Annotated in this window: 44 protein-coding genes, 1 tRNA gene and 1 other RNA gene; 30 read left to right on the top strand and 16 right to left on the bottom strand. The window is 63.3% G+C overall.

Annotated elements, in window-relative coordinates; translation table 11 throughout:
- Window positions 1-117 precede the first annotated feature (117 nt).
- The 4 genes from FCK22_RS11885 to FCK22_RS11870 all read left to right on the top strand — a co-directional run bounded on the left by FCK22_RS11885 (window position 118) and on the right by FCK22_RS11870 (window position 2,212).
- The gene (locus FCK22_RS11885) at window positions 118-714 is read left to right on the top strand and encodes an RNA polymerase sigma factor (protein ID WP_067264752.1); all 597 of its coding nucleotides are present in this window, start codon (window positions 118-120) and stop codon (window positions 712-714) included.
- Window positions 707-1,063, top strand: coding sequence for a hypothetical protein (locus FCK22_RS11880; protein WP_067264757.1), 357 nt, complete (start codon window positions 707-709; stop codon window positions 1,061-1,063). The genes FCK22_RS11885 and FCK22_RS11880 overlap by 8 nt, the downstream gene beginning before the upstream one ends.
- 1 nt (window position 1,064) lies before the next feature.
- Window positions 1,065-1,583: a periplasmic heavy metal sensor gene (locus tag FCK22_RS11875; protein ID WP_067264761.1), complete on the top strand. Its 519-nt coding sequence runs from the start codon at window positions 1,065-1,067 to the stop codon at window positions 1,581-1,583.
- 122 nt (window positions 1,584-1,705) lie between these two features.
- A complete protein-coding gene (locus FCK22_RS11870; RefSeq protein ID WP_067264764.1) occupies window positions 1,706-2,212 on the top strand; it encodes a hypothetical protein in 507 nt (168 codons plus the stop codon).
- Here FCK22_RS11870 and FCK22_RS11865 read toward each other — a convergent pair.
- The 3 genes from FCK22_RS11865 to FCK22_RS11855 are packed head-to-tail and all read right to left on the bottom strand — an operon-like array spanning window position 2,209 to window position 4,729.
- Window positions 2,209-2,757 (bottom strand): hypothetical protein, encoded by a 549-nt coding sequence (locus tag FCK22_RS11865; RefSeq protein WP_067264770.1) that lies wholly within the window; start codon window positions 2,755-2,757, stop codon window positions 2,209-2,211. The genes FCK22_RS11870 and FCK22_RS11865 overlap by 4 nt on opposite strands.
- Window positions 2,757-3,296: a hypothetical protein gene (locus FCK22_RS11860; protein ID WP_067264772.1), complete on the bottom strand. Its 540-nt coding sequence runs from the start codon at window positions 3,294-3,296 to the stop codon at window positions 2,757-2,759. Before FCK22_RS11860 ends, FCK22_RS11865 begins: the two co-directional genes overlap by 1 nt.
- Window positions 3,293-4,729 carry a Tad domain-containing protein gene (locus FCK22_RS11855; protein WP_248646509.1) on the bottom strand — a complete coding sequence of 479 codons (1,437 nt, stop codon included), beginning with the start codon at window positions 4,727-4,729 and terminating at the stop codon, window positions 3,293-3,295. The genes FCK22_RS11860 and FCK22_RS11855 overlap by 4 nt, the downstream gene beginning before the upstream one ends.
- 340 nt (window positions 4,730-5,069) lie before the next feature.
- Between FCK22_RS11855 and FCK22_RS11850 the strand changes: the two genes are divergently transcribed.
- The 11 genes from FCK22_RS11850 to FCK22_RS11800 all read left to right on the top strand — a co-directional run bounded on the left by FCK22_RS11850 (window position 5,070) and on the right by FCK22_RS11800 (window position 17,723).
- On the top strand, window positions 5,070-6,500 hold the full coding sequence (locus FCK22_RS11850) for a Glu/Leu/Phe/Val dehydrogenase (RefSeq protein ID WP_067264775.1): 1,431 nt from the start codon (window positions 5,070-5,072) through the stop codon (window positions 6,498-6,500).
- Between the two features lie 152 nt (window positions 6,501-6,652).
- Window positions 6,653-7,906: a sarcosine oxidase subunit beta family protein gene (locus FCK22_RS11845; RefSeq protein WP_067264778.1), complete on the top strand. Its 1,254-nt coding sequence runs from the start codon at window positions 6,653-6,655 to the stop codon at window positions 7,904-7,906.
- A gap of 12 nt (window positions 7,907-7,918) precedes the next feature.
- A complete protein-coding gene (locus FCK22_RS11840; RefSeq protein WP_067264779.1) occupies window positions 7,919-8,191 on the top strand; it encodes a sarcosine oxidase subunit delta in 273 nt (90 codons plus the stop codon).
- Window positions 8,188-11,124 (top strand): sarcosine oxidase subunit alpha family protein, encoded by a 2,937-nt coding sequence (locus tag FCK22_RS11835; protein WP_067264782.1) that lies wholly within the window; start codon window positions 8,188-8,190, stop codon window positions 11,122-11,124. The genes FCK22_RS11840 and FCK22_RS11835 overlap by 4 nt, the downstream gene beginning before the upstream one ends.
- Window positions 11,117-11,653 carry a hypothetical protein gene (locus FCK22_RS11830; RefSeq protein ID WP_067264784.1) on the top strand — a complete coding sequence of 179 codons (537 nt, stop codon included), beginning with the start codon at window positions 11,117-11,119 and terminating at the stop codon, window positions 11,651-11,653. The genes FCK22_RS11835 and FCK22_RS11830 overlap by 8 nt, the downstream gene beginning before the upstream one ends.
- A gap of 51 nt (window positions 11,654-11,704) precedes the next feature.
- Window positions 11,705-12,013, top strand: a complete 309-nt coding sequence (locus FCK22_RS11825; RefSeq protein WP_209219329.1) for a hypothetical protein — start codon at window positions 11,705-11,707, stop codon at window positions 12,011-12,013.
- Window positions 12,014-12,127: 114 nt separating this feature from the next.
- The gene (dnaG, locus tag FCK22_RS11820) at window positions 12,128-14,122 is read left to right on the top strand and encodes a DNA primase (RefSeq protein WP_067264788.1); all 1,995 of its coding nucleotides are present in this window, start codon (window positions 12,128-12,130) and stop codon (window positions 14,120-14,122) included.
- Window positions 14,123-14,257: 135 nt separating this feature from the next.
- Entirely contained in the window at window positions 14,258-16,240 is a 1,983-nt protein-coding gene (gene rpoD, locus FCK22_RS11815) for an RNA polymerase sigma factor RpoD (RefSeq protein WP_067264850.1), read from the top strand.
- Between the two features lie 101 nt (window positions 16,241-16,341).
- The gene (locus FCK22_RS11810) at window positions 16,342-16,755 is read left to right on the top strand and encodes a hypothetical protein (RefSeq protein WP_247738233.1); all 414 of its coding nucleotides are present in this window, start codon (window positions 16,342-16,344) and stop codon (window positions 16,753-16,755) included.
- 70 nt (window positions 16,756-16,825) lie between these two features.
- Window positions 16,826-17,305: a hypothetical protein gene (locus tag FCK22_RS11805; RefSeq protein WP_067264791.1), complete on the top strand. Its 480-nt coding sequence runs from the start codon at window positions 16,826-16,828 to the stop codon at window positions 17,303-17,305.
- A 1-nt stretch (window position 17,306) separates the two neighbouring features.
- Window positions 17,307-17,723, top strand: a complete 417-nt coding sequence (locus FCK22_RS11800; RefSeq protein ID WP_067264792.1) for a secondary thiamine-phosphate synthase enzyme YjbQ — start codon at window positions 17,307-17,309, stop codon at window positions 17,721-17,723.
- Window positions 17,724-17,741: 18 nt separating this feature from the next.
- Here the strand turns inward: FCK22_RS11800 and FCK22_RS11795 are convergent, their stop codons facing one another.
- Complete coding sequence (locus FCK22_RS11795) at window positions 17,742-18,413, bottom strand: SDR family oxidoreductase (protein ID WP_067264795.1); 672 nt, start codon at window positions 18,411-18,413, stop codon at window positions 17,742-17,744.
- A gap of 186 nt (window positions 18,414-18,599) precedes the next feature.
- Here FCK22_RS11795 and nrdR point away from each other — a divergent pair, with 186 nt between their 5' ends.
- On the top strand, window positions 18,600-19,067 hold the full coding sequence (gene nrdR / locus FCK22_RS11790) for a transcriptional regulator NrdR (protein ID WP_067264800.1): 468 nt from the start codon (window positions 18,600-18,602) through the stop codon (window positions 19,065-19,067).
- 29 nt (window positions 19,068-19,096) lie between these two features.
- A complete protein-coding gene (ribD, locus tag FCK22_RS11785) occupies window positions 19,097-20,176 on the top strand; it encodes a bifunctional diaminohydroxyphosphoribosylaminopyrimidine deaminase/5-amino-6-(5-phosphoribosylamino)uracil reductase RibD (protein WP_067264854.1) in 1,080 nt (359 codons plus the stop codon).
- 3 nt (window positions 20,177-20,179) lie between these two features.
- On the opposite strand, the gene FCK22_RS11780 is transcribed toward ribD, so the two are convergent.
- The 3 genes from FCK22_RS11780 to FCK22_RS11770 form a co-directional block, all read right to left on the bottom strand.
- Window positions 20,180-22,204: a capsular polysaccharide biosynthesis protein gene (locus FCK22_RS11780; protein ID WP_136720438.1), complete on the bottom strand. Its 2,025-nt coding sequence runs from the start codon at window positions 22,202-22,204 to the stop codon at window positions 20,180-20,182.
- A 9-nt stretch (window positions 22,205-22,213) separates the two neighbouring features.
- Entirely contained in the window at window positions 22,214-23,344 is a 1,131-nt protein-coding gene (locus FCK22_RS11775; protein WP_197470901.1) for a polysaccharide biosynthesis/export family protein, read from the bottom strand.
- A 114-nt stretch (window positions 23,345-23,458) separates the two neighbouring features.
- Window positions 23,459-24,751: a capsular biosynthesis protein gene (locus FCK22_RS11770; protein ID WP_067264805.1), complete on the bottom strand. Its 1,293-nt coding sequence runs from the start codon at window positions 24,749-24,751 to the stop codon at window positions 23,459-23,461.
- Between the two features lie 129 nt (window positions 24,752-24,880).
- Between FCK22_RS11770 and FCK22_RS11765 the strand changes: the two genes are divergently transcribed.
- The 4 genes from FCK22_RS11765 (at window position 24,881) to nusB (ending at window position 27,704) form a co-directional block, all read left to right on the top strand.
- On the top strand, window positions 24,881-25,468 hold the full coding sequence (locus tag FCK22_RS11765; RefSeq protein WP_067264807.1) for a riboflavin synthase: 588 nt from the start codon (window positions 24,881-24,883) through the stop codon (window positions 25,466-25,468).
- 81 nt (window positions 25,469-25,549) lie between these two features.
- Window positions 25,550-26,674 (top strand): 3,4-dihydroxy-2-butanone-4-phosphate synthase, encoded by a 1,125-nt coding sequence (gene ribB, locus FCK22_RS11760; RefSeq protein ID WP_067264809.1) that lies wholly within the window; start codon window positions 25,550-25,552, stop codon window positions 26,672-26,674.
- A 5-nt stretch (window positions 26,675-26,679) separates the two neighbouring features.
- The gene (locus FCK22_RS11755) at window positions 26,680-27,231 is read left to right on the top strand and encodes a 6,7-dimethyl-8-ribityllumazine synthase (RefSeq protein WP_067264812.1); all 552 of its coding nucleotides are present in this window, start codon (window positions 26,680-26,682) and stop codon (window positions 27,229-27,231) included.
- A complete protein-coding gene (gene nusB, locus FCK22_RS11750) occupies window positions 27,228-27,704 on the top strand; it encodes a transcription antitermination factor NusB (RefSeq protein ID WP_067264814.1) in 477 nt (158 codons plus the stop codon). The genes FCK22_RS11755 and nusB overlap by 4 nt, the downstream gene beginning before the upstream one ends.
- A gap of 58 nt (window positions 27,705-27,762) precedes the next feature.
- Here the strand turns inward: nusB and ssrS are convergent.
- The 3 genes from ssrS to FCK22_RS11735 form a co-directional block, all read right to left on the bottom strand.
- A non-coding RNA gene (ssrS, locus tag FCK22_RS11745) (6S RNA) lies at window positions 27,763-27,917 on the bottom strand.
- Window positions 27,918-27,993: 76 nt separating this feature from the next.
- Window positions 27,994-28,770, bottom strand: a complete 777-nt coding sequence (locus FCK22_RS11740) for a hypothetical protein (RefSeq protein WP_067264816.1) — start codon at window positions 28,768-28,770, stop codon at window positions 27,994-27,996.
- Complete coding sequence (locus FCK22_RS11735; RefSeq protein ID WP_067264819.1) at window positions 28,767-30,089, bottom strand: hypothetical protein; 1,323 nt, start codon at window positions 30,087-30,089, stop codon at window positions 28,767-28,769. Before FCK22_RS11735 ends, FCK22_RS11740 begins: the two co-directional genes overlap by 4 nt.
- Window positions 30,090-30,178: 89 nt before the next feature.
- Between FCK22_RS11735 and FCK22_RS11730 the strand changes: the two genes are divergently transcribed.
- Window positions 30,179-30,655 (top strand): MmcB family DNA repair protein, encoded by a 477-nt coding sequence (locus tag FCK22_RS11730; RefSeq protein ID WP_231886367.1) that lies wholly within the window; start codon window positions 30,179-30,181, stop codon window positions 30,653-30,655.
- A 62-nt stretch (window positions 30,656-30,717) separates the two neighbouring features.
- Here the strand turns inward: FCK22_RS11730 and FCK22_RS11725 are convergent, their stop codons facing one another.
- Window positions 30,718-30,906 carry a DUF6324 family protein gene (locus FCK22_RS11725; RefSeq protein WP_067264821.1) on the bottom strand — a complete coding sequence of 63 codons (189 nt, stop codon included), beginning with the start codon at window positions 30,904-30,906 and terminating at the stop codon, window positions 30,718-30,720.
- Between the two features lie 339 nt (window positions 30,907-31,245).
- On the opposite strand from FCK22_RS11725, the gene FCK22_RS11720 reads away from it, so the two are divergent.
- Window positions 31,246-31,322 (top strand) — tRNA-His (locus FCK22_RS11720).
- Window positions 31,323-31,497: 175 nt separating this feature from the next.
- Window positions 31,498-31,953, top strand: coding sequence for a PRC-barrel domain-containing protein (locus FCK22_RS11715; protein ID WP_067264824.1), 456 nt, complete (start codon window positions 31,498-31,500; stop codon window positions 31,951-31,953).
- A gap of 78 nt (window positions 31,954-32,031) precedes the next feature.
- On the opposite strand, the gene FCK22_RS11710 is transcribed toward FCK22_RS11715, so the two are convergent.
- Complete coding sequence (locus FCK22_RS11710) at window positions 32,032-32,514, bottom strand: PaaI family thioesterase (RefSeq protein ID WP_067264826.1); 483 nt, start codon at window positions 32,512-32,514, stop codon at window positions 32,032-32,034.
- A gap of 81 nt (window positions 32,515-32,595) precedes the next feature.
- Window positions 32,596-33,462, bottom strand: a complete 867-nt coding sequence (locus FCK22_RS11705; RefSeq protein ID WP_067264828.1) for a methylenetetrahydrofolate reductase — start codon at window positions 33,460-33,462, stop codon at window positions 32,596-32,598.
- Window positions 33,463-33,556: 94 nt separating this feature from the next.
- Here FCK22_RS11705 and FCK22_RS11700 point away from each other — a divergent pair, with 94 nt between their 5' ends.
- Entirely contained in the window at window positions 33,557-34,462 is a 906-nt protein-coding gene (locus FCK22_RS11700; RefSeq protein ID WP_067264831.1) for a LysR family transcriptional regulator, read from the top strand.
- Between the two features lie 125 nt (window positions 34,463-34,587).
- Here FCK22_RS11700 and FCK22_RS11695 read toward each other — a convergent pair whose 3' ends face one another.
- Entirely contained in the window at window positions 34,588-35,628 is a 1,041-nt protein-coding gene (locus FCK22_RS11695; protein WP_067264833.1) for an NADP-dependent oxidoreductase, read from the bottom strand.
- Between the two features lie 167 nt (window positions 35,629-35,795).
- Between FCK22_RS11695 and FCK22_RS11690 the strand changes: the two genes are divergently transcribed.
- The gene (locus FCK22_RS11690) at window positions 35,796-36,581 is read left to right on the top strand and encodes an inositol monophosphatase family protein (protein WP_067264836.1); all 786 of its coding nucleotides are present in this window, start codon (window positions 35,796-35,798) and stop codon (window positions 36,579-36,581) included.
- Here the strand turns inward: FCK22_RS11690 and FCK22_RS11685 are convergent, their stop codons facing one another.
- Window positions 36,582-36,872, bottom strand: coding sequence for a DUF6476 family protein (locus FCK22_RS11685; protein WP_067264838.1), 291 nt, complete (start codon window positions 36,870-36,872; stop codon window positions 36,582-36,584). It abuts the gene before it with no gap.
- Here FCK22_RS11685 and FCK22_RS11680 point away from each other — a divergent pair.
- On the top strand, window positions 36,871-37,917 hold the full coding sequence (locus tag FCK22_RS11680) for an RluA family pseudouridine synthase (RefSeq protein ID WP_136720443.1): 1,047 nt from the start codon (window positions 36,871-36,873) through the stop codon (window positions 37,915-37,917). The two genes, FCK22_RS11685 and FCK22_RS11680, sit on opposite strands and share 2 nt — an antisense overlap.
- Before the next feature lie 173 nt (window positions 37,918-38,090).
- A complete protein-coding gene (gene rpoH / locus FCK22_RS11675) occupies window positions 38,091-38,987 on the top strand; it encodes an RNA polymerase sigma factor RpoH (RefSeq protein ID WP_067262445.1) in 897 nt (298 codons plus the stop codon).
- A 56-nt stretch (window positions 38,988-39,043) separates the two neighbouring features.
- Here rpoH and FCK22_RS11670 read toward each other — a convergent pair whose 3' ends face one another.
- Entirely contained in the window at window positions 39,044-39,679 is a 636-nt protein-coding gene (locus FCK22_RS11670) for a GntR family transcriptional regulator (protein WP_067262447.1), read from the bottom strand.
- 87 nt (window positions 39,680-39,766) lie between these two features.
- On the opposite strand from FCK22_RS11670, the gene FCK22_RS11665 reads away from it, so the two are divergent.
- The gene (locus FCK22_RS11665; protein WP_197470830.1) at window positions 39,767-40,327 is read left to right on the top strand and encodes a dual specificity protein phosphatase family protein; all 561 of its coding nucleotides are present in this window, start codon (window positions 39,767-39,769) and stop codon (window positions 40,325-40,327) included.
- Between the two features lie 200 nt (window positions 40,328-40,527).
- The gene (locus FCK22_RS11660; RefSeq protein ID WP_136720437.1) at window positions 40,528-40,914 is read left to right on the top strand and encodes a hypothetical protein; all 387 of its coding nucleotides are present in this window, start codon (window positions 40,528-40,530) and stop codon (window positions 40,912-40,914) included.
- Window positions 40,915-40,966 lie beyond the last annotated feature (52 nt).

Raw genomic sequence — 40,966 nt, 5'->3', positions numbered from 1 at the left:
CGAAAAAAATGCATGGCAAACGGCACCACAAGGGTGACAAAATGGACCATGACAAGCCGCAGCGCGATTAAATGAAGCCTCGGGCGCGCTTGATCATGGCGCGCCCGGACCTTAGCCATGGACGGGATGCAGGATTTGCCCAACGCGCAGCAAGATGCGGATGCCGAGTTGTTGCAACGCTATGCCAATGGCGATGCGGCGGCGGCGCGGTTGCTGACCGCGCGGCTGGTGCCGCGCCTCCACGGCCATGCGCTGCGGGTGCTCGGTGACCGGGCCGAGGCCGAGGATGTGGCCCAAGAGGCGATGCTGCGGCTTTGGCGTCAGGCGCCGAAGTGGCGCAGGGGCGAAGCCAAGGTGACCACTTGGCTCTACCGTGTCGTGGCTAACCTCTGCACCGATCGTCTGCGCCGCCGGGGGGCGGGGGTGTCCGGGCTCGATGATGTGGCGGAACCTGCCGATCCGACCCCCGGTGCCGCGCAGCAGATGCAGCAGGCCGCCCGTGTGGACGCGCTGCAACAGGCGCTGGCCACTTTGCCCGACCGCCAGCGGCAAGCGGTGGTGTTGCGCCATATCGACGGTATGGCCAATCCCGAGATCGCCGAGGTGCTGGGCATCGGGGTCGAAGCGGTGGAAAGCCTGACCGCGCGGGGCAAACGGGCATTGGCCGCGCAACTGTCGGCACAACGGGACGCATTGGGGTTTGAAAATGAGTGACGTCGACGATCTGGAAGATTTCTTTGCCGCAGCACGGGCCAATCCGCCACAGGTCTCGGCCGGTTTGCAGGCGCGCGTTCTGGCCGATGCCGAAGCGCATATGCCCAAAGCGCCGCGCCAGCCGTGGCATCAAGCGCTCTGGCAACTTTTGGGCGGTGCGGCGGGGCTGAGCGGTCTTGCCACTGCCGCGGCTGTCGGGGTTTGGGTCGGCGTGGCACCGCCCGAGGGCATGCCGGATTTGGCCGGGCAGTTCGTGACCGGCACATGGGAGACCGAGACCTCGGACCTCACGGCGGCTGACACGGGCAGCGAATTCGGTGGATTTGGCTGGGACATGGAGGAAAGTTGAGATGACACAGGATCCGACACCGCGGCGCAGGCGCCTCATGCGGGTGGCCCTTGGCCTGTCGCTTGCGCTGAACGTGATGATCCTCGGCGCGCTTGGCGGGGCGATGTGGCGTCACGGCGGGCCGGGGCCGCATGGCGGGGGTGATTTGCCGGGGTTGCGCAGCTATGCCTCGCCCTATGTGCAGGCGCTGCCGCCAGAGGCGCGGCGCGGGTTGCACGGCAAAATGCGCGCCAGCGGCAAGGCGCATCACCTCGACCGGGAAGCGCGGCGCGCGCTTTACGACGAAATGCTTGCCGCGCTTCGGGCCGAGCCGTTTCAGGCGGATGTGGCCGCCGCGGTGCTCGCCGCCCAAGGGCAGGCCGCCGCGGGTGTTCAGCAGGTCGCCCATGACGCTTGGTTGGCCGAGGTCAGCGCGATGGATGCCGCCGCCCGTCAAGACTATGCCGACAAGTTGCAACAGCGGCTGGAAGCGGGGCCGCCGCGCAAGAAAGGCAAACGCGACGGCAAGCCCGAACGGTGAGCTGGCCGGGCGCCGCCGCTGCCCGGTCTTGCCCTTTGCCGGACGGCGGGCTAGGCCGAGGGCGAATGACCCCGGCAGGGGGCGGCGTTAACCGACCTCTTGCCTCTTAGAAAGCCCGGCCCATGACCGATACCCCTCACAGCATCCACAGCGGCGCGGAAACCGTGCTGGCCACGGCCAAGGCGTCACCCGCGCGGCGGGCGGTGGGGCTGTTGTCACTGGCGGGGCTGGGGCTGTTGCTGATCTACTCCGCGCTAACCCGCTCGCCCGATCCGGTCTGGCAGACCGTGCTGGTATTGATGGGGCTGGGCTTTATCGCGATTGCCGAGGTGATGCGCCGCGCCACCGCCAGCGCGGTGGAACTGACCGAAGAGGCGCTGCGCGATGCAGATGGCCGGGTGATCGTCCGCATGGACGAGATCGCGCGCATTGATCAGGGTGCGTTTGCGGTCAAACCCTCGAACGGTTTCCTGCTCAAGACCAACCGCCGCGTGGCGCGAGGCTGGCGCTTGGGCCTGTGGTGGAGCCTTGGCCGCCGGATCGGCGTGGGCGGCATGACCCCGGCCAATGAAACCAAGCTCATCGCCGAGATCATCCGCGCCAAACTGGCCGAGCGTGAGGCCGCTTAACCGTCCGACCAGACCGTGCGTGGCGCATAGCGCGGGCGGGTGAAGACGAAGTTGTGAATGTCGCGCCGCTCCAACCCGGTTTTGAACAGCGGCTCGAAGTCACGCCATGTCTCAACCAGCGTGACGCGTTCGTTGTTGGGCATGACGGGCAGCTTGTCATGCCAATTGCGCACATCGTCGCTGGTCAATGGCTGGACCGTTCCGCGCACCTGCGACCAATCCGCGTGGTAGCGGTCGTTTGCCTGATCATACCAGATTGAGCTGACCCGAAGGGCCGTTTGCCCGGTGCCGCGGGTGAGATACTCGAAAAGCTGTTGCATCCCGCGCAGATAATCCGCGTCAATCGCCTGCGTCTCGCGCGAGATGGCATCGCCTACGGTATAGGCCGCCGTCTGGTTAAGGTTGTACATCCGGAAGGTGTCAAAGGTCGAATACATGGCCAAATAGGCCCAGAACATCAGCGGCAACATGATCACCGTCTCAACGGCGATGGAGCCGTCTTCGCGCCCTTTGAACTGGGCCAGCAAACTGCGGAGAGCGCGCATTAATTCGGCTCCTGTACGAAGGCCGCGCTTGAGACCATGGAAACACGGCCTGCGCCGTCTTTCTCAAGGGCATAGCCAAGGCCGGTGGTCGGAAAGAAGGGCTCAAACCGCGCGCAGGCGCGCAGCAGCATCAATTGATGCTCGACCCCAAGGGTCCAGCCGCGCACCGGTCTGGGGTCTTCGGAAGTGTCGACGCAATCGGGCGACTGGTCGAAACTGGCGAAATTGCGCGGGTCCACGCGGATCATCTCAAGGCGCAGGGTCTCTTCACAGTCATCCAAAAAGATCGCGGCCTCGCAGATTTTGTCCTTGATGGTCTGATGCGTCATCGGGGTATTGGTGTTCAGCCGGATGTAGCGCACCGTCATGTCGAGCCCCCGGTCAAGGAACATGTGGCGGATGGCGTAAAAGCTCATCTCAACAGACATGAGCAGGCAGCCGAACAGGAGCGGCGACAGGATGGCGAATTCCATCAACATGGCCGAGCCATCTTCATCGCCCCGAAACCGGCGCCATGCTTTGATGTAGCGCTGTATCATTGCGTCAGCCTCAACTGGTTGATCTGGCGGGCGATGGCCTCGAATGCGCTGACGATTTCCACCCCTTCGACGCGGAAGAAATGGCTGTCGGAGGAGGCGCAGTTCTTCATCACCGATGCACCATGGTCGGTCACTTCAAAGCCGATCGACCAGATTACGATGCCCTTGGCCTTGGCCGCATCGCAGATGTTGTCGAGCAGGGTATCGGCCTGCGATGCGCTGTATTTCGTCCAATACCAGCGGTGACGCTCGCTTGAGCGGACATTGCGGTTCAGCCACCAGTAGAAGGGGTAATCGCTCCAATGGCGGTAGTGGTCCCGGTTGGCATAGACTTGGCGGTTGATCCGGCGGGTGGTCACGTTCACCCCGTCGGTCATCAGGATCACCGTTTTCAGCGTGTCGATATCGCCGTAGTCAGCCGGGCGCCCTTGGAAAGCCGCATCGCCGCCGATGGCTTGATTGATCGCGCGGAAGGACGGGTCGAGCAGCGCCACGCCCCATTTCATGCCCAGATGAATGGCGGTGTTCGCGCGGGGCTGGAAATTGGAAATCCGGGCTTTCAGCGCGGCGGCGTTCTGCGAATAGGGCGCGACTTCTTCGTAATCCTGCTTCGGGCAGCCGGGGTTGTAGATGTTGTCATAACGGCCGGTGTTGTCGCGGTGATAACCGTTCCAGCTATAGCCCGCCTCGAAGTGCTGCATATGCTCATAGCTGCGGGTCTGGCTGATGGCGGTGAGGTCAAACTCGCTGTCGTCGAAATCAACGCAATGGGAGAAGGAATGCAGCTGGGTGACGTTCAACTCATCCATGATGTCCTTCCCGACGTTGACCTGCGCGGTATAGGGCACGACGGAGATTGAGATCAGGTCCGCGTTTTCGGGCTTCAGCACGGTGTCGATGAAGGCATCGCTCGCGTCATGGAGGTTGGCCATTTTGCCGTTCTCCCGCATGGAGCCGGAGATATCGAGCACCATGGAAATCTCGACCTTGTTCACCTTTTCCTCCGCCGTGGATTTGGCAGGGACATGCAGCCGGTCTTGGCCGAACTTGCTCATGAACATCGTGTTGAGCGTGCGCGAGGCATCGACGGTGACGCGGCGGTAGTTCAACCCTTCGTCGACCGTCACGCTGGATACATATTCGGCCAGCCCCGCCTTGTCGAAATAATCGCGGGCCACGGCCTCGGGGCTGAGCGTTTGGTCAAGGTCCGCCGCCGCCAGCACGGCGCGGTCAGCCACGGCCTGCACCCTCGCGCGTTCGCGTTCATGGCGCATCAGGTCCACGCCGATGCCCCCCATGAGGATCATCAGCAGGATCATCAGAATGGCAAAGACCGTGACCAGCCCGTCTTCTTCGCGCGCGAAGCGGCGCAGCAGCGCGGGCAGGGGCTGCGGGGGATTTTCCGAACTGTGAGTGCTATCGCGCATTGTCATCAACCTCTCTTCCTGTGGCGTCCTGCGGGCGCCAAAGGGAATGGGCGGCATTTGCCTTGCCCTGTTGTGCTGCGGGAAAGTGTCCAGAGTTTGGCGCGTCTGGGGCAATAGGCGGCGCTTGGGGCCGGTTTTCGGGGGCATTTTCGGCCGATTTCCACCGGGCGGGGAGGGTGGCGCGGGCCGCCCCTACCCACGGTTGATAAAGTTTCGCAAATCGCGAGGAATTGGGTCGCGCCCCGCTATGAGGCGTCCTACGGTGCGACTGCATGCCCCTAGGGCAGCCAGATGAGTCGCGCCCGCAAACAAAGGGACCGCGACCGGACAAGAAGAGGAGAGACCGATGAATCCAGCCAATGAGCCGAGTTTCCGCGACAGTGTGGACCTGATGTTCAATCGCGCGGTCGCGCTAATGGATTTGCCGCCCGGTCTCGAAGAGAAAATCCGCGTTTGCAACGCCACCTACACGGTGCGTTTCGGCGTGCGTCTGCGGGGCCGGATGCATACGTTCACCGGCTACCGTTCGGTCCATTCCGAACATATGGAGCCTGTGAAGGGCGGTATCCGCTATTCCATGGCCGTGAACCAGAACGAGGTCGAAGCGCTGGCCGCGCTGATGACCTATAAATGCGCGCTGGTAGAAGCGCCCTTTGGCGGCTCCAAAGGCGGGCTCTGCATCGATCCGCGCGAATACGATGAACATGAGCTTGAACTGATCACCCGGCGTTTCGCCTATGAGCTGATCAAACGCGACATGATCCACCCCGCGCAGAACGTGCCCGCCCCCGACATGGGCACCGGCGAGCGTGAGATGGCTTGGATCGCGGACCAGTACAAACGCATGAACACCACCGACATCAACGGTGTGGCCTGTGTCACCGGCAAGCCGATCAACGCGGGCGGCATCCAAGGCCGGACCGAGGCGACAGGCCGGGGCGTGCAATATGCGCTGCAAGCCTTCTTCCGCGATCCCGAGGGCCTGAAGAAAGCGGGCCTTTCCGGCAAGCTCGACGGCAAGCGGGTCATCATTCAGGGTCTCGGCAACGTGGGCTATCACGCCGCCAAGTTCCTCAGCGAAGAAGATGGCGCGAAGATCACCGCGATCATCGAACGCGACGGTGCGCTGCACAGCGAAGACGGGCTGAACGTCGAGGCGGTGCATAAGTGGATCGAAAGGCATGGCACGATCAAAGGCTATGCCGATGCGAAGTTCGAAGAGGATGGCGCCAAGTTTCTGGAAGCGGATTGCGATATCCTGATCCCCGCCGCGCTGGAGGGGGTGATCAACCTCACCAATGCCGAGCGTATCCAAGCGCCCCTGATCATCGAAGCCGCGAACGGTCCGGTGACCGCCGGGGCGGATGAGGTGCTGCGCAAGAAGGGCACGGTGATCGTGCCTGATATGTATGCCAACGCAGGCGGTGTGACGGTCTCTTACTTCGAGTGGGTCAAGAACCTCAGCCACATCCGCTTTGGCCGCATGCAGCGCCGTGCCGAGGAATCACGTCACCAACTGGTGGTGGATGAGCTTGAGCGGCTGAGCGCGGATAAGGACCTTGGCTGGACGCTGAGCCCCGACTTCAAAGAGAAGTACCTGCGCGGTGCGGGGGAGTTGGAATTGGTCCGCTCCGGTCTCGATGACACGATGCGCACGGCCTATGAGGCGATGGCCCATGTCTGGCACAGCCGCGACGATGTCGATGATCTGCGCACGGCGGCCTATCTCGTCTCAATCGAAAAGGTCGCGGCGAGCTATCACGCCAAGGGGCTTTGAGGGGCGTATCGCCTCTCTTGAAGTGACCGAAAAAGGGGCGTCCTGCGCCCCTTTTTGCCGTCTGGGGGCCGAGGGGGAGCGAGAGGCGTTTTCGGTCATTGATACTTGCGCCCCAAGTTGCTTGACTGCGCCAAGACCGGGGGAGGCGAAAGATGCGATTTTCAGGACTGCGGGTGTTGCGCGAAGGCTTGACCGGCAATCGGGGTTGGACGGCGCAATGGCGCGATCCAGAGCCGCAAGCGGAATATGACGCGGTGATCATCGGCGGCGGCGGGCATGGGTTGAGCACGGCTTACTACCTCGCCAAGAACCACGGCATGACGAATATCGCGGTGCTTGAAAAAGGCTACCTCGGCGGGGGGAACGTCGGGCGCAACACGACCGTCGTGCGCGGCAATTACTTTCTGCCCGGCAATTCCGAGTTCTACAGCCATTCGCTGAAACTCTGGGAGGGGCTGTCGGAGGAGTTGAACTATAACGTGATGTTCAGCCAGCGCGGCGTGATCACCCTGTTTCACTCCGACGCGCAGCGCGATGCCTCGGCCCGGCGCGGCAATGCGATGATCAACCAAGGCGACGATGCGGAACTGCTCGACCGCGACGGCCTGCGCAAACTGCTGCCCTATCTGGATTACGACAACGGGCGCTTTCCCATCCACGGCGGGTTGCTGCACCGGCGCGGGGGCACCGCGCGCCACGATGCGGTGGCTTGGGGCTATGCGCGCGGCGCGGACCAGCGCGGCGTCGATCTGATCCAACAATGCGAAGTCACCGGCATCGACATCGAGAACGGCCGCGTGCGCGGCGTGCAGACCACGCGCGGGGCGATCCGGGCCAAGAAGGTGGCGATCGTCACGGCAGGGCGCTCGGGGCAGGTGGCGGCGATGGCCGGGATGCGCCTGCCGATTGAGAGCCATGTTTTGCAGGCCTTCGTCTCCGAAGGGTTAAAGCCCGTGATCGACCATGTGATCAGCTTTGGCATGGGGCACTTCTATATCAGCCAGTCCGACAAGGGCGGTTTGGTCTTTGGTGGCGATCTGGATTTCTATGCCTCCTACGCGCAGCGCGGCAACCTGCCGATGATGGAACATGTGATGGAGGCGGGGATGACCCTGATGCCGATGATCGGCAAGGCCCGCGTGCTGCGCTCTTGGGGTGGGATCATGGACATGACGCCCGATGGCAGCCCGATCATCGACAAGACCGAGACCGAGGGTTTGTTCGTCGACTGCGGCTGGTGCTACGGCGGCTTCAAGGCGGTGCCTGCCTCGGGCTATGCGCTGGCGCATTTGATGGCCACCGGGCAGCCCCATGAGACGGCGGCGGGCTTCAGGCTCGACCGGTTCCGTTCGGGCGAAGGCCTGATGGATGAAGAGGCCACCGGGTCTCAGCACAACTTGCACTGAGGGAGGGCCAATATGCGGATTGAATGCCCCATCTGCGGCAGCCGGGATCGGCGGGAGTTCTATTATCGCGGCGATGCCATCGCCTTGGCCCGGCCTGCGCCCGATGCCTCGGATGAGGACTGGGACGCCTATCTGCACCTGCGCGACAACCCTGCGGGAGAGACCCGCGACCTGTGGCAGCATGAGACCGGCTGCGGGGCGTGGCTTGTCGTCACCCGCGATACGGTGACCCATGCGGTGCGGGCGGTGGAATTGGCATCGGATGTGAAAAGGGCCATGGCATGAGGATTGCAGGGCGCGGATTGATCGACCGGGAGACGCCGGTCAGCTTTACCTTCGACGGGCGGCGCTACGGGGGCTTTGCGGGCGATACGGTCGCCTCGGCCATGCTGGCGAATGGGCAGCGGCTGATGGGGCGGTCGTTCAAATACCACCGCCCGCGCGGGGTGCTGAGCGCGGGCAGCGAAGAGCCGAACGCGCTGGTGACCACCGGCGTCGGCCCCGCGTCAGAGCCCAATGTCCGCGCCACCATGCAAGAGATTTACGAAGGTTTGCAGGTGCGCAGCCAAAACGCTTGGCCGAGCCTCGATCTTGACCTCATGGCGGTGAACGATCTGGCGTCGCCGTTCCTCGGGGCGGGGTTCTATTACAAGACCTTCATGTGGCCGCGCAATTTTTGGCGGCGCGTCTATGAGCCGGTGATCCGCCGTGCCGCAGGACTCGGGCGGCTGAGCCGCCAGCCCAATGCGGACGCCTATGAGAAAGCCTATGCCTTTTGCGATCTCTTGGTGATCGGCGCAGGCCCGGCGGGTCTGATGGCGGCGCTGGTGGCGGCGCGGGCGGGGGCGGATGTGATCCTCGCCGACGAAGATGCGCTGATGGGCGGGCGGCTGAATGCCGAGAACGAGCGTGTCGAAGGTGAGCTGGGCCATGCATGGGCGGTGGGCGTGGTCGCGGAACTCGCGGCGATGGACAATGTGCGGCTGATGCCGCGCACGACGGTGACCGGCGCCTATGACGGCGGCATGTTCGGCGCGTTGGAACGGGTCAACCAACACCGCGCACGGCGGGGCGAGGGCGCGCCGCTTGAGTGTTTCTGGCGCATCGCAGCCAAGCAATCCATCCTCGCGGCAGGTGCTTTGGAGCGCCCCGTGGCCTTCGCCAACAACGACCGCCCGGGCATTATGACCGCGGGCGCGGTGCGCGCCTATCTCAACCGTTGGGGCGTGGCGCCGGGCAAGCAGGTCGCGGTTTTCGGCAATAACGACGACGCCCATCGCACGGCCCGCGATCTGGCCGCGGCAGGCGTGCATGTGGCCGCACTGATCGACAGTCGCGAGGGGATCAGCCGCGATGGCGCGGATTTCCCGGTGCTGAGCGGGGCGGTGGTCTGCAACACCTCGGGCGGCAAGGAGTTGGAGGCGGTGTCGATCCGCACCGCCGGGGGCGTGCATAAGATACAGGCCGATTGTCTGGCCATGTCGGGCGGTTGGAACCCATCGCTGCATCTCACCTGCCATATGAACGGGCGACCGACGTGGTCGCCCGAGATCCACGCCTTTGTACCGACCCCCGGCGTGGTGCCGGGGATGCATGCGGCGGGGGCCTGCAACGGCAGTTTCTCGACCCACGGCTGCCTTGCGGCGGGTGTGGCGGCGGCAGGGGACGCGCTGGCGGCTTTGGGCCGCAAGCCAGTGCCCATCGATCTGCCGCAAGCCGATGACGCGCCCTACCGCCTTGCCCCGCTTTGGGCAGTGCCGGGCAAGGGCCGCGCGTGGCTGGATTTCCAGAACGATGTCTGTGTGAAGGACGTGCAGCAGGCGGCGGCAGAGAGCTTCCGCTCGGTCGAGCATATGAAGCGCTACACGACCCAAGGCATGGCCCCCGATCAGGGCAAGAACTCCAACGTGGCGGCGCTGGCGGTGCTGGCCGATGCCACCGGGCGCGGCATTGCCGAGACGGGGACGACCACCTTCCGCCCGCCCTATACCCCGGTTGCGATTGCAGCGATGGGCGCGGGCGGGCAGGGCAAGGGCTTTGCGCCCGAACGGCTGACCACCAGCCACGCGGCCAGCCTTGCCATGAACGCCCCGATGGTGGAGGCGGGGCTGTGGTATCGCCCCAGTTATTTCCCGCGCGGGCAGGAGCGCAATTGGCGTCAGTCCTGCGACCGCGAGATCGGCTTTGTCCGCAAGACGGTGGGCATCTGCGATGTCTCGACCTTAGGCAAAATGGACATTCAGGGGCCGGATGCGGCCAAGCTGCTCGATCTGGTTTATACGAACAAGTTCAGCACCTTGAAGGTCGGTAGGGTGCGCTATGGTCTGATGCTGCGCGAGGATGGTTTCGTCATGGACGATGGCACCTGCGCGCGCTTGAGCGAGGCGCATTACCTGATGACCACCACCACCGGCGCTGCCGGTGAGGTGATGCGCCATCTGGAATTCGTCACGCAATGTCTGCACCCCGAATGGCAGGTGCATCTGTCTTCGGTCACCGAACAATGGGCGCAATTCGCCGTGGCAGGGCCGAAGTCTCGTGAATTGCTGAACGGGCTGCTGGAGCAGCCGATCAACAATGAGAGCTTCCCCTTCATGGCCTGCGGCGATGTGCGGCTCGGCGGGGTGGCGGCACGGCTGTTCCGCATCTCCTTCTCCGGCGAACATGCCTATGAGATCGCCGCACCCGCGCGCTATGGCGCGGCGCTGTTCGACCTGCTGGTCGCGCGGGCCGAGGCGTTGGAGGGCGGCGCCTATGGGATGGAGGCGCTCAACGTGCTGCGGTTGGAAAAGGGCCATATCACCCATGCAGAGATCGACGGCCGCGCCACGGCAGAGGATATCGGCATGGGGCGGATGCTGTCGGATGCTAAGGATTGCATCGGCAAGACCATGTCCGAACGCCCCGGCCTGCGCGACCCAAACCGCGCGCAACTGGTCGGGCTGCGGCCCGTCGGCGCGGTGAAACAACTTACGGCAGGGGCGTTTCTGTTCGAGGCCGGGGCCGAGGCCAGCCGCGAGAATGCGCAAGGCCATACGACCTCGGTCGGCTTTTCGCCAGATGTTGGCACTTTTATCGGGCTGGGCTTCGTCACCCGGGGCCGCGCACGGCATGGGGAAGTGATGCGCATGGTCGACCATCTGCGCGAAATCGAGGCGGAGGTGGAGATCTGCGACCCGGTCTTTGTGGACCCTGAAGGAGGGCGGACCCGTGGTTGAATTGAAAGCGCAAACACCCTTTGGCGATCTGCTCCCGCTGCACATCAGTGACATGACGATGGCGGCCCGCGATCTGGGCCAGTTGACCGTGCTGGGCGTGTTTGATCCGGCTGGCCTGTCGGACACGCTAGAGGCCGCCCATGGGGTTGCCCTGCCGGAGCCGCTTCAGAGCACCGCTAAGGGCGATGTCCGATGCCTTTGGTTTGGCCGGGAAGAGGCGCTGCTTGTCGGGCCCGCACCGGATGAGGCGCTGGCGGAACATGCAGCCCTTGTCGATGTCTCGGACGGATGGGCAGTGGCGGAGTTGCAGGGGCCGGGGGCCGAAGATGTGCTGGCGCGGCTGGCCCCGGTGGACCTGCGCGCGGCGGCCTTCAAACCCGGTCAGACTCTGCGCAGCCCCTTGCGCGACATGCCCGGCGCGATCACCCGCACCGACACCGGCTTCTTGTTGATGGTCTATCGGTCGATGGCCGCCACTTTGGTGCAGGAGTTGCGCCGCGCTATGGAAGCGGTGGCATCGCGGCGCTAGGTTGTCCGGCAGGGGCCCGAATCCCCGTTAGGCAAACAACGGAGCATAGACATGAACAAAACGATTTTCGCCGCATTGGCCGCGATCAGCATGGCGGTCTCGGGCCCGGCGCTGGCGGCCTCGAAGAAAGAGACGAGCTGCATGCATCAGGCCGCCGTGGTCGCCGCCGTGCAGCAGGCCCGCCTCGACCGCGTGAAAGAGCGCCAAGTCCCCGCCGCCGTGAAGGCCAAGGCAACATGGCCCGAAAGCTTTAACACCGCGATCCCGCTGGTGACCCCTTGGGTTTACGAGATGAAGATGCGCGACGTTAAAAAGAACGATCTCGCCGCCGCGTGGAAAGAAATGTGCCTCGCCCAATAGGCTGACCAACGCCGTGCCGGGCAGGGGGCGCTGCCCGGCAAAAGGGGCGTTTTACCGCCCGCTGCCGCGCCGCCTCCTCTGGACTCTGAACTGGCCCAGCCGGTATATGAAGCCATGAGCCTGCCCCCCGGATTTTTGGAAGAACTGCGTGACCGCGCCAGCCTGTCTCAGGTGGTGGGGCGCAAGGTCATTTGGGACAACCGAAAGTCCAATCAGGGCAAGGGCGACATGTGGGCGCCGTGCCCCTTCCATCAGGAAAAATCCGCCAGCTTTCACGTCGATGATCGCAAAGGATTCTACTACTGCTTTGGCTGCCACGCGAAGGGGGATGCAATCTCTTTCGTGCGCGAGACCGAGAATGTGAGCTTCATGGAAGCGGTGGAGATCATCGCCCGCGAAGTCGGCATGCCGATCCCGAAGCAAGACCCCCGCGCGCAGGCAAAGGCCGACAAGCGCACGCAACTGGCCGAGGTGATGGAGCAAGCGGTGCAATGGTTCCGCCTGCAACTGCGCACCGGGGCGGCGGGGGCGGCGCGCGATTATCTGGCCAAGCGCGGATTGTCGGAACAGGCGCAGGCCCATTGGGAGATTGGTTTCGCCCCGAACAGTTGGCAGGGGCTTTGGGATGCGCTCAAGTCAAAGGGCGTGGCGGATGAGTTGATCCTCGGCGCGGGGCTGGCGAAACCCTCCTCCAAAGGCGGCAAGCCCTATGACACGTTCCGGGGGCGCATCATGTTCCCGATCCGCGATGCGCGGGGCCGGGCGATTGCCTTTGGCGGTCGCGCGATGGACCCCGAGGATAAGGCGAAATACCTCAACTCGCCCGAGACCGAACTCTTCGACAAGGGCCGCAGCCTTTATAACGTCAAACACGCCCGCGCCGCCGCAGGGCGGGGGCAGCCGCTGATCGTGGCCGAAGGCTATATGGATGTGATCGCCCTGCATGGGGCGGGGTTCGAAGGTGCGGTGGCCCCCTTGGGCACCGCGATCACCGAGAACCAATTGCAGATGTTGTGGCGTATCGCGCCTGAGCCGATCATCACGCTGGATGGCGATGCGGCGGGCCAACGCGCGGCGCTGCGGCTGATCGATCTGGCGCTACCGCTGTTGGAGGCCGGGCAGAGCCTGCGTTTCGCGGTCATGCCCGAGGGGCAGGACCCCGACGATCTGCTGCGCGCGCAGGGGGCGGGGGCCTTGCAGAAGCTCTTGGACAATGCCCTGCCCATGGTGCGCCTGCTGTGGCAGCGTGAGACCGAAGGCAAGGTTTTCGACAGCCCCGAACGCAAGGCCGCGCTGGACAAAAGCCTGCGCGAAAAGATCAAGCTGATCCGCGACCCGTCGATCCGCAGCCATTATGGGCAAGAGATCAAGGACCTGCGGTGGGAACTGTTCCGCCCGCAAAAGAAACGGCCCGAATTCCGCCCCGTCGGGGGCAAAGCGTCGGGCAAGGGCAAAGGCGGCAAGGGCGCTGCTTGGGGCGCGCCGCTGGCCCCGCTGGCCAGCACCAAAGCATCGGCCCTTGTGGCGATGAGCGATGAGCAGGTGGGCATGCATCTGCGCGAGGCGGTGATCCTCGTGGCCCTTGTCGATTGTCCGCAGTTGATCGAGACCTTCGAGACCGGGTTGGAGGCGATGCGCTGCGATGACCCTGATCACGCGCGGCTGCGCGATCTGCTGCTGCGCTTTGGCCATGCGGGCGAAGAGACGCTGCGCGAGGAGATTTCCTATTCCCTCGGCTGGGAGACACTTGAAAATATGAAGGGGCAACGCCACGTTGCCATCACGCCCTGCATCCGCAATCCCGGCAACGTGGACATGACCCGCCTAACCGTGGCCGAGGAACTGGCCAAACTGGATGCCGCCCGTGGGCTGAACGAAGAGATCGCCGAAGCCGTCGAAGACCTCAGCGGCCCGGCGGATGAGGGGGTCACCTGGCGCTTGAGCGAAGCGGCCCGTGCTGCCGATCTTGCCCGCCGCAGCGCACAGGAAGAAAGCAACGGGGAATTCGACGTGGGCGACAACGGCATGACGATGGACCGCGATGAGCGCAGCGCATTGGACGCGCTGTTGGGAGCGATTAAATATGACAAGTCAAAGGGCCGCGGATGAGCATCGGCGTGGCCCATTTGCAGGACTTTTTGAAAATGCTGGGCAACGGGTTTAAGAATCACCCATAACCCCGCATGATTCGGAAAACCGAATCGTCTGCGGATGATTCGCGCTGACGCGCTGAAGGAGCATGAGATGGCTGCCAAAGATACGAATGACGACGCAAAGAGCAACGATTCAGAGGCCGGCCACTCGCTCGACATGAGCCAAGCCGCCGTGAAGAAGATGATCGGTGAGGCCCGGGAGAAGGGCTATATCACCTACGATCAGCTGAACACGGTGCTGCCGCCCGATCAGGTCAGCTCGGAACAGATCGAAGACGTGATGTCGATGCTCTCGGAGATGGGCATCAACATCATCGAAGACGAGGAAGCCGAAGAGGAAGAGAACAAAGGCTCGACCGAGGTTGCGACCACTGAGTCCAACCGCGATGTGGCGCTGTCCTCCGGCACCTCCGAGAAGCTTGACCGCACCGATGACCCGGTGCGCATGTACCTGCGCGAAATGGGCAGCGTGGAGCTTTTGAGCCGCGAGGGCGAGATCGCCATCGCCAAGCGGATCGAAGCTGGCCGCAACACCATGATTGCGGGCCTTTGCGAAAGCCCGCTGACCTTCCAGGCGATCACCATCTGGCGCGACGAACTTCTGTCTGAAGACATTCTGCTGCGCGATGTAATCGACCTTGAAGCCACCTTTGGCACGCAGATGGGCGATGAGGAGGAGACCTCTCCGGTCGTCGCCCCTGCCGCCGGGGCCGAGACCAAGACCGAAGAGTCCAAGCCCGAGTATGACGCCGACGGCAATCCGATCTCGTCGGATGACGACGACGACGAGGACGAACAGGCCAACATGAGCCTTGCGGCCATGGAAGCGGCGCTGAAGCCGCAGGTTCTGGAAGCGCTCGACATCATCGCGGATGACTATGAAAAGCTCAGCGCGATGCAGGACAGCCGCATCTCGGCCACGCTGAACGAAGACGGCTCTTTCACCAAGGAACAGGAAGAGACCTATCAGAAGCTGCGGTCGGAAATCGTGCTTTTGGTGAACGACCTGCACCTGCACAACAACCGTATCGAAGCGCTGATCGACCAGCTTTACGGCATTAACCGCCGCATCATGCAGATCGACAGCGCCATGGTGAAGCTCGCCGATCAGGCGCGCATCAACCGCAAGGAATTCGTCGACAATTATCGCGGCTATGAGCTTGATCCCAACTGGATGGAGCGGATGGCCGAGAAGTCGGGCCGTGGCTGGCAGATGTTCATCGAACGCTCCTCCGAAAAGGTCGAAGAACTGCGCGCCGACATGGCGCAGGTTGGCCAATATGTCGGTCTGGATATCTCTGAATTCCGCCGCATCGTGCAGCAGGTCCAGAAGGGTGAGAAAGAAGCCCGTCAGGCCAAGAAAGAAATGGTCGAGGCGAACCTGCGCCTCGTGATCTCCATCGCGAAGAAATACACGAACCGCGGTCTGCAATTCCTTGATCTCATTCAGGAAGGCAACATCGGCCTGATGAAGGCTGTCGATAAGTTCGAGTATCGCCGCGGCTACAAGTTCTCCACCTACGCGACATGGTGGATTCGTCAGGCGATCACTCGCTCGATTGCTGACCAAGCGCGCACCATCCGCATCCCGGTGCATATGATCGAGACGATCAACAAGCTGGTCCGGACCGGTCGCCAGATGCTGCACGAGATTGGCCGCGAGCCGACGCCGGAGGAACTGGCCGAGAAGCTGCAAATGCCGCTCGAAAAGGTCCGCAAGGTGATGAAGATCGCCAAGGAGCCGATCAGCCTTGAGACGCCCATCGGCGACGAGGAAGACAGCCAGCTGGGCGATTTCATCGAGGACAAGAATGCCGTGCTGCCGCTCGACAGTGCCATTCAGGAAAACCTCAAGGAGACCACGACGCGGGTGCTGTCCTCGCTCACCCCGCGCGAGGAACGCGTGCTGCGGATGCGTTTCGGCATCGGCATGAACACCGACCACACGCTCGAAGAGGTCGGCCAGCAATTCTCGGTCACGCGCGAACGTATTCGACAGATCGAAGCCAAAGCATTGCGCAAGCTCAAACATCCGAGCCGCTCGCGCAAGCTGCGCAGCTTCCTTGATCAATAAACCAAAACGCGGCCCCGGTGGCCGCGTTTTCTTTTGCGGGGCGGGTCTTTGACCTGCCGCCCGCGCCGCTTACATCAAGGGGGTATCCCAAGAAGGTTCCCATGATGCGCAAAACTGTCCTTACCCTTCTTTGCCTTATGCTGCCGCTGCAAGCCGCCGCACAGGCCTACCGGGCCGAGAACCGGCTGATCGTCGTGCCACTTACCGCGCAGGAGTTCGAGGTGATCGAAGACCACGGCGCAGGCGCGCGTCACATCTGGTGCGCCGCAGCGGAGTTTGCGCAGGACGTTCTGGGCCTTCCGCGCGGGGAGCGGCTTTATATCAAAACCCCCCGCGGCCCGTCGGTGAGCGGCGTGGGCCGCACTGGCGTCGTTTACACCACCAATCCTGAGCGGGCGAGCGGCGACAGGGGGCAGTCCTATTCCGTCACGATCAACCGCGCGGGAGAGAACCTGCCCAGCCACCATGCGCGGCAGTTCTGTCTGGATCGCATAATTGAGTTGCGGGATTTCTGAACCGGGGAAGCCGTTGTTTTCACGCGGTGGCGGGCTTATTCTGCGGGTATTGTTACGACGGATTTTTCTCATGCGTTTTCTGCTCGCCAGCCTGTTTCTGACCCTTGGCATCAGCCAAGCCCTTGCCCACTGCCATCAGCGCAGCGCCACGGTTCTAACCTGTACGATTGATCAAGGGGCAAAACAGTTGGAGGTCTGCCTCGACGGGGAAGAGGTGATCTACCGCTTCGGCCCGGCTGACGCGCCCGATCTGATCCTGAGCGCCCCGATCACGGAGGTGGCGCATCAGCCTTGGCCGGGCATAAGTCGCGCCATCTGGGAGAGCACGACCTTTCGGAATGGCGCTTTTACATATGAGGTCCATAGCTCTTTCGACAAACTCGATCAGGTCAGCGATGGCGGGGTGACGGTGCGCGAGAATGGGCGCGAGATCGCCTCGCTTTCTTGCGACAGGGGGTCAACGGAACTGGGCCTCTTTGCCATAAGCGACGCGAAAGAGGCGGCTGGCCAATGTTGGGACGCTGAGGCGCAGCACTGGGGGGCCTGCTGAGATGCAGACAGTCTTTACCATTCAAACCCGCGGTCAGGCGCTCTACGAGTTCACGAATGACGTGGCCCGCTGGATTGCGGGGCAGGGGGACGGGCTGCTGACGCTCTTGGTGCAGCACACCTCGGCCTCTTTGCTGATCCAAGAGAACGCAGACCCGGATGTGCAGTGCGACCTTTTGGCCTATTTCGCCCGGCTGGTGCCGCCCGCCGATGCGCCAGAAATGCGCTATCTCACGCATCTGATGGAAGGGCCGGATGATATGCCTGCGCATATCAAAGCCTCGGTCCTGCCGGTCAGCCTTAGCATCCCCGTCGCGCGGGGGCGGATGATGTTGGGGACTTGGCAAGGCATCTACTTGTTCGAGCATCGCGACGCCCCGCATGAGCGGCGCATCGCGGCGCATTTCCGGCCCGACTGACGCCGGACCGGGCAGGGGTCACCCTGTCGGCATCAGGTGAATTTCACGCACCGCCGCCCGCGCGGGCGCTTCGAGCGCATGCATCACCGCATCTGCCACATCCTCAGGCTGCAACTTGTCGGGTTTGGCCTCGTCGAAAAAGGCGGTGTCGACCATGCCGGGTGAGACCACCATGCAGCGGCCACCCCATTCGGCCATCTCATCCGCCAAGTTACCTGCGTAGCCGTGGATAAACCACTTGGTCGCCCCGTAGATCGACCCTTGGATATGCCGCCGCCCGGCGGCAGAGCCGGTGACGACATATTGCCCCGTGGTCTTGCGCAGATGCGGCATGGCGGCATGAGCGGTATAGAGTGCGCCCATGATGTTGAGGTCGACCATCGCTTTCCAATCCTGCGGGTCGCCATTCTCTGTCCCCGCTGGGCTGGTGCCGCGCCCGGCATTGGCAAAGGCGGCATCGACCTGTCCGAAGTGATCGGCCAGTTTGTCGATCGCTTGTTTCTGCGCGTCGTAGTCGGTAGCGTCGCCCACCAGCACGAGTGCTTGGTCGCCAATCTCGGCGGCGAGGTCGTTCAGCTTGTCTTCGCTGCGGGCAAACAGGCCGATGTTCCAGCCCGCTTTCGCGGCGGCGCGGGCGGTGGCGGCGCCGATCCCGCTGGAGGCGCCGGTCAGGAAAAGTGTCTTGGTCATAACATGCTCCGTTTATAGCCTTCGCTGACCAACGCAGGGGCATGCCGTTGGGTCCATGACACATATTTGAACGCAAGATATAGCTGTGGAAATCTTCTCTACCCAAAACCTCGCGGCTCCCCTATAAGTTTTGACAAGAGGGCCGCGCGCCCCACAAGTGAGGCAGGATGAAGAGGGGGACGGCCGATGCGCTGCCCGTTTTGCGGAAATATCGACACCCAAGTGAAAGACAGCCGCCCGGCCGAGGATCACGTCTCGATCCGGCGCAGACGGTTCTGCCCGGCCTGCGGGGGCCGCTTCACCACCTATGAACGGGTGCAACTGCGCGACCTTGTGGTCATCAAAACCTCCGGCAAGCGCGAGGATTTTGACCGCGACAAGCTGGAACGCTCGATCCGTATCTCCATGCAGAAACGCCCCATTGATCCCGAACGTATCGATCAGATGATCTCGGGCATCGTGCGCCGGTTGGAAAGCATGGGCGAGACCGACATCAGCTCAAAACATATCGGTGAGATCGTAATGGAGGCGCTGGCCCGGATCGACACCGTGGCCTATGTGCGTTTCGCCTCTGTTTACAAGAACTTCCAAGCCGCGGACGATTTCGACAAATTCGTTCAGGAACTGCGGCCCGACGCCCTGCCGGAAGAGTGACCGGCGAGCGGGTGAGCGACGCGCGGTATATGGCGCTGGCGCTGTCCTTGGGGCGGCGCGGGCAGGGCAATGTCTGGCCCAACCCGGCGGTGGGCTGTGTCATCGTGCAAGGCACGCGGATCGTCGGGCGCGGTTGGACCCAGCCGGGCGGGCGCCCCCATGCCGAGCCGCAGGCGCTGGCGCAGGCCGGTGCGGCGGCGCGGGGGGCGACGGTCTATGTTACGCTTGAACCCTGCTCCCACCACGGCAAAACGCCGCCCTGTGCGCAGGCGCTGATCGACGCAGGCGTGGCCCGCGTGGTGATCGCGACCCAAGATGACGACGCGCGGGTCAACGGGCGCGGCATCGCGATGTTGCAAGATGCCGGGATCGAGGTCTCGGTCGGGCTGCACGAAGATGCGGCCCGCGCGGATAACGCCGGTTTTTTCTGCCGCACCGATCTGGGGCGCCCGATGCTCACGCTGAAACTGGCCAATTCCTTTGACGGGCGGATCGCCACCGGCACGGGCGAAAGTCAGTGGATCACCGACGCCCCCGCGCGGCGGCTGACCCATGCCATGCGCAGCCGCCATGACGCGGTGATGGTCGGGGCGGGCACCGCCCGCAAGGACGACCCAAGCCTGACGGTGCGTGGTCTCGGGCTTGCCCAGCAACCGGCGCGCGTCGTCGTCTCGCGCAGGCTCGACCTGCCGTTGATGGGGCAACTGGCGCGCACGGCGGCTGAGGTGCCTTTGATCCTCTGCCACGGTGCGGATGCCGATCCGGCTTTGGTCAAAGCCTGGGCCGATCTTGGGGCGACACTGCTGCCCTGTGCCGCACGCGGGGCGCAGTTGGACCCGCAGGATGTGATGCGGCAATTGGCGGCGCATGGTCTCACAAGGATCTTCTGCGAGGGGGGGAGCGCCTTGGCCGCCTCGCTCATCGAGGCGGATTTGGTCGACCGGCTGGTGGGGTTCACCGCCGGGCTGGTGATCGGGGCCGAAGGTCTGCCCGGCATCGGGGCGCTTGGCCTGTCGCGGCTGGCCGAGGCCCCGCGCTTTGCGCTGCAATCCAGTCAGCAGATTGGGCCGGACCTTCTGCACATCTGGCGGCGCAACGCAGCCGGTTAAGCGCTATCGCCGCCAGAGGTGGCTCTGGCTGGCAAAGACCCCTTGGAGCTTCGACAGCATTCGGTTGCCCAGCCCGGCGCGGGGCAGACGGCCCGTGGCCAGCCGTTCGACCACCACTTCGACGGGGCAGGGCAAGCCGCTGACCGGGTCGCGGTAGCGCGGGTAATCGATGAGCGCGGCATGAATAAGCCCTTCGAGCGTCGGTGTCGCGCGGCGGCGGGGCGGGACATCGCCCCGGTCTTCCGTCAGCCCCCAGCCTGCGTAGAAGGGCGCGCCCAAGGTCACCACCGGGACCCGGCGGAGGAGCGCTTCGAACCCCAAGAGGGAGGTCATGGTCCAAACCGCGTCGACTTGGCTGAGAAGCGCCACCGGGTCGGCGTGATGCAGGATCAGATCGGCCTCGCCCGCCTCCGTCGCGCCTTTGCGCAGGCCCGCTTCGACATCGGGGTGGGGTTTGTAGAGGATCACGGCATCCGGGTTTGCGGCGCGGGCGGCGGCCAGCAGGGCCGCATTGCTGCACACATCGCCCGTGCCGGTGAGGATGGAGGCGTCGTCTTCGACCTGTCCGGGGACAAGGATGCGCCGCCCCGGCGGCAGGTCGGGCGCGGCACCGCCGAGGTTGTATTTGCTGAGGCCCGCCCCGGTGAGCGCCGCGATCAGCGCGCGGGCGCGGGCCAGTTGATCGGGGCGCAAGTCTGCGCGTTTCGCGATCCATTTCTCCAACCGGCTCGGTCCTTGGGGATCGTAGTAAATGCCCAGATCGTCACAGACCAGCGACAGGGGCGGGACCAGTTCGGCCCCCAGCCCGCGCGAGCGCAGAAACCCGTCCTCGACCCGCAGCGCATCTTGGGGCGCGACCTCGGCCTTGCTGGCCCAGACCATGGCGCGGCGGGGCGGCTTGGGGGCTTCTGCCGCGCCTTTGCGAAAGCGAAGGGGCGTGGTCGTTCCGAAGAACTGTTGCAGGGGGCGGCGCTTCCACAGGCGCATGCCCCATGCGTCCCAGCCGCGATGATCCTCTCGCCACGCGCGGGCCTGCGCGGCGAGGGCGGTAAGGGCCGTCTCGAAACTGCCGAGTTCGTCGCGATAGGGGTCGTACCACGTCGGATAGAGGATCATCGCGGCGGCGAAAAGTTGCGCGCGGCTAAGGCGGCGCTGGCGGCGTTGGACGGGGAATTCATCCTCCGTCAGCCCCCAACCGGCATAGAAGGGCTGGCCGAAGACGCGCGGCCTGTGACCGGCAAAGATCGCCTCGAACCCCATTTGCGATGAGACGGTGTAGACACCCACCGCCCCTTCGAACAGTGCCCAAGGGCTGATGGAATTGGTCAGCAGGGTGATCCGCTCGTTGGTATCCTCGGGGCCGTAATGCCCGGCGCGGTAGCCCTGTGCGGTCTCGGGGTGGCTCTTGATGATGACCCGCGCGCCGGGGTGTTCCTCTTGCGCGAAGACGAGCATTTCCAGAAACCGCGCACGATCCGCGCCCGAAGCGGTGACCGAGGCGTCGCCGCGGGTTTGGTCGATCACCAGCACATAGCCCGGCTCCGGCGCAGGCAGGTCGGGGTCAAAGCCCGCATATTTCGTCAGATGCGCCTCGGCGATCTGCGCCATGCCGCCCCGGGCGCGGTCCAGAAGGGCGGTGTTGTCCAGCGGGTGATGGGCCAGTAGCTCTTCGAGGTCTGAGGGCTGGGCGGGGTCGAAATGCGCCCCCCGGCTGTCGATCAGCAGGCCCAAGGGCGGCTCGCCCGCGCGACCGGGGTGGAGCGAGCGCAGCCATGCGTCCTCCACCCGGATCACCGGCACGCCGCGTTTGGCCGCCACGGCCAGTCCGCGATGCGCGGTGGGGGAGTTACCCCAGACCGCCACCGCATCATCCGGCCCGGGCAGGCCAAGGCGCAGGGAATGGCCCGACAGTTGCAGGATGCGCCGCAGGCGGCGCTGCGTCAGAAATCCACCGTTATATACGAAAAGCCGCCGGCTCCTTTCGGGACCGGCGGCGGGGTATTGGTATGGGTCAGCTTCGAATGCCACCGGGGTGGATCATTCGGTCAGCGAGGTGATGCTATCCGCCGAACCCGCCGTGCCGGTGATGGCCGAGATTACCTTGCTCCACTGGGTGAAGGGCGCTTCGGTCACATAGATCGTGTCGCCGTCGCGGATCACGAAATCGCGGGCCATGAACATGCCGTTGGGTTTGGTCAGGTCGGTCACATAGACCATGCGCTGCGCACCGGTCAGATCGCTGCGGCCCAGCACCTGTTCGGCGACTTCCTCAGGCTCATTGCGGAACACGAAGACGCCCGTGGGGTCGGCCGAGAGGGGGCTGAGACCGCCCACCTGCGCGATGCCTTCCAAGAGCGAGAGGTTTTGCGATTCAAAGGGCACGCGGGCCTGCCCGCCGGTGGCGCCAAGCGCGGTGAAAGAACGGGTGTCTTCCTCGACCAAAATCCGGTCGCCCGGGCGCAGGGCAATGTCGAGCTCGGGGTGGTCATAAAGGTCTTGGAACCAAATCTTGCCGCGCTGCCCGCCGCGGATCACGGTGACCTGCGCGATTTCGGGGATGATGGTCACACCGCCCGCGCGTGCCAGCATGGCGGCCAGCGTACGGGTGGGGCGCTCGATCGGGTAGACGCCCTGCGCCCCGATGGAACCGATGAGCGAGACGGTCGAGCCGTCACCGGCGGCGCGGCGCACTTCGACCTGCGGGTCGGGGGTTTGCTCGCCCAGCTTGTTGGTGATGATGCGGCGGATCGCTTCGGGCGTGTTGCCCGCAGCGCGAATGCGGCCCGCGTAGGGGATAAAGATAAAGCCCGCGCCGTCGACCTGCACCTCTTCCAGCATGGTGGCTGGGGCGCCTTCGACGCCGAGAAGCGGATCGTCCACGTTTTCATAAACCGTGATGCCAAGGATATCGCCCGGCTGGATCGTGTCGGAACCGACCCGGCCCGCATTCTTGAAGCTTTCCGAAAAGCCAAGCGCCGGGGCCACGGCGGTGGCGCGGGTCACACGGTCATTCACGCTGACGACAAAGGCATCGCCCTCGCGCTGAACAGAGCCTGCGTAGATTTGCCGTTTGTTCGGCCCGACCTGCGGCAAACCACATGATGAGACGACGGCCACCGCCGCCAGCGCTGCGATGGGGCGCGCCCACCGGAAAGATACGGATTTCACTGCCCGGTCTCCTCGACCTGAAATATCTGCCTCGAAATCGCCAATTGTCTTGACGTATTACTTTGCAACTTAGCGCAGCCTAGCGAAAAAATCTACAGGGCGGAATGGGTTAACTCAGGTGACGACCCGCAACTGTTGCCGAGGGGCCGCGGTGCCCTGTTCCAGCGCGTCATAGGGATCCTCGGCGGCGAGCATCATATCGACCACTTGGCGCAGCAATTGCCGCCGCCCGCGCGCGGCATAGAAACCGCCCGGAACCTGAGAGGTTTCAAGCAGATAGCGGCGGTAATCCTTATAGGCGCGGTTGTCGGGGCGGTTGGCGGTGGCAAAGAATTCCGGCAGCGGCTGGTCCGAGACAAACTCAGGCTGGGAATAGACCGCGCGGCCAAAGACCTTGAGGGGGATGCCGCGCCAAAGCACCTGTTGCCCGGCGGTGGAATTCACCGTGACAGCACTGCGGGTGTCATTGAGAAGCTGTGCCAGCTTGCCGCCGCGCACGAAATGCACACGGTCGGAAACCCCATGCGCGCGGGCCAGCCGTTTGACATCGCGCCGCACCGGCACGCGGCCATCCTCCAGCGGATGCGCCTTGATGACGAGGTGGTGATGCTGCGGCGCGCCCTTGGCGAAACCTTCGATCACCAGTTCAAGGAAATCGGCCATCGTGTTGAAGGGCGAATGTTTCTGGAAGGAGGAATCATGCTCCAGTTGCAGCAGCGCCAGATGATAGGGAAAGCCGCCCAGCCGGATCTTCAGCGTGGCCAGCAGGCGGTCGGCGGCCAGCACCGGCATCAGCACGAGCCGCTTGAGGTAGAGGCGGAATTCCTTGGTCACCGGCAGGCTGCGGTGGGGTTTGAAATTGCGGTAATCGCCGTTTCGGAACATCACGAACCAATGGTAAAGCGCGCCGTAAAAGATGTGGTGGCGCATGTCGCCCCAATGGCCGGGGGGCAGGGGGGCTTCCATGTCTGAGCGGGCGAGCGCGGCCTGCATCTGGGGAATGGTCATCTCCATCAGCCGAGAGTTGCCGTTCGATCCGCCGCGCTCATAGGTGACCCAATAGGGCCGCATATAGCCTTCCTCGAAGACATGGACGGTGATGCCACGGCGCTTTGCCTCGGCCACCGCTTCGGCATGGATGGGGCGGGTGTCGCCGTAAAGCACGATGTCGGTGACCTGCTTGTCGTCCAGCAGGCTGGCAAAGACGCGCGGCCAATCCTCGACCCTGCCGCGATAGGGGATGTATGTCGACGGGTGAAACCAAAAGGCCCGGTCGCCCGCGTTGAAGCCCACCCGCCAGACCTCGGCCCCCGCACGGCGCAGCATCTTGCCCAGACTGTTAAAGAAAGGGCCATGCGGTCCTTGCAGGAACAGGAAGGTTCTGGTCGGGGCGGCGGTCACGGTCATTCTGGTCCTTCGGTGGGCATTTGCCCTTCAACCACCATATAATAGGGGCGACAATGTGGCGTCACCCGCTCTTGCCTGTGGCGGTGACCGGGTTTACCACTGCGCGGAACCAGCAAAGGAGCCTACCCCATGTTCACCGGCATTATCACAGACGTTGGCACCGTGACCAAGCTGGAGCAGGAAGGCGACCTGCGCGCGCGCATCCAGACCGGCTATGACACCAGAGGCATCGACATGGGCGCCTCCATCGCCAGCGACGGCGTCTGCCTGACCGTCGTGGGGCTGGGCGCGGATTGGTATGAGGTGCAGATCAGCGCCGAGACCGTGGCTAAGACAAACCTCGGCCAGCACTGGCGCGAGGGCAAACGCGTGAACCTTGAACGCGCCTTGAAGGTGGGTGACGAGTTGGGCGGGCATATCGTCTCGGGCCATGTCGATGGCGTGGCTGAGATCATTGAGATGAAAGACGAGGGCGACAGCACCCGCGTGACCCTGCGCGCGCCCGAGGATCTGGCGCGGTTCATCGCGCCCAAAGGCTCGGTGGCGCTGAACGGCACCTCGCTGACGGTGAATGATGTCGATGGCTGCGATTTCGGCATCAACTTCATCCCGCATACCAAGGAGGTGACGACGTGGGGCGATGCAGGCGTCGGCGATCTGGTGAACCTCGAAATCGACACGCTGGCCCGTTACGTGGCACGCCTGAACGAGATGTGACGCTGCGCCCTTCGGGGCGCGCTCTGGCCAAGCGGCGCGGGTCAGGCTAAGAGCCGGGCAACAGATAGATGGAAGCAGCCGATGCAATTTGACAAACCCGGACCGGTCGAGACAGGGCTGAGCGATGCGATCTCGCCCATCGAAGAGATCATCGAAGACGCCCGCCAAGGTCGCATGTTCATTCTGGTGGATCATGAGGACCGCGAGAACGAAGGCGATCTGGTGATCCCGGCTGAGTTTGCCGATGCTGCGGCGATCAACTTCATGGCGACCCATGGGCGCGGGCTGATCTGTCTGCCGATGACGGCGGAGCGGGTCGATCACCTCGGCCTGCCAATGATGGCGGTGAACAATTCCTCGCGGCATGAGACGGCCTTTACCGTCAGCATCGAAGCGCGGGAAGGTGTCAGCACCGGCATCTCTGCCGCCGACCGTGCGCTGACCGTGGCCGTGGCGATCTCGGAACAATCCGGTTCGGCAGATATTGCCACCCCCGGCCATGTCTTCCCCCTGCGCGCCCGCGATGGTGGCGTGCTGGTGCGGGCAGGCCATACCGAAGCGGCGGTCGATATTTCGCGCCTCGCGGGGCTGCACCCTTCGGGCGTGATCTGCGAGATCATGAAGGACGACGGCGAAATGGCCCGTCTGCCCGATCTGGTGGAATTCGCCGCCGCGCATGGGCTCAAGATCGGGACGATCAGCGATCTCATCACCTACCGCCACAAGCACGACAACCTGCTGGTGGAGCGCGACAGCCGCACCGTGACCTCCGCCTATGGCGGCGACTGGCAGATGCGGGTGTTCTCCGACCAAATCACCGGCACCGACCATGTGGTGCTGACCAAGGGCGACATCTCAACCCCCGAGCCGGTGCTGATCCGCACCCATGCGATCAACGCGCTGGAAGATATTCTCGGGCTCGGCCCCAGCCCGGCGGATGAGTTGCCCCGTGCCATGCAGATCATCGCCGAAGAGGGGCGAGGGGCCGTGGTGCTCTTCCGCGATCCTTATCCGCGCCTCAAACTCGACCCAGAGGATGACGACCGCCCGCGCACGATCAAACGCACTGGGCTTGGCGCGCAGATCCTCTCGACAATGGGGCTGCATGAACTGGTCCTGCTGACCGACAATCCAGACACGCGCTATCTGGGCCTCGACGCCTATGCGTTGGAAATCGTGGGCACCCGGCCCATCACTACGGAGTAATCGCCATGGCATCCGCCGAAGAGCATACCATCCTGCCGCGCCCCAGCTTTGACGAACCGGTGAAACTGCTGATCGTCGTCTCGCCCTATTACTCGGACATTGCGAACGGCCTTCTAACCGGCGCCAAGGCCGAGTTGGAGGCTGCGGGCGCCAGTTACGAGGTGATCGAAATGCCCGGCGCGTTGGAGATTCCCACCGCCATCGGCATTTCCGACCGGGGCAGCCATTTCGACGGCTATGTCGCGCTTGGGTGCGTCATCCGCGGTGAGACCACGCATTATGAGACCGTCTGCAATGACAGCAGCCGTGCCTTGCAACTGCTTGGCTTGCAAGGGCTTTGCATCGGCAATGGCATCCTCACGGTCGAGAACAAACAACAGGCCGAAGTGCGCGCCGACCCCGAGGGGCAAAACAAAGGTGGCGGCGCGGCCGCTGCGGCCTTGCATCTTATCGCGCTCGCTCGTAAATGGGGCCGCCAGAGCAAGGGCATCGGGTTCAAGCCATTCGGGCAGGACACTTTGATGGCCGGCGACACGGATGGATCAAACATCGCATGACCAGCAACGGGCCTTCGGGCAACCAGAAACGTAAGATGAAGTCGGCCTCGCGGCTCTATGCCGTGCAGGCGCTGTTCCAGATGGAGCATTCCGCGCAGACGGTCGATGTCGTGCGTCACGAATTCATCGACCACCGTTTCGGTGCCGTCTATGAGGGCGATGAGATGCAGGAGGGGGATGTCGACCACTTCTCTCGCGTGCTTGAAGATGCGGTGAACTATCAAGCGCCAATCGACCAGATGGCCAACCGCGCCATCGTCGCCAAATGGGCCATTGCCCGGATCGACCCGACCCTGCGCGCGCTGTTCCGCGCCGCCGGGGCCGAGTTCCGCCATGACGACACGCCGCCGCGCGTGGTGATCAAGGAATATGTCGACGTGGCCCATGCCTTCTTCCCCGATGGGCGCGAGCCGAGCTTTGTCAACGCCGTACTTGACCATATGGCCCGCGAGGCGCGCCCCGAAGCGTTCTAAACGCGCGGGAAAGTGGCCCCGAGGGGGCCATCTACCACATTGATGTCTTGGGAAAGTGACGGGAACCGCGCCTGCCGCTGCTGTTTTATATTCCCGAGGACCTGTATGTACAGGTGGGCGCCAGGTAACCGAACCAGGGCTCGGACAGAGCCAGCTCCCTCGGATTTGCTTAAGGCCACTGGAATGTAACGTTCACGAACAGGGCAGAACCCGTCGACCCCCGATGTAGGGGCCAAGTGGGGCTGCGGCAAGGGGGCGGAAGTGGATTTGCAAAACTTCTCTGCCCCGTTCAATCTTCGGCGGGGATAAAGCCGTAGCGGCGCAATTCTTCGGGCAGCAGCACATAGATTTCATCGGGTGGCGTGACCAGCGCATGCTGCATCACCATCGGATCAATGCCCATATCATCGAGGTATTGCATCACCTCACCTTGGCCGCGCTGGATGTCCTCCACGGCGACAAAGGCGGGCAGGATCGTGCTTTCGCCAAAGTAATGCTGATGCACCCCGACCGAGGCGCTCTCGGGCACCGCCCGTGCCGCGCCGGCGGCCAGCAGATAGGGGCAGGCGGAATAGCAGATGTCCCCCTCCCGCAGTGCGGTGTTCAGCTCTTCGCGCCGAAGATAGCGGCCCAGTTCCAAAGCGTCGCGGACCGATCCGCCGGGGGAATTGAGGTAGATTTCCTCGGGCGTGGGGGTCAGTTCGCTCAACTGTTTGACGATCCGCTCCGCATCGCCTGCCTCGATGGCCCCTTCCAGCAGCGCCGCCCGCCCGCCCGAGACGGGGGTGAGCACCAGCCGGTCGGGCAGGGCGGTCTCGGGCATCGGCTGGCCGGGGGTTGGCGCGCGTTCGGGGCGGAAGCGCCGGGTCTGGTCGCCGGGGCGGATCGGCTCGGTCAGTTCCGGGGCGCGCGGGCCGAAGCCCGGCAGGCGCAGCCCTGCGCCCAAATCCCCCCAGAACAGCAGCACCGCAAGGCCAAGTTGAAAGATCAGTACGCCGATCAGCACCCGCCCGACAATCGGCTTCCGGTGGGGGGCTTCGGCCTCCGGTGGGGTCTCCTCGCTCATGTGCTTTTGATCGATGTGACGGGGCCGGGGGCCGGTTCATCGGTCGCATCCGCGCGCGGCGCTTCGGCGGCGGGGCGTTTGTGGGCGGGGCTTTCCTGCATCGCCACATCAACATCACGCACGGCGGCCAGCGCGGCGCGCAGTTCTGCAAGGGTCAGCGTGTCTTCGACCGCGGCCCCTTCACGGCCGGAGCGGATCGCCCCTTGTGTGATGGAGAGGATCAGCACCAGAACGGCGGGCAACAGGTCAATCGCGATGGCCCCGGCCCAGGAGGGCACGAAATTGCGCGCGTAGAGGATCACCGCATCGGCGCTGGAGATCGGCGTATAGGTCGTGTCGGCAGCGGGTGGCATGGCCTGCACATCCTGCGCCGCGCGCTCCAATGTCGCTGCACGCTGTGCCAGCACCTCAAGAACCGAGGTGATTGTCGCCCCTTGCGCGCCGCGTTGTTCTTCGTTGCTGCCGTCAAGCTCAGGCAGCACGACGGAGGCCGCCAAATCCTGCGCTGCGCGTTCCACCAGCGGGGCCACGGAAAGCTGCCGTAGCCGGGTGATCAGACCTGCAAGCCGCACGGCCTGTTCGGAAAACTCGACCGAGCGCGCCTGAACCGGGCCGGGCTCTACCGTCAGGGCGCGCATCCGGCTGAGGATCTGGTTCCCCTCGGCGAAGGCGTCATTCACCAGCGGGGTCTGGGTGGCGATCTGCGCCTCCAGCGCGCCCAGTTCCGCCGATTTCTGCCGCAGCACCCGGAACACCGCGCCGCGCCCCGCAAGGCCCGACAGGCTGCCAGCCGCCTCTTGCTCGCTCAGGTCCTCAAAGCTCTGTCTGACCCGCGCCACGTCCCGCTCAAGCCCTTGAGCGGACAAGGCAATCTCGTGTGTGCGCTCCAACGCGCCTTGGTAATCTTGCACCGTCTCGGCCAGATGCTGCTCCACCGCCGCCGATCCGGCGAGCGCGGCGGCGTTCAGCCAGCTTGACATCGCGATGATCGCGACGGAGCCGAGCCCCATGGCCCCCAAAAGCCCCATCCGCGCGCGCGTGGTGCGCACAGCGGGGAAGAGCCTCAGCAGATAGGACCAGAAGACGAAAATCCCTACCGAGACCGCCACCGAATAGGCGATCGCGGCAAAGGCCGACATGGCGCCGTTGTCATCCAGCAGCGACGAGACGCCAAGATAGGTGTAAATGCCCGAGGCCACGGCCAGAACGCCAAGCGCTGTGCCCGAGAATGTATCGAGCCATGTCAGATGGCCCTCCAATTCACGGGCGTAACGCACCCCGCGCGCCTGCGTCTCACTCATCGGTTCGCGTTGTGCCATGGGCCTCCCTCGCTTTGCTGGGGTGAAGATAGGGGGTCGCGGGGAAATTACCAAACTTTCCGGTGCTGCCCCTTGTGGATGTTCATCAAATGTTCATATTTGTCGCCATGATGGAGAATGACATACGACAGCTCCAACCCGGCCAATTACTGGCGCGGGGGGTGATGCGGCATCTGGCCGATCTTGGGTTCGCCTCGGTCGAGGAGCTTGTGCCGACGCGCGGTTTGCGGGTCGACGTGATGGCGCTTGGCCCGAAGGGGGAGATTTGGATCGTCGAATGCAAATCCAGTCGCGCCGACTTCATGGGCGACGCAAAATGGGAGGGCTATTTGGAATGGGCCGACCGGTTCTTTTGGGCCGTGGACAGTGATTTCCCGGTAGAACTGCTGCCCGAGGAAAGCGGCCTCATCATCGGTGACGCCTATGGGGCCGAGATTGTGAGGATGTGCGATGAGACCAAGCTTGCGCCCGCCCGGCGCAAGGTGATGGTGCAGAAATTCGCGACCCATGCCGCCCGGCGCCTGCATCGTCTACGCGATCCCGACATGGCGCCGAACTGGTCTTGAAAGGGGGGACGGAGGTTGTTCGCGCATATCCCTAAGGCGTGGCGAACCCGCTTTTAGGCGGCTTAGCGCTTTTGTTTGCCCGCGCGGTTTGCGGCGGCCATAATCTCTTCCGCGATTTCGCGGGCTTCTTCCGGGGTGAAATCCATCGGAATTTCAACGCCGCCGCCTTCGACGAAAAGGCGGACCATGCCCTTGTCTGTCGGGCCGATTTGCAGGTTTGCTTCGATGTCGCGTTCGGTGTCGATGCCCATGGGAGCCTCCGGTTTGGTGGGGCTTATCGCTAGCGCGGCATGGGCGGAAAGGCAAGATATCTTGGCGGGTTGCGACGCAGGGCAGAGGGGGCGCGTTGGCCTTAGGTGGCGGATGGGTCATCACCGTTCTGCAAGAGGGTGGGGTGCCGGTCTGGCGGATCGGGAGATTGCCGCGACGCGCAGCTTGGAGACCGCGGGCGGAATCGCCGCGTCATCCACCCGCGTTTCCCGCAGGAGTGCCGATGACACCGGGCGCGCGAAAAATCTGACGGAAACCGGCATTTCTTCTGACTTTGAGGTCTTGCATTCCTCCGCCACGGGCGCTAAATCCGCCCCAGTGCCGCCTTAGCTCAGTTGGTTAGAGCGCTTGATTGTGGATCAAGAGGTCCCTGGTTCGAGACCAGGAGGTGGTACCACCCCCCCCCCAATTTCATTCTATCTGCGCCCTGGGGCGAACGGCTGGGTTGCGCGGCGCGCCGCATGATGCTGCCAGCGCGCTGGCACCGTAACCCATCGTAAATTTTAGATTTTCTGGAACGTTCTGTCCGAGCTTTCGTTGTGACCATAGAAAATAACGAAGAGGAGAGAGACATGAAAACGCTTACAGCCAGCACCTTTGCCCTGACACTCGCAGGCACCGCCGCTTTCGCTGAAACGCATATGACCGACTATTCCAACGTCGACAGCATGCAGATGAACGAAATGCGCGGCGATCTGATCCGCTCGCGCGATATCACTGGCGGTGAGATCTACACCCTCAACGAAGCCGGCGACGAATGGAGCCCCAATACGGCCTATAATGAAATCGGCGCCGACTGGAACGAGATCGGTGAGATCGAAGACATCGTTCTGTCCAAAAACGGTCAGATGGTCGGCATCGTGGCCGAAGTGGGCGGTTTCCTCGATATCGGTGACAAACACGTCATGATCTCGACACCCGATGTGAACCTCGTGGCCGTCGATGACCAGACCTACGCCTATGTCACGCGTCTGAGCGAAGAAGAACTCGAAGCACTGCCCGGCGTTGACGAAGGCTTCTGGGACTAATTTAGACGGTTAACGCTTAAGTTGAATTCTTGGACCCCGGCGTGGAGCTTTCCGCGCCGGGGTTCTTCGTGAATGGGCTTAGGCCAGCTTCATCACGATGCAAGTGGTGGAACCTGTGGCGTAGTGTTTGCCATCCTCGACGCCGCGAATCTCGCCATGTGCGACACCGGTCGAACGGCCCACGTGATCGGTCACCCCGATACAGTCGATCTCCATCCCCAAAGGCAGGCCGCGCAGGATATTTATCTTGTATTCCAAAGTGGTATAGACCGAGCCGCGGGGGATTTTCGTCATCACCGCGCAGGCCATCGCTGAATCGAGCAGCGTCCCGTACCAGCCGCCGTGCACCGTGCCCATCGGGTTTGTCATGGCAAAGCTCGGTGCGCCGCGAAAGACGATGCGGCCCTCTTCGACCGAATGCAGCGCATAGCCCATGGTCTGGCCGATGGGCGGCCCGGGGTTGGTGCCGTCGAGAATGGCCTGCATGAACTCCAGCCCCGAAAGCTTGAGCGCTTCGGATTGGGACAAAAGGTCAGCAGGGCTTTGGGCGATGCGGGGCATGGTCTTCTCCGGCAAGTGAATTTCGCCGGAGGATACGCCCGCGCGGGGCAGGGGCAAGCCCCCCTGCCGGAGGGACAGCGCTTACGCGACGTCCGAGAGATCGACCTGCGGGGTCACACCGATGGCGCGGCAGACATCGCGGGTGAGTTCCGCGCGGTTGAGCGTGTAGAAATGCAGCGCATCCACGCCTTCGTCGATCAACTCGCTGCACAGTTCGGTGCACATGGCTTGGGCCAGCAGATCGTGCCGGTCATCGCGGATCGCGGCCTCATAGGCTTGGTCGACCCATTCCGGGACCGGCGTGCCGCATTTGACGGCGAATTTACGGGCTGAAGTCCAGTTCACCACCGGCAGGATGCCCGGCGTGATCGGCTTGTCGATGCCCGCTTTTACGCAGGCGTCGCGGAAACGCAGGAAGGTCTCCGCCTCAAAGAAGAACTGGGTCAGCGCCTCATCCGCGCCCGCGTCGAACTTGCGTTTCAGCCAGTCGATATTGGCCTGCTGATCCGCCGCCTCGGGGTGCGGGTCGGGGTAGGCGCCGACGCGGATTGTGAATTTGCCGGTTTTCGCCAGCGCCTCGATCAGCTCGCAGCTGTCGGCGAAGCCTTCGGGGTGGGGTACGAACTTGTCGGTGCCCGCTTGCGGGTCGCCGCGCAGGGCGACGATGTCTTTGATGCCCGCTTCGGCGAATTTATCGGCCACGTCGAGCGTCTCCGCCCGGCTGGCGCCGACGCAGGTCAGGTGGCCTGCGACGGGCAGGCCCGAGGTGCGGTGCAGCACATGCGCCGAATCATGGGTGAGATCGCGCGTGGTGCCGCCCGCGCCGTAGGTGACGGAAAAGAAGCGCGGCGCCAGCGGGGCCAATGCCTGCGCCGCATCCCACAGTTTGAACGCCGCGCCGACGGTGCGGGGCGGGAAGACTTCGAAGGAAACGGCAGGCGTGGTCATTGAGAGATCCTTTTGGCGGTTTCACGTCTTGTCTCACATCTAGGCTTGTGAGACAAACTCATAACATTCATCTTGAACATGAGTAATGCCTCAAATGCACATTGAGTTCCGTCACCTGCGCACAATCAAGGCCATCCACGAGGCGGGCGGCTTGGCCCGCGCGGCGGATCAGATGAATATCACGCAATCGGCGTTGAGTCATCAGGTGAAGGGGTTGGAGGATCAGGCGGGGGTCGAACTCTTTGTGCGGCGCTCGAAACCGTTGAAGCTGTCGCCTGCCGGGCAGCGGTTGTTAAAGCTCGCGCAGCAGGTCTTGCCGCAGGTCGAAGCCTTGCAGGACGAGTTTTCGGGCCTGCGGGCGGGCAGCACGGGGCGGATGCACATTGCGATCGAATGTCATGCCTGTTTCGAGTGGCTCTTCCCAGTGTTGGAGCAGTTCCGCCGCCATTGGCCGGATGTGGACGTCGATATCCGCCCCGGTCTCGCCTTCGACGCGCTGCCCGCGCTTTTGCGGGAAGAGGTTGATTTGGTGGTCTCCTCGGACCCTGAGGAATTGCCGGGCGTCGAATTTGTCGAACTCTTTGATTACAATCCAGTTTTCGTGGCCTCGCAGAACCACCCTTTGGCGGAGAAGCCCTTTGTCGAGGCGGCTGATTTTCGCGGGGAGACGCTGATTACCTATCCAGTGGAGCGGACCCGGCTGGACGTGTTCAGCCAGTTGTTGATCCCCGCCAAGGTCGAGCCTGCGACGATCCGGCAGGTGGAACTGACGGCGGTAATCCTGTTGCTGGTGGCGTCCAACCGCGGGGTCTCGGTCCTGCCGGATTGGGTGGTGCGGGAGGTGAAATACTCCTCCGATTACGTGACGCGGCCTTTGACGTCCGAGGGGATCACGCGACGGCTTTATGCGGCAGTGCGGCGGGATGATCTGGGCAAGCCGTTCATGGATGAGTTGCTAAAGCTGGCCGGGCAGGAGGCGCGGAAGTTGCAGCGGGCCTAAGCGGGGTACCGAGGGCCATCGCCTACCCGGAGGACGGGCAGGCGATGGCCCGGCGTCTGCGGCTTGACGCCGGGCCGGGTGGGTGAACGCGCCGTTCTACAAGGCCGAACGACGCATTCCAAAGCTTACTTCACCTTAACGATGGCCTTGCCCGTGTTCCCGCCATTCAGCATGTCGATGAAGGCCTGCGGTGCATTCTCCAGCCCTTCGGTGATGTCCTCTTTCACCTTCACGCGGCCATCGGCGACCATCGGCGCCACTTCGCGCTGGAACTTCGGCATCTGGTCCCAGTGGTTCGAGATGATGAAGCCGCGCACGGTGAGGAAGTTCACCAAAATCGTGCGCCACAGCCGCGGCGCGGTGAGGCCAGCGCCTTCGGCATCGGCACCCAGCGCGCCCGCGTTATACCACGCGATCATGCCGCAAAGCGGGATCCGGCCATGGGGGTTCATCAGCGGCAGCACCGCGTCCAGCACCTTGCCGCCGACGTTTTCGTAATAGATATCAATGCCATCCGGCGCGGCCTCTTTCAGGGCGGCGCGCAGGGATTTGGCATCGTCATAGGCGCGGTGATCAAGGCAGACGTCAAAGCCGAAATCGCGGGTGGCGATCTCGCATTTCTCGGCGCCGCCTGCGATGCCCACGGTGCGCAGCCCTTTGGCCTTGGCCAATTGCCCCACGATCGAGCCGACGGGGCCGGTGGCCGCGGCCACGACGAGGGTCTCGCCTTCTTTCGGCTGGCCGATGTCGTTCAAACCGTACCAACCGGTCAGGCCGGGCATGCCCAGCACGCCGAGGGAGGCGGTGATCGGCACGCCTTCGGCATCGACCTTCTGACACTGTTTCGCCGGGGCGACGCCATGGGTGGCCCAGCCGAAGGCGCCAAAGGCAAAATCGCCCTCGGCAAAGCTTGGGTCATTCGAGGCGATCACCTTGCCCACGCTGCCGCCTTCCATCAGCCCGCCGATCGGCACAGGTTCGGCATAGGATTTCGCATCGTCCATCCGGCCCCGCATGTATGGGTCGAGCGACATGTAATGCACTTCGACCAGAATTTCGCCATCGCCCGGCTGCGGGATATCCGCGCTTTCTAGGCGGAAGTTCTCGGGCGTCGGTGCGCCATCGGGGCGGGAGGCGAGGACGATTCTCTGCATCTGGTCGGACATGGGGTTTCCTTCGTGCTGGTTGCTACAGCGTCCAAGGTGTTCCCTCGCGCCCTGAATGCAACCCGTGAGGTGCGCAAGAATCAATAAGCGGTGCAGGTTTCTGCCCCCTTGGCAATTGCGCTCTTGCGCCCTATACGTCCCGCCTTATCCATCAAAGGGCGCGAACAATGATCGGCAGTGCGAATCTCAACATCATGATCAAGGCGGCACGCAAAGCGGGGCGTGCATTGGTCAAGGATTTCCGCGAGGTCGAGAACCTTCAGGTCTCGGTCAAGGGTGCGGGCGATTTCGTGACCAAAGCCGACATTGGCGCCGAGAAGATTATCAAAGACGACCTGATGGGCGCGCGCCCGACCTATGGCTGGCTGGCCGAAGAGGGGGGCGAGGAAGAGGGCCAAGACCCGACCCGTCGCTGGATCGTCGACCCGCTGGATGGCACGACGAACTTTCTGCACGGTCTGCCGCATTGGGCCATCTCTATCGCGCTGGAGCATAAGGGCGAGATCGTCGCCGGTGTGGTTTTTGACCCTGCCAAAGACGAGATGTTCTTTGCCGAGAAGGGCACCGGCGCTTGGATGAACGAAGGCCGCCTGCGGGTTTCTGGCCGTCACCGTATGATCGAGTCGATCTTTGCCACAGGGCTGCCTTTCGGGGGCCGTGCCGATCTGCCTGAAACGCTCAAGGATTTGGGCCGCTTGCTGCCCGTCTGCGCCGGTGTGCGCCGCTGGGGCGCGGCATCGCTCGATCTGGCCTATGTCGCCTCGGGCCGTTACGATGGCTTCTGGGAGCGTCGTCTGAAGCCTTGGGATGTGGCCGCGGGCATGTTGATCGTTAAAGAGGCCGGTGGCCTTGTCGAGCCGATCCGCCCTGAGCGCAACATCCTGCAACATGGTGAGATCATCTGCGCGAACGAGCCGATCTATTCGACCTTCGCCAAGACGATCCGCGGCTGATCACTCGATCACGACCGTCTGGCGCAATGCGCCGGTCAACTGGTCAAAGATCAGGATCTCATCCGCATCCGTCACCACCGCATACCAGCCGCGGCCTTGCGTGAACGCTTGGGCGCTGCTGCCATCGGGCAGGGTGATGCTGCGCGGCATGGTCGGGCCCTGATCGCTCAGGCGGGTGACAAGCACGAAGATCAGCACTAGAACCCCGCCAATCATCACGACGGTCAAGACCGTCACCATCCGCCGCAGAAACCGCAGGTTCGTCGGTTCATCAGGGTTGTCCGTGTCCATGTCTCACCGCCGCATTGATTTCATTCTGAACGATAGCCCGCCCGCCCGTCTTGATAAGGCGCTGGCCCGCGATGTGCCAGAGGAAGCGAACCTGTCGCGCACCCGTTTGGGCCGTTTGATCACCGAGGGCGCGGTGACGCTCGACGGTGTCGTGGTCCAAGACCCCCGCGCCAAAGTCGCCGAAGGGCAGGCGGTGCAGATCACGGTTGAAGAAGCGGCGGAAAGCCACATCCTGCCCGAGGACATCCCGCTGTCGGTGGTGTTCGAGGACGACGATCTGATCGTGATCGACAAACCTGCGGGCATGGTGGTGCATCCTGCGCCCGGCTCGCCTTCCGGCACCCTCGTTAATGCATTGCTGGCGCATTGCGGTGATGACCTCTCAGGCGTGGGCGGAATGAAGCGGCCCGGCATCGTGCACCGGATTGACAAGGATACCACCGGCCTGCTCGTCGTCGCCAAATCTGATGCTGCGCATCACGGGCTGGCGGCCCAGTTCGAGAAACATACCGTAGAGCGTTATTACCAGACCCTCGTCTATGGGGTGCCGGATGCCAATGACCCGCGCCTGCGGGGCGTCAAAGGCGCGTCCTTCGAGGCGGGGAATATCCTGCGGATGACCACCCAACTGGCGCGGCACAAGACCGACCGCCAGCGGCAGGCGGTGCTGTTTCAAGGCGGGCGGCACGCGGTGACCCGCGCCCGCACGGTCGAGCGTTTCGGCACCCCGCCCGGGCTGGCGCTGCTGGAATGCTGGCTTGAGACGGGTCGCACGCACCAAATCCGCGTGCATATGTCCCACGCGGGCCATGGGCTGGTGGGGGATGCCACCTATGGCGGGCGGCGCAAGCTGGCCAAGTCGGCCTTGCCTGAGGCCACCGCCGAAGCAATCCGCGCCTTCCCCCGCCAAGCGCTGCACGCCGCCGTTCTGGGGTTCGAACATCCGGTGACTGGTGAGAACCTGCGTTTCGAAGCACCGCTGCCGCCCGATATGGCCGCCCTGCTGGACCTGCTGCGCGACGGCCCCACCGCCCCATCGGCGTGACCCCGCCACCCCGCGGAACCGCCTAAGGATCGGTTACGTTTTGTTCACAGAAACTGTGCAGACATGAACAAAAGCGTGAATGCTTCTGTCTTGAAAGCACGAAGGGGGCCGCCCATATTGCATGTTAAGCGAAATAACATAGGCCCCGATTAAACTGGGGAAAGGGACAAGACATGGCAAATTATGCAAATCTGCCCGCACCAACGCCCGAAGGCGGGCTGAACCGCTATATGCAAGAGATCCGCAAGTTCCCGCTGCTGGAGCCTGAGGAAGAATACATGCTGGCCAAACGCTGGGTCGAAGAGCAAGACACCGAAGCTGCGCATAAGATGGTTACCTCTCACCTGCGCCTCGCGGCGAAGATCGCGATGGGCTACCGCGGCTATGGATTGCCGCAGTCCGAGGTGATCTCGGAGGCGAACGTCGGCCTGATGCAGGCGGTGAAACGTTTCGATCCAGAGAAGGGCTTCCGCCTTGCCACCTATGCGATGTGGTGGATCCGCGCCTCCATTCAGGAATATATTCTGCGGTCGTGGTCGCTGGTTAAGCTCGGCACGACCTCGGGTCAGAAAAAGCTGTTCTTCAACCTGCGTAAGGCCAAGAACAAGATTGGCGCGCTGGAAGAGGGCGATCTGCGCCCCGAAAACGTGAAAGAGATCGCGACGCAACTCGGCGTGACCGAGGATGAGGTCGTCTCCATGAACCGGCGGATGTCGGGCGGGGATGCCTCGCTCAACGCGACTGTCGGGTCCGAAGGCGAAGGCACGATGCAGTGGCAAGATTGGTTGGAGGATGAAGACGCCGACCAAGCCGGCGACTATGCCGAGCGTGACGAGCTGGAAACCCGGCGTGAGATGCTGGCAGAGGCTTTGGACGTGCTGAACGAGCGCGAGAAGGACATTCTGACCCAGCGTCGCCTGTCGGACGAGACAGTCACGCTGGAAGACCTCTCGGCGCAATACGATGTCAGCCGCGAGCGGATCCGCCAGATCGAAGTGCGGGCCTTCGAGAAGCTGCAAAAGCGGATGCGCGACTTGGCGAAGGAAAAGGGCATGTTGGCGGCCAGCTAACGGCTGATCCCGATGATGCAGAGGGCCCCGCTTCTATGGAGCGGGGCTTTTCTCTATTAAATTTGGGGTTCGATGAGCTGGCTTTCGAGCCTTGCGACTTCTTCAAAACAGGCGGCGATCGTGCCCGACTGCATCGCCCGGGCAGCGGCTTGCAGCACCGTCCGCAGATGCGCGATCTGAGGTTCCGGCGCGGTGTCGAAATCACGCAGGGACCACCTGATCAGCCGCCAATAGGCCGCGCGAAAGGCGTCGCTGAGGATCGGGTTCTCGATCATTTCCGATAGGGCGTTCAAAAGCCGGGCGCGGATGTCGAAAAAGGCCTCGGCATTGTCCAGCGGGGCGAGGTCCATCATGCCCAGTATCCCGGCGAGTGACATGAAATGCGCCGGTGGGGCGGGGGAGAGCACTGCACATTTGCCAGCAGCTTCGATGATCGCCCCAGCCGCGCGTATGTCATCCGCGCGCATGGGCGCGTCCAAAGGGGTCACGACAGACCCCACGCCGGACTTCACGGCGATCATGCGTTCGTAGGCCAAACGTTGCAACGCTTGCCGGATGGGCGTGCGGGACACGCCGAAACGCTGGGCGAGGGCCACCTCATGCAGCATGCCGTCGGCGATATTGCGGTTCAGGCAGATGTCCGTCCGAAGCGCCTCTGCAATCGCCGCGCTGGATTTGACTTGGTTAGACATTGCCCGGCATCCTTCGTCTATTCGATTTTACCTATTTAACATATATACAGGTGACGTTGCCGTTACTCAAATTCTATGGATGTTTTTATGTCTCGTGATGTGCCTTTTTTCGATCCTGAAGCGACCTCGATACGCGCCGTTATCCCCACCCCCCGCGGCGGGCATCTGGCGATGACGGGTTTTCCGGGGCTGTTGACCCATGTGGATGGCAGCGCTTACCTCGATCCTCAACAGATGCGGGAAACCTTGGAAGGCCTGCGCGCGGCTGGGGCGCGTGAGTTGTTGGTTCTTACCGAGGAGGTCGAGCTTCCTGACGGAGCTTTTCCCCTGATTTTAAAGACTTCACAGTCTCTTGGTTTAAGGCTCTCCTTCGCGCCGATCGAAGATTTCAACGTCCCTTGCGACAGATTCCTAGCCGAATGGCCTGCACACCGGGTGCGTTTCGAGGCGGCGCTAGAGGCGGGAGAGACGGTTGCCCTTTCCTGCCAATACGGCGCGGGGCGCAGTGGGCTGATCGCGGCATGGTTGCTGATTGGGGCCGGAATGCCCGCTGCGGAAGCCATCGCCTTGGTGCGCAGTCATTTCCCTGAAGCGATCGAAACCCAGCTTCAGGAGAACTGGCTGCTAGAGGTCGAAAAGGAGAGGTAAACCTCCCCTTCGCATAGGAAATGTGAAAAAAGTTTGGCGAATTATACGTTTGCCCCATTGTCGGCAAGTTGTTGCCACATTTACGCCACAATTGGGCCCGACAACATGTATACAGGTTGGGCAAAAGCGGCACCTCAGGGAACGCAAAGGCCCATAGAAAGGGAAGATAAGCGACCAGACGATTAGGAAGAGGATCAGATATGCCAAGCCGCTCCACCGCGCCAGAAACACTCGGCCCCATCACGTCCCTCAATGCAGGTGACATTCTCCGCCGCAAACGCAGCTATGATCCCGTCACCCTTGGTCACCCGTCCGATGAATGCCCCGTCACACTTACCATCTGCGACGCCCGATTTCACAGTGTACAGTATGCCCGCGACTTTGGCCGGGTCGAGGCGATGGTTGAAGTGACCTATACCTGCCATCCCGCCGCCATGCCGCAAAGGGTCTACCTGCGCACCAACGTTCCGCTGCGCCCTGCCGGCCAGCGACAAGAGCTTCGCCGACGGCTCATTCAAAGCGCCGTCACCCTGTCCACTCTGCTAAACCGCTTGAATGGAGGAGATACGACCCTGCGTGCTGCTTGACTCACAGCCCAATGCCTAGCAACTGCACCCCCTTTTGGGGGTGTTTTTTTGT

It is taken from the genome of Sulfitobacter sp. 15WGC (assembly GCF_005068605.1).
Taxonomy (GTDB): Bacteria; Pseudomonadota; Alphaproteobacteria; order Rhodobacterales; family Rhodobacteraceae; genus Sulfitobacter; species Sulfitobacter faviae.
This window is presented reverse-complemented; position numbering and strand designations above follow the sequence as displayed.

Coding starts and splice junctions, on each gene's coding strand:
- FCK22_RS11685 (WP_067264838.1), bottom strand. CDS start 36,872: ATGGACACGGACAACCCTGATGAACCGACGAACCTGCGGTTTCTGCGG.
- FCK22_RS11825 (WP_209219329.1), top strand. CDS start 11,705: ATGAACAAAACGATTTTCGCCGCATTGGCCGCGATCAGCATGGCGGTC.
- rpoH (WP_067262445.1), top strand. CDS start 38,091: ATGGCAAATTATGCAAATCTGCCCGCACCAACGCCCGAAGGCGGGCTG.
- FCK22_RS11705 (WP_067264828.1), bottom strand. CDS start 33,462: ATGACCACGCCTGCCGTTTCCTTCGAAGTCTTCCCGCCCCGCACCGTC.
- FCK22_RS11725 (WP_067264821.1), bottom strand. CDS start 30,906: ATGGGCATCGACACCGAACGCGACATCGAAGCAAACCTGCAAATCGGC.
- FCK22_RS11800 (WP_067264792.1), top strand. CDS start 17,307: ATGCAGACAGTCTTTACCATTCAAACCCGCGGTCAGGCGCTCTACGAG.
- FCK22_RS11805 (WP_067264791.1), top strand. CDS start 16,826: ATGCGTTTTCTGCTCGCCAGCCTGTTTCTGACCCTTGGCATCAGCCAA.
- FCK22_RS11870 (WP_067264764.1), top strand. CDS start 1,706: ATGACCGATACCCCTCACAGCATCCACAGCGGCGCGGAAACCGTGCTG.
- FCK22_RS11735 (WP_067264819.1), bottom strand. CDS start 30,089: ATGGCACAACGCGAACCGATGAGTGAGACGCAGGCGCGCGGGGTGCGT.
- FCK22_RS11710 (WP_067264826.1), bottom strand. CDS start 32,514: ATGCCCCGCATCGCCCAAAGCCCTGCTGACCTTTTGTCCCAATCCGAA.
- rpoD (WP_067264850.1), top strand. CDS start 14,258: ATGGCTGCCAAAGATACGAATGACGACGCAAAGAGCAACGATTCAGAG.
- FCK22_RS11865 (WP_067264770.1), bottom strand. CDS start 2,757: ATGCGCGCTCTCCGCAGTTTGCTGGCCCAGTTCAAAGGGCGCGAAGAC.
- FCK22_RS11660 (WP_136720437.1), top strand. CDS start 40,528: ATGCCAAGCCGCTCCACCGCGCCAGAAACACTCGGCCCCATCACGTCC.
- FCK22_RS11835 (WP_067264782.1), top strand. CDS start 8,188: ATGAGGATTGCAGGGCGCGGATTGATCGACCGGGAGACGCCGGTCAGC.
- FCK22_RS11880 (WP_067264757.1), top strand. CDS start 707: ATGAGTGACGTCGACGATCTGGAAGATTTCTTTGCCGCAGCACGGGCC.
- ribD (WP_067264854.1), top strand. CDS start 19,097: ATGGCGCTGGCGCTGTCCTTGGGGCGGCGCGGGCAGGGCAATGTCTGG.
- FCK22_RS11695 (WP_067264833.1), bottom strand. CDS start 35,628: ATGTCCGACCAGATGCAGAGAATCGTCCTCGCCTCCCGCCCCGATGGC.
- FCK22_RS11850 (WP_067264775.1), top strand. CDS start 5,070: ATGAATCCAGCCAATGAGCCGAGTTTCCGCGACAGTGTGGACCTGATG.
- FCK22_RS11765 (WP_067264807.1), top strand. CDS start 24,881: ATGTTCACCGGCATTATCACAGACGTTGGCACCGTGACCAAGCTGGAG.
- FCK22_RS11840 (WP_067264779.1), top strand. CDS start 7,919: ATGCGGATTGAATGCCCCATCTGCGGCAGCCGGGATCGGCGGGAGTTC.
- FCK22_RS11730 (WP_231886367.1), top strand. CDS start 30,179: ATGTTCATATTTGTCGCCATGATGGAGAATGACATACGACAGCTCCAA.
- dnaG (WP_067264788.1), top strand. CDS start 12,128: ATGAGCCTGCCCCCCGGATTTTTGGAAGAACTGCGTGACCGCGCCAGC.
- FCK22_RS11700 (WP_067264831.1), top strand. CDS start 33,557: ATGCACATTGAGTTCCGTCACCTGCGCACAATCAAGGCCATCCACGAG.
- FCK22_RS11845 (WP_067264778.1), top strand. CDS start 6,653: ATGCGATTTTCAGGACTGCGGGTGTTGCGCGAAGGCTTGACCGGCAAT.
- FCK22_RS11670 (WP_067262447.1), bottom strand. CDS start 39,679: ATGTCTAACCAAGTCAAATCCAGCGCGGCGATTGCAGAGGCGCTTCGG.
- FCK22_RS11810 (WP_247738233.1), top strand. CDS start 16,342: ATGATGCGCAAAACTGTCCTTACCCTTCTTTGCCTTATGCTGCCGCTG.
- FCK22_RS11755 (WP_067264812.1), top strand. CDS start 26,680: ATGGCATCCGCCGAAGAGCATACCATCCTGCCGCGCCCCAGCTTTGAC.
- FCK22_RS11740 (WP_067264816.1), bottom strand. CDS start 28,770: ATGAGCGAGGAGACCCCACCGGAGGCCGAAGCCCCCCACCGGAAGCCG.
- FCK22_RS11715 (WP_067264824.1), top strand. CDS start 31,498: ATGAAAACGCTTACAGCCAGCACCTTTGCCCTGACACTCGCAGGCACC.
- FCK22_RS11680 (WP_136720443.1), top strand. CDS start 36,871: ATGTCTCACCGCCGCATTGATTTCATTCTGAACGATAGCCCGCCCGCC.
- FCK22_RS11665 (WP_197470830.1), top strand. CDS start 39,767: ATGTCTCGTGATGTGCCTTTTTTCGATCCTGAAGCGACCTCGATACGC.
- ribB (WP_067264809.1), top strand. CDS start 25,550: ATGCAATTTGACAAACCCGGACCGGTCGAGACAGGGCTGAGCGATGCG.
- FCK22_RS11855 (WP_248646509.1), bottom strand. CDS start 4,729: ATGACAATGCGCGATAGCACTCACAGTTCGGAAAATCCCCCGCAGCCC.
- nusB (WP_067264814.1), top strand. CDS start 27,228: ATGACCAGCAACGGGCCTTCGGGCAACCAGAAACGTAAGATGAAGTCG.
- FCK22_RS11885 (WP_067264752.1), top strand. CDS start 118: ATGGACGGGATGCAGGATTTGCCCAACGCGCAGCAAGATGCGGATGCC.
- FCK22_RS11770 (WP_067264805.1), bottom strand. CDS start 24,751: ATGACCGTGACCGCCGCCCCGACCAGAACCTTCCTGTTCCTGCAAGGA.
- nrdR (WP_067264800.1), top strand. CDS start 18,600: ATGCGCTGCCCGTTTTGCGGAAATATCGACACCCAAGTGAAAGACAGC.
- FCK22_RS11875 (WP_067264761.1), top strand. CDS start 1,065: ATGACACAGGATCCGACACCGCGGCGCAGGCGCCTCATGCGGGTGGCC.
- FCK22_RS11690 (WP_067264836.1), top strand. CDS start 35,796: ATGATCGGCAGTGCGAATCTCAACATCATGATCAAGGCGGCACGCAAA.
- FCK22_RS11860 (WP_067264772.1), bottom strand. CDS start 3,296: ATGATACAGCGCTACATCAAAGCATGGCGCCGGTTTCGGGGCGATGAA.
- FCK22_RS11795 (WP_067264795.1), bottom strand. CDS start 18,413: ATGACCAAGACACTTTTCCTGACCGGCGCCTCCAGCGGGATCGGCGCC.